General features: G+C 58.4%; 53 protein-coding genes (1 of these 53 running past the window's edge). 29 read left to right on the plus strand and 24 right to left on the minus strand.

Annotated elements, in window-relative coordinates; all coding sequences use genetic code 11:
* The 5 genes from AKU94_RS01480 to AKU94_RS01500 form a co-directional block, all read left to right on the plus strand.
* Positions 1–668 carry the final stretch of an aminotransferase-like domain-containing protein gene (locus AKU94_RS01480; RefSeq protein ID WP_050525585.1) on the plus strand. Its footprint begins 736 nt before the window's first position, so 668 of the gene's 1,404 nt are visible here — the last part of the coding sequence; its start codon lies beyond the left edge, outside the window; the stop codon is at positions 666–668.
* A 109-nt stretch (positions 669–777) separates the two neighbouring features.
* On the plus strand, positions 778–1,038 hold the full coding sequence (locus tag AKU94_RS01485; RefSeq protein WP_050525586.1) for a hypothetical protein: 261 nt from the start codon (positions 778–780) through the stop codon (positions 1,036–1,038).
* Between the two features lie 70 nt (positions 1,039–1,108).
* Complete coding sequence (locus AKU94_RS01490; protein ID WP_050525633.1) at positions 1,109–1,999, plus strand: ABC transporter permease; 891 nt, start codon at positions 1,109–1,111, stop codon at positions 1,997–1,999.
* A complete protein-coding gene (locus AKU94_RS01495) occupies positions 1,996–2,802 on the plus strand; it encodes an ABC transporter permease (protein ID WP_050525587.1) in 807 nt (268 codons plus the stop codon). Before AKU94_RS01490 ends, AKU94_RS01495 begins: the two co-directional genes overlap by 4 nt.
* 14 nt (positions 2,803–2,816) lie before the next feature.
* Positions 2,817–3,893, plus strand: a complete 1,077-nt coding sequence (locus AKU94_RS01500) for an ABC transporter ATP-binding protein (RefSeq protein WP_050525634.1) — start codon at positions 2,817–2,819, stop codon at positions 3,891–3,893.
* On the opposite strand, the gene AKU94_RS01505 is transcribed toward AKU94_RS01500, so the two are convergent.
* The 4 genes from AKU94_RS01505 to AKU94_RS01520 are packed head-to-tail and all read right to left on the minus strand — an operon-like array spanning position 3,890 to position 7,227.
* The gene (locus AKU94_RS01505) at positions 3,890–4,507 is read right to left on the minus strand and encodes a TetR/AcrR family transcriptional regulator (protein ID WP_050525588.1); all 618 of its coding nucleotides are present in this window, start codon (positions 4,505–4,507) and stop codon (positions 3,890–3,892) included. The two genes, AKU94_RS01500 and AKU94_RS01505, sit on opposite strands and share 4 nt — an antisense overlap.
* Positions 4,500–5,369 carry a polyphosphate kinase 2 gene (ppk2, locus tag AKU94_RS01510; RefSeq protein ID WP_050525589.1) on the minus strand — a complete coding sequence of 290 codons (870 nt, stop codon included), beginning with the start codon at positions 5,367–5,369 and terminating at the stop codon, positions 4,500–4,502. The genes AKU94_RS01505 and ppk2 overlap by 8 nt, the downstream gene beginning before the upstream one ends.
* A gap of 58 nt (positions 5,370–5,427) precedes the next feature.
* Positions 5,428–6,345 (minus strand): homoserine O-acetyltransferase MetA, encoded by a 918-nt coding sequence (metA, locus tag AKU94_RS01515; protein ID WP_050525590.1) that lies wholly within the window; start codon positions 6,343–6,345, stop codon positions 5,428–5,430.
* Positions 6,346–6,363: 18 nt separating this feature from the next.
* Entirely contained in the window at positions 6,364–7,227 is an 864-nt protein-coding gene (locus tag AKU94_RS01520) for an ATPase (RefSeq protein WP_050525591.1), read from the minus strand.
* 123 nt (positions 7,228–7,350) lie between these two features.
* Here AKU94_RS01520 and AKU94_RS01525 point away from each other — a divergent pair, with 123 nt between their 5' ends.
* Positions 7,351–7,941: an NYN domain-containing protein gene (locus AKU94_RS01525; protein ID WP_050525592.1), complete on the plus strand. Its 591-nt coding sequence runs from the start codon at positions 7,351–7,353 to the stop codon at positions 7,939–7,941.
* Positions 7,942–7,957: 16 nt separating this feature from the next.
* On the opposite strand, the gene AKU94_RS01530 is transcribed toward AKU94_RS01525, so the two are convergent.
* The 5 genes from AKU94_RS01530 to AKU94_RS01550 form a co-directional block, all read right to left on the minus strand.
* Entirely contained in the window at positions 7,958–9,154 is a 1,197-nt protein-coding gene (locus AKU94_RS01530) for an OmpP1/FadL family transporter (RefSeq protein ID WP_050525593.1), read from the minus strand.
* Positions 9,155–9,251: 97 nt separating this feature from the next.
* On the minus strand, positions 9,252–10,160 hold the full coding sequence (locus AKU94_RS01535) for a DMT family transporter (RefSeq protein ID WP_050525635.1): 909 nt from the start codon (positions 10,158–10,160) through the stop codon (positions 9,252–9,254).
* Positions 10,161–10,222: 62 nt separating this feature from the next.
* Positions 10,223–11,203: a methyltetrahydrofolate cobalamin methyltransferase gene (locus AKU94_RS01540; RefSeq protein ID WP_050525594.1), complete on the minus strand. Its 981-nt coding sequence runs from the start codon at positions 11,201–11,203 to the stop codon at positions 10,223–10,225.
* 15 nt (positions 11,204–11,218) lie between these two features.
* The gene (locus AKU94_RS01545) at positions 11,219–12,130 is read right to left on the minus strand and encodes a methylenetetrahydrofolate reductase (protein WP_050525595.1); all 912 of its coding nucleotides are present in this window, start codon (positions 12,128–12,130) and stop codon (positions 11,219–11,221) included.
* Positions 12,131–12,171: 41 nt separating this feature from the next.
* Positions 12,172–12,468 carry a virulence factor gene (locus tag AKU94_RS01550; protein ID WP_050525636.1) on the minus strand — a complete coding sequence of 99 codons (297 nt, stop codon included), beginning with the start codon at positions 12,466–12,468 and terminating at the stop codon, positions 12,172–12,174.
* A 221-nt stretch (positions 12,469–12,689) separates the two neighbouring features.
* On the opposite strand from AKU94_RS01550, the gene AKU94_RS01555 reads away from it, so the two are divergent.
* Together AKU94_RS01555 and AKU94_RS01560 are read left to right on the plus strand one after the other, a co-directional pair.
* Positions 12,690–13,829 carry a Ppx/GppA phosphatase family protein gene (locus tag AKU94_RS01555; RefSeq protein ID WP_050525596.1) on the plus strand — a complete coding sequence of 380 codons (1,140 nt, stop codon included), beginning with the start codon at positions 12,690–12,692 and terminating at the stop codon, positions 13,827–13,829.
* Between the two features lie 12 nt (positions 13,830–13,841).
* Positions 13,842–14,570, plus strand: a complete 729-nt coding sequence (locus tag AKU94_RS01560; protein WP_050525597.1) for an RlmE family RNA methyltransferase — start codon at positions 13,842–13,844, stop codon at positions 14,568–14,570.
* Here AKU94_RS01560 and AKU94_RS01565 read toward each other — a convergent pair whose 3' ends face one another.
* From AKU94_RS01565 to AKU94_RS01585, 5 genes are all read right to left on the minus strand, one after another.
* Positions 14,571–15,212, minus strand: coding sequence for a trimeric intracellular cation channel family protein (locus tag AKU94_RS01565; protein WP_050525598.1), 642 nt, complete (start codon positions 15,210–15,212; stop codon positions 14,571–14,573).
* Positions 15,209–15,673, minus strand: a complete 465-nt coding sequence (gene rnhA, locus AKU94_RS01570) for a ribonuclease HI (RefSeq protein ID WP_050525599.1) — start codon at positions 15,671–15,673, stop codon at positions 15,209–15,211. Before rnhA ends, AKU94_RS01565 begins: the two co-directional genes overlap by 4 nt.
* A gap of 55 nt (positions 15,674–15,728) precedes the next feature.
* A complete protein-coding gene (gene ispH / locus AKU94_RS01575) occupies positions 15,729–16,676 on the minus strand; it encodes a 4-hydroxy-3-methylbut-2-enyl diphosphate reductase (protein ID WP_050525600.1) in 948 nt (315 codons plus the stop codon).
* Positions 16,677–16,756: 80 nt separating this feature from the next.
* The gene (locus tag AKU94_RS01580; protein ID WP_232295644.1) at positions 16,757–17,188 is read right to left on the minus strand and encodes a YqaA family protein; all 432 of its coding nucleotides are present in this window, start codon (positions 17,186–17,188) and stop codon (positions 16,757–16,759) included.
* Between the two features lie 127 nt (positions 17,189–17,315).
* Positions 17,316–17,897, minus strand: coding sequence for a LabA-like NYN domain-containing protein (locus tag AKU94_RS01585; RefSeq protein WP_050525601.1), 582 nt, complete (start codon positions 17,895–17,897; stop codon positions 17,316–17,318).
* A 141-nt stretch (positions 17,898–18,038) separates the two neighbouring features.
* Here AKU94_RS01585 and folK point away from each other — a divergent pair, with 141 nt between their 5' ends.
* The 11 genes from folK (at position 18,039) to recO (ending at position 26,963) form a co-directional block, all read left to right on the plus strand.
* The gene (gene folK / locus AKU94_RS01590) at positions 18,039–18,632 is read left to right on the plus strand and encodes a 2-amino-4-hydroxy-6-hydroxymethyldihydropteridine diphosphokinase (protein ID WP_232295645.1); all 594 of its coding nucleotides are present in this window, start codon (positions 18,039–18,041) and stop codon (positions 18,630–18,632) included.
* Between the two features lie 143 nt (positions 18,633–18,775).
* Entirely contained in the window at positions 18,776–19,129 is a 354-nt protein-coding gene (rpoZ, locus tag AKU94_RS01595; RefSeq protein WP_050525602.1) for a DNA-directed RNA polymerase subunit omega, read from the plus strand.
* 33 nt (positions 19,130–19,162) lie between these two features.
* Entirely contained in the window at positions 19,163–21,280 is a 2,118-nt protein-coding gene (locus AKU94_RS01600; RefSeq protein WP_050525603.1) for a RelA/SpoT family protein, read from the plus strand.
* 25 nt (positions 21,281–21,305) lie between these two features.
* Entirely contained in the window at positions 21,306–22,001 is a 696-nt protein-coding gene (locus AKU94_RS01605; protein WP_050525604.1) for a DUF2062 domain-containing protein, read from the plus strand.
* Positions 22,002–22,049: 48 nt separating this feature from the next.
* A complete protein-coding gene (locus tag AKU94_RS01610; protein WP_050525605.1) occupies positions 22,050–22,820 on the plus strand; it encodes a pyridoxine 5'-phosphate synthase in 771 nt (256 codons plus the stop codon).
* 9 nt (positions 22,821–22,829) lie between these two features.
* Entirely contained in the window at positions 22,830–23,255 is a 426-nt protein-coding gene (acpS, locus tag AKU94_RS01615; protein ID WP_050525606.1) for a holo-ACP synthase, read from the plus strand.
* Positions 23,256–23,310: 55 nt separating this feature from the next.
* Positions 23,311–24,123 carry a signal peptidase I gene (gene lepB, locus AKU94_RS01620; protein WP_050525607.1) on the plus strand — a complete coding sequence of 271 codons (813 nt, stop codon included), beginning with the start codon at positions 23,311–23,313 and terminating at the stop codon, positions 24,121–24,123.
* Between the two features lie 90 nt (positions 24,124–24,213).
* Positions 24,214–24,900, plus strand: a complete 687-nt coding sequence (rnc, locus tag AKU94_RS01625; protein ID WP_050525608.1) for a ribonuclease III — start codon at positions 24,214–24,216, stop codon at positions 24,898–24,900.
* Entirely contained in the window at positions 24,897–25,844 is a 948-nt protein-coding gene (gene era, locus AKU94_RS01630) for a GTPase Era (RefSeq protein WP_050525609.1), read from the plus strand. Before rnc ends, era begins: the two co-directional genes overlap by 4 nt.
* Positions 25,845–25,868: 24 nt before the next feature.
* Positions 25,869–26,204 (plus strand): DUF1491 family protein, encoded by a 336-nt coding sequence (locus tag AKU94_RS01635; RefSeq protein ID WP_050525610.1) that lies wholly within the window; start codon positions 25,869–25,871, stop codon positions 26,202–26,204.
* 24 nt (positions 26,205–26,228) lie between these two features.
* A complete protein-coding gene (gene recO, locus AKU94_RS01640; RefSeq protein ID WP_050525611.1) occupies positions 26,229–26,963 on the plus strand; it encodes a DNA repair protein RecO in 735 nt (244 codons plus the stop codon).
* Here the strand turns inward: recO and AKU94_RS01645 are convergent.
* Together AKU94_RS01645 and AKU94_RS01650 are read right to left on the minus strand one after the other, a co-directional pair.
* On the minus strand, positions 26,960–28,624 hold the full coding sequence (locus tag AKU94_RS01645) for an acyl-CoA dehydrogenase family protein (RefSeq protein WP_050525612.1): 1,665 nt from the start codon (positions 28,622–28,624) through the stop codon (positions 26,960–26,962). The genes recO and AKU94_RS01645 overlap by 4 nt on opposite strands.
* Before the next feature lie 182 nt (positions 28,625–28,806).
* Positions 28,807–30,402: a phosphoenolpyruvate carboxykinase gene (locus AKU94_RS01650; RefSeq protein ID WP_050525613.1), complete on the minus strand. Its 1,596-nt coding sequence runs from the start codon at positions 30,400–30,402 to the stop codon at positions 28,807–28,809.
* A 333-nt stretch (positions 30,403–30,735) separates the two neighbouring features.
* Here AKU94_RS01650 and AKU94_RS01655 point away from each other — a divergent pair, with 333 nt between their 5' ends.
* The 6 genes from AKU94_RS01655 to AKU94_RS01680 are packed head-to-tail and all read left to right on the plus strand — an operon-like array spanning position 30,736 to position 35,210.
* Positions 30,736–31,437 carry a response regulator transcription factor gene (locus tag AKU94_RS01655; protein ID WP_050525614.1) on the plus strand — a complete coding sequence of 234 codons (702 nt, stop codon included), beginning with the start codon at positions 30,736–30,738 and terminating at the stop codon, positions 31,435–31,437.
* 9 nt (positions 31,438–31,446) lie between these two features.
* Positions 31,447–33,177: a sensor histidine kinase gene (locus AKU94_RS01660; protein ID WP_050525615.1), complete on the plus strand. Its 1,731-nt coding sequence runs from the start codon at positions 31,447–31,449 to the stop codon at positions 33,175–33,177.
* A gap of 13 nt (positions 33,178–33,190) precedes the next feature.
* Entirely contained in the window at positions 33,191–33,619 is a 429-nt protein-coding gene (locus AKU94_RS01665; RefSeq protein WP_198144798.1) for an HPr kinase/phosphorylase, read from the plus strand.
* Positions 33,620–33,647: 28 nt separating this feature from the next.
* The gene (rapZ, locus tag AKU94_RS01670; protein ID WP_050525617.1) at positions 33,648–34,532 is read left to right on the plus strand and encodes an RNase adapter RapZ; all 885 of its coding nucleotides are present in this window, start codon (positions 33,648–33,650) and stop codon (positions 34,530–34,532) included.
* Positions 34,533–34,539: 7 nt separating this feature from the next.
* Positions 34,540–34,944 (plus strand): PTS sugar transporter subunit IIA, encoded by a 405-nt coding sequence (locus AKU94_RS01675; RefSeq protein WP_050525618.1) that lies wholly within the window; start codon positions 34,540–34,542, stop codon positions 34,942–34,944.
* Positions 34,941–35,210, plus strand: a complete 270-nt coding sequence (locus AKU94_RS01680; protein ID WP_050525619.1) for an HPr family phosphocarrier protein — start codon at positions 34,941–34,943, stop codon at positions 35,208–35,210. Before AKU94_RS01675 ends, AKU94_RS01680 begins: the two co-directional genes overlap by 4 nt.
* 20 nt (positions 35,211–35,230) lie before the next feature.
* Here AKU94_RS01680 and AKU94_RS01685 read toward each other — a convergent pair whose 3' ends face one another.
* Positions 35,231–36,106, minus strand: coding sequence for a 3-hydroxybutyryl-CoA dehydrogenase (locus AKU94_RS01685; protein WP_050525639.1), 876 nt, complete (start codon positions 36,104–36,106; stop codon positions 35,231–35,233).
* A 190-nt stretch (positions 36,107–36,296) separates the two neighbouring features.
* On the opposite strand from AKU94_RS01685, the gene AKU94_RS01690 reads away from it, so the two are divergent.
* Positions 36,297–37,130 carry a DUF6473 family protein gene (locus AKU94_RS01690; RefSeq protein WP_050525640.1) on the plus strand — a complete coding sequence of 278 codons (834 nt, stop codon included), beginning with the start codon at positions 36,297–36,299 and terminating at the stop codon, positions 37,128–37,130.
* A 61-nt stretch (positions 37,131–37,191) separates the two neighbouring features.
* Here AKU94_RS01690 and AKU94_RS01695 read toward each other — a convergent pair whose 3' ends face one another.
* The 6 genes from AKU94_RS01695 to AKU94_RS01720 form a co-directional block, all read right to left on the minus strand.
* The gene (locus AKU94_RS01695) at positions 37,192–38,118 is read right to left on the minus strand and encodes an electron transfer flavoprotein subunit alpha/FixB family protein (protein WP_050525620.1); all 927 of its coding nucleotides are present in this window, start codon (positions 38,116–38,118) and stop codon (positions 37,192–37,194) included.
* Positions 38,118–38,879: an electron transfer flavoprotein subunit beta/FixA family protein gene (locus AKU94_RS01700; protein WP_050525621.1), complete on the minus strand. Its 762-nt coding sequence runs from the start codon at positions 38,877–38,879 to the stop codon at positions 38,118–38,120. The genes AKU94_RS01695 and AKU94_RS01700 overlap by 1 nt, the downstream gene beginning before the upstream one ends.
* 192 nt (positions 38,880–39,071) lie before the next feature.
* Positions 39,072–39,644: a cob(I)yrinic acid a,c-diamide adenosyltransferase gene (locus tag AKU94_RS01705; protein WP_050525622.1), complete on the minus strand. Its 573-nt coding sequence runs from the start codon at positions 39,642–39,644 to the stop codon at positions 39,072–39,074.
* Positions 39,645–39,647: 3 nt separating this feature from the next.
* Positions 39,648–39,854 (minus strand): twin transmembrane helix small protein, encoded by a 207-nt coding sequence (locus AKU94_RS01710; RefSeq protein ID WP_050525623.1) that lies wholly within the window; start codon positions 39,852–39,854, stop codon positions 39,648–39,650.
* 75 nt (positions 39,855–39,929) lie between these two features.
* Positions 39,930–40,757 carry an SDR family oxidoreductase gene (locus AKU94_RS01715; RefSeq protein WP_050525624.1) on the minus strand — a complete coding sequence of 276 codons (828 nt, stop codon included), beginning with the start codon at positions 40,755–40,757 and terminating at the stop codon, positions 39,930–39,932.
* Between the two features lie 47 nt (positions 40,758–40,804).
* Complete coding sequence (locus AKU94_RS01720) at positions 40,805–41,323, minus strand: SH3 domain-containing protein (protein ID WP_050525625.1); 519 nt, start codon at positions 41,321–41,323, stop codon at positions 40,805–40,807.
* Positions 41,324–41,514: 191 nt separating this feature from the next.
* Here AKU94_RS01720 and parC point away from each other — a divergent pair, with 191 nt between their 5' ends.
* Entirely contained in the window at positions 41,515–43,818 is a 2,304-nt protein-coding gene (parC, locus tag AKU94_RS01725) for a DNA topoisomerase IV subunit A (protein WP_050525626.1), read from the plus strand.
* Positions 43,819–43,827: 9 nt separating this feature from the next.
* Here the strand turns inward: parC and AKU94_RS01730 are convergent, their stop codons facing one another.
* A complete protein-coding gene (locus AKU94_RS01730) occupies positions 43,828–45,201 on the minus strand; it encodes a cytochrome P450 (protein ID WP_050525627.1) in 1,374 nt (457 codons plus the stop codon).
* A gap of 131 nt (positions 45,202–45,332) precedes the next feature.
* On the opposite strand from AKU94_RS01730, the gene AKU94_RS01735 reads away from it, so the two are divergent.
* Positions 45,333–45,899, plus strand: a complete 567-nt coding sequence (locus AKU94_RS01735) for a hypothetical protein (RefSeq protein ID WP_232295646.1) — start codon at positions 45,333–45,335, stop codon at positions 45,897–45,899.
* Between the two features lie 90 nt (positions 45,900–45,989).
* On the plus strand, positions 45,990–46,246 hold a 257-nt coding region (locus tag AKU94_RS01740), incomplete at its 3' end, for a GTP-binding protein (RefSeq protein ID WP_232295647.1).

Raw genomic sequence — 46,246 nt, forward strand, 5'->3', positions numbered from 1 at the left:
CCCCCGAGGCACAAAACCCGACGACGACCCGCATGACCGAAAGCCGACGGCGCGAGATTGCCGATATTGCCCGCGCCTATGAGGTGCAGATCCTTGAGGATGACTGCTATGCCATCGCCAAAAGCGATATTCCCTCTTTTCGTGCACTTACCCCGGAACGGACCTGGCATGTGGGCAGCTTTTCCAAGAGCATTTCGGCGGCGCTGCGACTTGGCTATATCGTTTGTCCCAGCGGGATGGGGCGGGCTGGGCGGCTGACGGCACAGCACAGCTTCATCGGGCTTGCGCGACCGGTGTCGGATTTATGTCTGGCCCTTTTGACCAACGGGATGGCGGCGGATTTGCGCGCCAAGGTGCAGGACGGTTTTTCCGAGCGGGTGGAGGCGGTTGTCAATGTCTTGGGCGGCTATGATCTGGCGTGGCAGGCGGGGCTGCCTTTTGTGTGGTTGCGCCTGCCGTCGGGGTGGCGTGCCTCAACCTTTGCGCGCATGGCCGAGGCCGAGGGCGTTTTGCTGCGTTCAGCGGATGAGTTTGCGCTGGTCCACGGGCGCGCGCCCAATGCGGTGCGTATGGCCATTCCCGGCACCCACAGCAGCACCCAGATAGAGCAGGCCTGTCGCCGTCTTGCCCGCCTTCTGGACAGCCCCCCGGCCGAGCTTTCGATCTGACTGTGGCATTCCGGACTCGGCCGGCTGCAATTGCCCGGGGCGGCTTGACCCCTGCGGTGCATATGCCATCCTGTAGCCAACGAAGCCGTTTATAAAAAGAGACCCGAAAATGGGACATCAAACCAGCTTTCACGCCCCCAATGGGGGTGCAGATTTCCTTGGCTATCGCAAGGCGCGCAATGGTAGCACGGAAATCGTCTATGATGACGGTGCAAACCGCCGGATTATCTGGCGTGTCGAGGGTACGCAGGTGAATGAGGCACAGCTTGCCGAGGCGCTGCGCAACGCGGTTGGTGCGATAAAGGTTGTGCCTGCTTTGCTGACTGAGGTCGGTAAACGCGCCATTGCCCTTGAGAGGGTGGGCGCCTGAAACTCGGCCCTTCCCACGGCGTAAAACCTGTGCCACAAATTATGTGATGCAACAGGGTCGGGGTAGGATGATGGGCACAAAATCGCGGTGGGCCAGACTGCGCCGGACAGAGGCGGCAAACGGGCTGTTGATGATCAGCCCAACAGCGCTTTATGCCATCTTGATGTTGGCCGCCCCCTTGGGTGCGATCTTTCTCTATAGCTTCCTGACAGATGGTTATCTGGAGATCATTCGCGATTTCACTTTTGCGAATTATATCGAGGCCTGGACGAACGAGCTTTACCGCACAGTGATGGTCCGCTCTTTGGGGGTGTCGATGGTGGTGACGGCCGTTACGGTTTTGCTCGCCTTTCCTATCGCTTATTTCGTCAGCTTTCACGTCAGCCCCTCACGCAAATCGCTTTGGCTGTTTTTGATCACGATCCCCTTTTGGACCAGTTATCTGATCCGGGTGTTCCTGTGGAAGGTGATTTTGGGCTATAACGGGGTGGTCAACTCTGGCCTGCTTGGCATCGGTTTGATCGACGAGCCGCTGACATTTATCCTTTATAACGTCAATTCGGTGGTGATCACGCTGGCCCATGCCTATGCGCCCTTTGCGATCTTGCCGATCTTTGTGTCGCTGGAAAAGATTGACCGCAGCCTGCTGGAGGCGGGGCAGGATTTGGGCGAAAGCCGGTTCATGACCTTTTTGCGCGTCACCCTGCCGCTGGCCATGCCCGGTGTGATTGCCAGCGTTCTGATCGTCTTCATCCCGACCATCGGTGATTACGTCACCCCGCAGCTTGTCGGCGGACCAGAGGGGCGGATGGTCGCGAACCTGATCCAGTTGCAATACCTCAAGCTGGATAACTATCCGCTGGGGTCGGCGATCGCGGTTTCGGCCATGGCGATTGTGACCGTGGTCAGCTTGATCTTTGTCGGTTTGAACCGGCGCTATTTGAAAGGGCGCAAGGCATGAAGGGCGGTTGGTTCAAGGTTTATGCGATCGGCTATTTGCTGTTTCTCTATGCGCCGATTATTTTGCTGCCGATGTTTGCGTTCAATGACGCGACCATCATCGCCTTTCCGCTTCAAGGGTTTTCCACCCGCTGGTTCAGCGCCATGCTGGAAGAGCCTGCCTTGCGGATCGCGCTGAAAAACTCGCTGTTCATTGCGGTGACGACTTCGGTACTGGCGACGGCCTTGGGGGTATTTGCGGCCCGCGCCTCGACCCGCTACCGCTTTCCGATGAAAGCGGGGCTGATGGGGTTGATCATGCTGCCCTTGGTGCTGCCCGAGATCATCGTGGCGGTATCGCTTTTGGTGGTGCTGCTGGGATTGGGCGTGAACCTTTCGCTTTGGACGGTGATCTTGGGGCATGTGCTGATTTGCACACCCTTTACGATTGCGATCCTGTCCTCGGCGTTCCAGGCGTTGGATCAAAGCCTGGAAGAGGCCGCCTATGACCTTGGTGAAACCGCAGCCAGCACCTTTCGGCTGATCATCCTGCCGCTTGTGATGCCGGGGATTATTTCCTCGCTGCTGATTTCCTTTACGATCAGTCTGGATGAGTTCATCATCGCCTTCTTCCTTGCCGGGACAGAGCCGACCTTGCCGGTCTATATCTTCTCGCAGTTCCGTTTCCCGCTGGCGGTGCCGGTGATCATGGCGCTGGGGACGGTGCTTGTCTGTCTGTCGATTGTTTTGCTTGCCATTGCTGAATACTTCCGCCGCCGCGGCATCGCGAAATCGGGCGGAAAAGATACCGGAGGCTTCCTGTGACCGAGAAACCAACCATGATCGCGTTTCAGGACGTGCATAAGTATTACAGCGATTACCATGCCTTGCGCGGTATCACCGCGACGATCAAAGCGGGGGAGTTCTTTTCGCTACTGGGGCCGTCGGGCTGTGGCAAGACCACGCTGTTGCGTACAATCGCGGGGTTTGAGGGGATTTCCGCGGGCGCTGTGATGATCGACGGCAAGAATATGGCGGGGGTGCCTGCGAACCAGCGGCCGACGAATATGGTGTTCCAGTCCTATGCAATTTTTCCCCATTTGACGGTGGGGGAAAACGTGGGCTTTGGTCTGCGCCGTGCGGGGCTGGCCAAGGCCGAACTGGCAGCAAAGGTCGATGAGGCGCTGGCGATGGTGGGCCTCAAGGGCTACGGCGCGCGGGCGGCGCATGCGCTTTCGGGCGGGCAGCGGCAGCGTGTCGCCTTGGCGCGGGCCTTGATCTTGAAACCAAAGGTTTTGCTGTTGGATGAGCCCCTGTCGGCGCTGGACAAAAAGATGCGCGAACAAATGCAGGTGGAATTGATCCGCCTACAACGACAGGTGGGTATTACGTTCATTCTGGTCACCCATGATCAGGAAGAGGCGCTGGTGATGTCGGACCGGATCGCCGTGATGTTTGAGGGGGAGATCGCGCAGCTTGCCGATCCCGAAACCCTTTATCGCCGCCCCAATTCGCGGCGTGTAGCCGAATTTATCGGCACGATGAACTTCCTTCCCGCGCAGGTGATCAGCGAGGCAGGCGGCAAGATCGAGGTGGAGGCCAAAGGCTTTGGTCGTGCCACATTGGATGCCGAACAAGCCCCCGGCGCAAGTTCGGGTGAAGGGCCTGCTGTGGGGTTCCGCCCCGAGACCCTGACCATCCTCTTTGAGGGGCAGACCGCCACCGACCGCGAGACCACAGCCACAATTGAAGAGGTCGTCTATTTCGGGGATATGACCTATTACGATGTGCGGCTGGAGGGGACCGATAAGGCGGTGCGGATTTCGATGCGCAATGTGTTCGGTCGGCCGGTATTGGATATCGGTGCGCGGACGCGGGTGGCGTGGTCCCCGGGCGCGCTGGTTCTGTTCCGCTAACTATCGGGGGGCAAAAGCCCCAACCCGCGCAGGTAAATCCCGATGCCCGCCTCCAGCATATCCTCGGGCGGGTAGGGGCTTTGGGCGCCCGGCGCCCCGCGGGCAAAGAGTTCCACCACACCGTGGCTAAGCGCCCAGATATGCGCCGAGACCATCGATACAGGCGGGCGCTTCTCCTTGGGGAGTTGATGCGACAACTGACGCGCGGCGGCTTCCTGAACGGCCCAGGCCTTGGCGGCAACCGTGGCCAGCTCGGGGTGGGCGTTCAGCGTCAGCCCGCTTTCGAACATCGCCTGATAATGGCCGGGATATTTGCGCGCAAAGGCAAGATAGGCGCGGCCCGTTGCCTCAAAGGCCGCCAGGGCGCTGGGGCGGCCGTTGTCATAGGCAAACTCCATCAGGGCGGCGAATATCTCATAGCCTTGGCGCGCAGCCTCGGCGATAAGATCATCGCGGCCGGCAAAATGGCGGTAAACGGCGGCTGGGGTGACGCCTGCGCGTTTCGCCGCCTCTGACAGCGTAAATCCTTGCGGGCCTTTCTCGGTGATCAGCGCCAACGCCGCCTCGACCAAGGCCTGTCGCAGATTGCCGTGATGATAGCCGCGCTTAGACATCAAGCATGGCGGGTGTGCCGCAAATCTGGGGGTCGGGCGTGCCGATCAGATCAAGGTCTTTTCCCTCATAATCCACGGCATGCAGCAAGGTCTGGATCGCCGCAATCCGCGCGCGCTTCTTGTCGTCGGACCGGATCACCGTCCAAGGAGCATGGTCGGTGTGGCTACGGGCCAACGTCTCACTAATTGCGGCGGAATAGGCATCCCATTTGCGCAGACCCTCGACATCCACCCATGAAAGTTTCCATTGCTTTAGCGGATCATTTTCCCGCGCCAGAAACCGGCGAAGCTGCTCTGCCTGCCCGACATTGAGCCAGATTTTGACCAGCACAATACCTTCTTCCACCAGCATTTCCTCAAAACTTGGAAGCTGGGCAAAGAAATGCTCGCGTTGTTTATCGGTACAAAAGCCAAAGACATGCTCTACCACGCCGCGATTGTACCAAGAGCGGTCAAACATCATCATCTCACCGGCGGCGGGCATCCAGTCGACATAACGCTGGAAATACCATTGCGTCGCCTCCCGGTCCGAGGGTTTGGATAGCGCCACAACCGAGGCCATGCGCGGGTTGAGGTTTTCACGCGTCACATCAATCGTGCCGCCCTTGCCTGCCGCATCGCGCCCCTCGTAGACCACGACCACACGTTTTCCACTGGTCTTGATGCTTGCCTGCATCCGTACCAACTGGCGTTGCAATCTCTCCATTTCGCGGGCGTAGGCCTTGCGCTTCAATTCACGCGGATAGGGATATGAGGCCGCCAGAATATCGTCCTTATCCGCCTTTTCAATAGCTTTGCGAATATCTTTCGGGGCCTCCTCGGCCAGAAACTTGCTGATTGCGCCGTCGAAAGGCAGATCCATTGCAGGGGCTCCATGCGGGTTAGGTAAGCTGGGCTGCGCTGATCAACGCAACCAGAGGCTACTTGCCAATTTCACTTATATCATAAGGCGTTGACTGGTATATCTCGTTGATCCAGTTGCCATACAAAAGGTGGGCATGGCTGCGCCAGCGGTTCAGGGGCTTCATCGCCGGATTGTCGTTGGGGTAATAGTTTATAGGCACGTTGATCGGTGTGCCATTGGCAATGTCACGGTCATATTCCTGTTTCAGCGTGTCGCTGTCATATTCAAAATGGTTGAAAATATAAAGCGCGCGATGGCCCGGATCCTCAACCAGACATGGGCCGGATTGATCCGATCCCAAAAGGGTGCGCAGACCGGGGGCGGCGTCAATCTCGGCCTGGCGCATTTCAGTCCAGCGTGAAACCGGGATCACGCAATCATCCGAAAAACCGCGCAAGAAAGGTGAGGTCGGATCAAGATTGCTGTGACGGAAGCAGCCAAAGGCCTTGGCGGGCAGGATGTGCTTTTTCACACCGTGAAAATGGTTGATCATCGCCATCCCCCCCCAGCAAACGCCAAAGGTGGAATGCACATTGGTCTGGGTCCAGTCCATAACCTCGCGCAGCTCATCCCAATAGGTGACCTCGTCGAAGGGAAGGTGTTCAATGGGGGCACCGGTAATGATAAGGCCGTCGTATTTCTCGTCTCGGACCTCCTCAAAGGGGCGATAAAATGCCTCCATATGTTCGGCAGCGGTGTTTTTGGCCTGATGTTCGGACATACGGATCAGGTGCAGGTCGATCTGCAACGGCGTGGCCCCGATCAGCCGCGCAAACTGGTTCTCGGTCTGGATCTTTTTCGGCATCAGGTTCAGAAGCGCGATGCGCAGCGGGCGGATATCCTGACTTTGCGCACGATCAGGGGAAATCACCATGACGCCTTCTTTGGTCAAGACATCAAAGGCAGGGAGATCTTGGGGCAGGGTGATGGGCATATGGAACGCTCCGGTGATTCAGGTCGTTTTGCGGTCAAGGGCGGTGGCGATCAGCGCATCGAAATCAGCGGCGGATCTAACCGAGGCCACCTCATCCGCTGTAACGGTGATACCCCAATCCGCCATCGCGCGGTAGCGGGGGCGGCGGTGATCAAGCAGACGTGCAAAGCCGTAACGCAAAAAAGCGTCAGGATTTACGCGGTCCTCGGCCAGGTTTTGCTCGGCCAGATGATCGTGCCAGACCCGCAACAGGAAATCTGGTTGATAATACATCGGCTTTGGCGCGCGGTCAAAACGTGCGATCAGCGCGTCGCGATGCGCATCCGTCCCCTCGATCCAGACCAAAAGAAGGTTGCGCGACAGGACCTTAAGGATAGGGTCGTCGGGATTTGCCGGATCGACAACCTCGCAGATGGACCCGCCGCTGTCACAAACGAAATTATTATAACCGTAAAGATCACGGGCGCGGTGGATGAAACGCTCTGTGTCCAGCAGTGCCGCTTTTTCGGCCTCTTGGTGTTGCCGCTGGCGGAGACAATATTCGTCAAACTTCACGCCACCAAGTGCGGGGTCGCCCGGCTTGCCCAGATAGGTCGACAAGGGGGCAAGGTTTTCAAAGCTGATGTTTGAAAGGATATGGATGCTGTCCGACAGCAACAGCTCACGCAGCAGCGGGACATCCATCGCGGCACGTTTGAGGTTGTCGGCGATATATTCCCCCATGTATCGGGTGCCGATCCGGTAATCGACCGAATAGTGGAACCAGCCGGCCTCGTCACGCAACATGTTGGAAAGATAGGTTTTTCCAAGGCCCGACATGCCAAAAAGAAGCACCTTCTTGGCGCTGTCCTGCATCCAGTCTTGTGACGATTGATAGATCATCCGAGCCTCCGAAATATATCTTGCGGGGATGTGATAGCGCGGGGCGTGACGAAGTTCACGCGAAAACTGTGTGTTGCCGAAATGTGGCTTGGCAGCGCTGCTATGGGGACCTAATCTCGCGCGATGGTTGTTCCTTTTATCTTGCTGGCCTTGTCCGTCGCCGTGATGGTCTTGACGTGGAATTTTCCCGACGTCTTTTTGCTGGCTTTACTTTCGGCTGTGGCAGCTATGGTTTTGCTGCTGCTTGCATGGCGCAAGCCGCGGGAGGCGCCGCGCAAATGGGCAGTGATTGACGGCTCCAATGTGATGTATTGGCAGGGCGGTGTGCCCAAGATCGAAGCCGTGAAAGCGGTGGTGGAATATCTGACCGCAAGGGGGTACGCGCCGAGTGTGATGTTTGATGCCAACGCGGGATATCTGTTGGCGGATCACTATATGCATGACGGCGCTCTGGCGCGGCAACTTGGTCTTCCGGTCAGCCATGTGATGGTTGTGCCCAAAGGGGTGCAGGCCGATCCCTATATTCTGGCCGCCGCGCGCGATAAGGCCGCGCCGGTTGTGAGCAATGACCGCTTTCGCGATTGGGCCGGGGATTATCCCGAGGTCACGCAGCCAGAGCATTGTATCCGTGGCAATTTTCGTGATGGAGTGCCCTGGCTGAACCTGCCGTTGACGTGCAATGGATCAAAGCCCCACAGTATGGCGGGGCTTTGATCATGCAAACGCGGGACTAGAACCGGTAGCCAACCGATACACCAAGACCAACGGCCTCGTTGCCCGCAAAGCGTGTGCCTGACGCATCCACCGCATCCCCCAGCTTTACATATTCAAGACCCGCTGTGATTTTCATGTTCTCATGGGTATAAGAGCCGCCGACGCCAATACTGCGCAAGCCGTTGATCGGGGAGAGCCGCGATGATGCGCCGCTATTCGATTTCTCATATCCGGCACGAATAAAGGCCGAAAACTGATCGTTGATCCTGCGCCCCACCCCCAATTGGAAGCTGGTGACATTATCGGCAAAGTCCGTGATATTGGCACTGGTCAACGCGTCATAGCCTGTCGGCCGCACTTCCCAAACGCTCCATTTCGCATAGCGGATAGAGCCGAAAACCAAAGTATCCTTGGCAACGCCGGTTTGGAAATCCAGTGTCAGGCTTTCGGGCAAGTCGATATTGGTGATATCGGTGCGCGCGATGCCGGGGATGATGCTGGTCTCGGTGGTTCTGAACTTATGGCTGATACCCGACTCGTAAGTCAGGGCAACCCGTAGCGCGATTTCCGGCTTTTCATATGCTGCGCCAATGATATAGCCCAAGCGCGTATCCGCAGGTCCAAAGGCTGAATACTCCAACCCCGTTCCACCGGTGGCCGTCAAAATGGCACCGGCGGTTGCACCAGCGGCGACTTGTTCAGGCGTTGCACCCGGTGCGGCACCCACCGCCTGCGCGCGCACCAGCCCCCCCGCAATCAATGAATTGGGGATATCAATCGTCGCCTGAGAGCGCACAGCCTTCAGGCCGCCATAGACAGATATATTCGGGCTTGTTTTGTATTTGAACAGAACCGCAGCCTGCCGACTTTTCCACTCTGCCTCAAGTCCGCTATAGAGCCCGCTGTCATAGCTTGACAGCGCACCATAGGGGGTATTGACGAACACGCCATAAGCCAGCTTGTCGTTAATATCGTGTTTGAAGCTGAAAGAAAGCGTTGTGTAGTCCTTTGCCATGCTGCCGGTCGTTGTGCCAAATGCCGGGTTGCTATAGTTGCCGGAGACACTGGGCGAAACACGGGATGCGCCAAATTCCAGATAAGTCCCGGTTTCAAACAATGTCCCATAAGCAAGACGTGAACGCTCAATCCCGGCTGCGTGGACGGCGGATGCAGAAAGGGCCACAGCCCCCAAGGCGATCGCAATTTTTTTCATGGCAGTTCCTCCCCCGAACCAGTCCTGAATATGTAAGATGCATTTGCTGAATGAATTGTTAACGGCCAAACGTTTTTGGTCAAACTCTTACGTTGCGTTATGAATTTGTTTCAGGGGGCTGTGGCACGGATACACGTTTTACGGTGGTTTTGCTTGACCTTAGGTTGATCGTGATGCCGGTCAGGATAAAAGCGGCCCCAAGGATCACAGGCAATCCCACGGTTTCGCCATATAGCAGCCAGCCGACGGTAAAGGCCAGTGGCAGGCGCAGGAAATCCATCGGGATAATGACGCTTGCAGGTGCCAGTGACAGGGCGGTGGTCAGGCAAAAATGCGCGACCAGACCGCACAGGCCGATCAGGGCAAGGATGGGCAGCGTTTGCGCGGTCGGCAATGTGACCGCGCCGTCATAGCCTGCCATGACCATTCCCATGACAAGCTGCATCCCGGTCAGCCAGAACATGATGGAGGTGATTGTCTCATGGCGGGTCAGGGCTTTGGTGGCGATATTGGTTGCGGCAAAGCAAATTGCCGCCGCTGCGGCAGCGGCGATGCCGGGATTGAACGCCGAAAAATCGGGCCGCGCGACGATCATCGTTCCGGTGAGACCAAGGGCCGCCGCCGCCAGTTTCTTGCGTGTCAGCGTTTCCCCCAGAAATATCGGAGCAAGAAGGATCAACCAGATGGGGGCCGTGAACTCCAACGCGAACACCTGCCCCAAGGGGATCATGGTCAGCGCCCAGAACCACAGGTTTTGCCCGCTGAAATGCATGACGTTGCGCAAGATATGGCGCGGCAGACGGGTGATGCGTACCTCATGCATACGGCGGGTGGCAAGAGCGATGGTCGTGACAATGACAAAGCCCACTAATGACCGCAGGGTCATAATTTCAAAGGTGTCATGGGTGGCTGACACATGCCGTCCGGCGACCGCCATTGCAACAAATGCAGCGATAGAGCCGATCATCCATAAGGCAGCAGCAAGGGGGCGGTTGTGTTCAGTCATAACAGCCTTCATGGCCCGCGGCAGGGGGTTTGTCCATGGGGGCTGACTTTGTGCCGGGGCGACTAGCCTCGACGCCCGCCTCTGCGCCCGCCACGCCCCCCGGCGGCCCCGACAGAGGCGGAGGCCTCGGCAAAGCTCATTCCGCCATCGACGGCTTCAATGACCTTGGCAAAGCGTATCCACTCACCACCATTGGCGTCGTGGTTCATCAGGAAGTTGGCGGCGCGGATGGCCTCCATCTCTTGCAAGCGGACGGGGTTCATGATCGCCGAGGTCATGCCCGCCGCGATCGCCATTGGAAGAAAGGCGGCGTTGATGCCGTGGCGCTGTGGCAGGCCAAAGGAGATATTGGAGGCGCCGCAAGTGGTGTTGACGCCCAGCTCCGCGCGCAGGCGACGCACCAAGGCAAACACCTGCTGGCCCGCGCTGCCCATTGCGCCCACAGGCATGACTAAGGGGTCGACCACAATATCATGCGCGGGAATGCCGAAATCAGCGGCGCGTTCCACGATCTTTTTGGCAACGGCAAAGCGGACATCGGGATCTTCGGAAATGCCGGTATCATCATTGGAAATCGCCACAACCGGCACATTGTATTTCTTGACCAACGGCAGAACCAGCTCCAGCCGGTCCTCCTCCCCGGTGACGGAATTTAGCAAGGGACGACCCTCGGCGGCCTTCAGCCCGGCCTCCAACGCGCCGGGAACAGAGCTGTCGATGCACAAGGGGGCATCGGTCACGGCTTGTATGCGGGTGATCAGCTCATGCATCAAGGGCGGCTCGACAAAGTTGTTATCGGCATAGCGCGGATCTTCGGCCATTTTGTTGGTGAAAACCGCACCGGAATTGACATCAAGCACCGTGGCACCGCAGGCGACCTGCTCCAATGCGTCGCGCAGAACAGTCTCGAAGTTACCGGCCTCCAGCTCGGCGGCAAGCTTTTTGCGGCCCGTCGGGTTGATCCGCTCGCCGATCACGCAAAAGGGTTCGTCAAAACCGATGATGGCCGTTTTTGTCTTTGATTCAATAACAGTACGGGTCATAGTTAAATCAATTCCTTAAGAGTGAGAGGCGGGTTGAGCGGCGCGTCCGCCATGTTCGATGGCCCAAGCGGCATTGGTCTTAATGCCGCCAAGCGGGAAGAAATGCACCGACTGGATGCCGAACTCGGGGTGGCGCGCCTTATGGGCGGCCAGCTCGGTCACGAATTCGGTGGGCGCATAGGGCAGCAGCAGTTTCGTCACATTCATAGCCCGTTTTTGCAATACCTTGAGCGACGGGCCGACGCCACAGGCGATGGCGAATTTGATCAGGGTTTGCAGCTTGGCTGGCCCCGCTACGCCGATGTGGATCGGGATATCGATCCCCTCGGCGGCCAGCCGGTCCGCCCATTTGATCACGGGTGCGGCCTCAAAACAAAACTGGGTCGCCAATGCCATCTTTGCATCCGAACGCTCGCCATAGGCTTGTTTCCATCGCAGGGCCTCCATCACCACGCGGTCGCCGCCATCGGGATCGATGTCGCGGTTGCCCTCGGGGTGGCCAGCGAAATGCAGGCGTTCGAACCCGTCAAACAGCCCGCTTTCCAACAGCTGCATAGAGTTGTCGAAGTCACCCGCCGGCGTGCTGACGCCGCCGCCCAGCAAGAGCGCCTGTTTCACATCCGCCTCACCCTGATAGCGCGCAATCCAATCCGCCAATGTGGCGCGGTTAGGGATGATACGGGCCGGGAAATGCGGCATCACCTCAAAGCCCTCTTGGCGGAGGCGCTTGGCGGTTGTGACCATATCGCCAATCGGCGTGCCCTCGATATGCGCGATATAGACGCGGGTCTTTTGCGGCAGAAGCGTGCGGAAATCCTCAACCTTCTCGGCGGTGCGGGGCATCACCTCGATAGAGTAATCCTGCAAGAAACCCTCCAACAGCGCGGCGGTAGTCTTGATGGTCTCGGGTTTGAAGAAAAGCGCCACGACTGTCTCCCATATTGTTTTTGTCACGAGGGTTTTTTTGTTCAGGTCCAGCCTGCGTTCTCGATGAGTTGCTTCAGGCGATCCTTGTCATATTCGGCCTCAATGCGGCTGGCCTCGGTTGCGGCGATATCGGCGGGGGTGCCGTCCATCGGGTAGGGGTCGGCCTTGCGCCATTCGGCAAGATAGAGATCTGCATCCTTGGCGCCGATCTTCATCGCGCAGCGGTCGATGGCCTGTTCGAACCGTTCCGGCAGGGGCATTTTGGCGGCAGAGCGCCCTTTGCCAACGATGACCTGCGCCGGAATATCGCGCCAATAAACGATCGTCACCTCTGGCATTTTGCGATTCTCCCCGGTTGCCTCTCTTTCTTTGTAACGGCTGTCTTTTGTACTCATTGACGTTTTTCGACATCGCAGCAGCATAGAACGACCTGACGGGCTTCATATTTGCGGGCCAGCAGAATCTGCGCGCAATAATGTGAGGCAGGCTGTTGCTTGGGTGCTTGCACGAGGCGCACGGCAGGCGTACCATGAGCCCAACCACGAATGGAGGGCGCGATATGACGCCCGAGCGTCCCCGGGAGGAGGACGCGATCCCAGAGCAGATGCGCGTAAATGGCACCGCAAATGTGATGGTCGAACCGTCTGCCTCCCCCCATCTCGGGTCGGGTCAGCTTTATGCTGCACTTGATCTGGGAACAAATAGTTGCCGGATGCTGATTGCCCGACCGCGGGGCAGCCAGTTTCAGGTCGTGGACAGCTTTTCCAAGGCTGTTCAACTTGGCACGGGGCTAGAAGCCACGGGCCGGATGTCGCGTGGCTCCATCAACCGCACGGTTCAGGCGCTTCGGATTTGCCAGAAAAAGCTGGAAAAACACAAGATCAAGCGTATGCGTCTGGTCGCGACCGAGGCCTGTCGTCGGGCCAAGAACTCGCGTGATTTCCTGCGGCAGGTGCGGCGCGAAACCGGCATGCATCTGGAGATCATCACCCCCGAGGAAGAGGCGCGACTGGCGGTGATTTCCTGCGCGCCCTTGGTGAGCGGTAAGACCGAACAGCTTTTGGTGGTCGATATCGGTGGCGGTTCGACCGAACTGGTCTGGATCGATATGACCGGCGTGGACCCGCTGGACCGGCCGCGCGCGATCATGCGGCTTCATGCCGGGTTTACGCCCAAGGGTTTGGGGCAGGCGCGGGTTGTGGACTGGATCTCGGTGCCGCTTGGCGTGGCCACCCTCAAAGAGCAATTCGCCGATGTAGAAGATGACGCCGCCCGATTTGCCCTGATGAGCTGGTTTTTTGAGGAAAACCTCTCCAGTTTTTCGCCCTATAACCTTGAAAACGGGCGCGAGGGCTTTCAGGTGATCGGGACCAGTGGCACCGTGACAACGGTGGCGGCTTCGTTTCTGGGGCTTAGACGCTATGACCGGACCAAGGTGGACGGGTTGCGTATGTCGTCGGATCAGATAGATACGGTTATCCGCGAATATCTGGCCCTCGGGCCGGAGGGGCGGCGAACAGACCCCCGGATCGGGCGCGACAGGCATAGTTTGATCATGTCGGGGGCGGCGATTTTACAGGCCCTGATGCGGGTTTGGCCCACGGACCAGCTATCGGTCGCGGATAGGGGCCTGCGCGAAGGTCTCCTTTATGCCCAGATGAGCGCGGATGGCGTGCTGACGGATGGGCCTTATGAATAGTGGTGCGAGATTATGACCGAGAAAAAGACATCAGGCCGGGGCCAGCGCGATTTGCGCGTTCGGGTGAAAACCGCCAAGGGGCGCAAGCTTTCCTCGACCTTGTGGCTGGAGCGGCAGTTGAACGACCCCTATGTCGTGCGCGCCAAGAAGGAAGGCTTTCGCGGTCGCGCGGCCTATAAGATTGCCGAGCTGGATGAGAAATACCGTTTCCTCGTGCCTGGCGCGCGGGTGGTTGACCTTGGCTGTGCACCCGGCGGCTGGTGCCAGATCGCGGTAGAGCGGGTAAATGCGCTGGGGCAGAACCCCAAAAAGCCGGTGGGCACGGTTCTGGGCGTTGATCTGCAAGAGGTGGAGCCGATCTCGGGCGCGCAGATCCATCAGCTTGATTTCCTGTCGGATGAGGCGGACGCCTTGGTCAAGGGCTGGCTGGGCGGTAAGGCCGATGTGGTGATGTCGGATATGGCGGCCTCGGCCTCGGGGCATAAATCGACCGATCACTTGCGGATTATTGCATTGGTTGAGGCGGCGCTGGAGTTTGCCTTTGACGTGTTGGATGATGACGGCACCTTTGTTGCCAAGGTTTTGGCCGGCGGGGCCGAGATCGGGATGCAGAACCTGTTGAAGAAGAACTTCAAGAAGGTGGCCAATGTAAAGCCCCCCGCAAGCCGTGCCGACAGTTCCGAGAAATTCGTGGTGGCGACAGGGTTTCGCGGCCGTCAGCTGCGCGAAGTCGAGGAATAGTTAGTGCTGTTTCGGGCTTTCGGGGCGGGGCGCGCGGGGTTTATAGACTGGCAGCCCCCAATTAAAGGCTATTCCGGCGGCGCGTAACACGAAGGTCACGCTGCCACAGGCCAGCAAGGCCAGCCCCGAAGCATAGCCCAATTGCGCTACAAGCACCGCCGCCCCCGCACCGGCAAAGGCAGCGGTGGCATAGACCTCCCCCTGTTTCAGGACTAGCGGCACCTCGTTACACACAACATCGCGCATCAACCCGCCAAAACATCCCGTGGCCACCCCCATTACCATGATGACAGCCCAATGTTGCCCCAGGCCCATTGCCACGCCCACACCCGCAGGCACGGCAATCGCCAGCGCAAAGGCATCCAGCCAGATCAGCGCGCGGTAACGGCTTTCCAAAAGATGCGCGCCAAAGAACACTACGATCGCGGCGGCAACGGCGGCCAGCAGTATCTTTGGCTCTGTGACCCAAAAAACCGCGTCCCGGTTCAGCAAGATATCGCGGATCGTGCCGCCGCCGACCGCCGTCAGGCAGGCGACAAAGATGAAACCTACGATATCAAGCTGGCTGCGTGAGGCCACCAATGCCCCGGTCAGGGCAAAAACCGCCACCGAGGCATAATCCAGCGCGCCAAGCAGGGTCATTTCTTGGCCTCGGGCTTGAAGGGGGCCATTCCGGCGCGGGCCAATTCATCTGCGCGCTCATTCTCGGCGTGGCCCGCGTGGCCCTTGATCCAACGCCATTCAACGGTATGCCGCTGACGCGCCTCATCCAGCCTTTGCCAAAGGTCGACGTTTTTGACCGCCGATCCCGCCGCCGTGCGCCAGTTCTTGCGTTTCCAGCCCGCCAGCCATTCGGTGATGCCGTTTTTGACATAGGCGCTATCAGTGACAAGGATGATTTCAGAGGGGCGGGCCAAGGCCTCTAGTGCCGAAATCGCGGCCATCAACTCCATCCGGTTGTTGGTCGTGTCGGGCTCGCCGCCATTGAGGGTGCGCTCCTTGAGCACCGCGTCGCCTTCGCGCGCAAGCATCAAAACACCCCAGCCACCGGGGCCGGGATTGCCGGAGCAGGCTCCGTCGGTATAGGCATATAGCTCAGGCATGGGATCTCCTTTGGGTCGGCGCTACCCTTACGCAGGCGCAGGCCAAAGGTCCAGCTTAGGCCTCGCGCAAGATGCGCGGCACTTTGAATTCCACGTTTTCCTGTGCGGTCTCAACCAACTCTACCGACGTGTCATAGCGGGCGCGAAAGGCGTCGAGCACCTCGTTGACCAAGACCTCGGGGGCCGAGGCACCTGCCGTGATGCCGACAGCCCTGATCCCGTCCAGCGCGCGCCAGTCGATATCATCGGCCCGTTGCACCAGCTGCGCATAGGCACAGCCCGCAGCACGCCCGACCTCAACCAGACGTTTGGAATTAGAAGAATTCGGCGCGCCGATGACCAAAAGCGCATCGATCTTGTTGGCGATTGCCTTGACCGCAGCTTGGCGGTTGGTGGTGGCATAGCAGATATCTTCTTTATGCGGGCCCAGAATGGCGGGAAAGCGCGTCTGAAGGGCGGCGACAATGCCCGCGGTGTCATCGACCGAAAGGGTGGTCTGGGTGATATAGGCCAGCCGCTCGGGGTCGCGGACCTGCAAATGGGCGACATCGGACTCGGTTTCGACCAACAGCACTTCGCCTTCGGGCAGTTGCCCCATGGTGCCTATTGTCTCGGGGTGGCCTTCATGGCCGATCATCACCATTTGCAGGCCCTCGGCGGAATGGCGCGCGGCCTCATTATGGACTTTGGTGACCAAGGGGCAGGTGGCATCGACCGCGATCATCGCGCGGGCCTCGGCCGCGGCGGGCACCGATTTCGGCACGCCATGCGCTGAAAAGATCACGGGCCGATCATCGGGGCATTCGGACAGCTCCTCGACAAAGACGGCCCCTTTGGCGCGCAGATCGTCTACCACGAATTTGTTGTGCACGATCTCATGGCGCACGAAAACCGGCGCGCCCCATTTTTGCAAGGCCAGCTCTACGATCTTGATGGCGCGGTCCACACCCGCACAAAACCCGCGCGGCGCGGCCAGATAAAGCGTCAATGGCGGCAAGGTCATGGCCCGATCTCCGTTCATGGTCAGGCCCTACACGTAATGGGCAGGCGGCGGCAGGTCCAGCCCGAGGGGCAAAAAATCCACTAACCGATCAGCCCCGCTGTGATCAGGGCAAGGCCAATATAACGGGTGGTCTTGGCGAGGCCGACCAAGACCAGAAACAGCCAGACCGGCGTGCGCATTACCCCCGCCACCAAGGTCATTACATCGCCCACCGGGAGCCAGCTAAGCAATAACACCCATTTGCCCCAACGCGCGAACCATATCTCCATCCGTGCCATCTGTGCGGGCGTTGCGGGAAACCAGCTTTTGCCCTCAAACCGCGTGATGCCATGCCCGATGTAGTAATTCACCAGGGCGCCCAAAGTATTACCGATGCTGGCGACAATCACCAAGGACACCACCGGCACCTGTCCGGCCACTTGCAGGGCGACGAACACGATCTCGGATTGGAACGGGACAAGGGTGGCGGCAATGAAAGCCGCAGCGAATAACCCCAAGAGAGATGAGAACATAACCATGCACCGCCATTGCCGCAGATGCGGCGAGGGTTCAAAGGCTAAATGCGCGCGGCCGTGGCCCAAAATGAAACGGACACCAGTGGAGGTGCCCGTTTTATCGATCGGCACAAAACGGGTTGGCCTATTTTACCTCTTCGGGAGTGCGACGATCTTCTTCGGCATCGAACCTTGGTTCGCGGGAGGGGCGGCCGATGACGTCGCGCAGATCATCCAGTTCGATGAAGTTGTCGGCCTGGCGGCGCAGCTCATCCGCGATCATCGGCGGGTGGCTGCGGATGGTAGAGACAACGGAAACCCGCACGCCTTGGCGCTGCAAGCTTTCGATCAGAGGCCGGAAATCACCGTCGCCGGAAAAGATCACGGCATGGTCAATATGGGCGGCAAGCTCCATCGCGTTGACAGCCAGCTCTATATCCATATTGCCCTTGATCTTGCGGCGTCCCTGACTGTCGGTGAATTCCTTGGCAACCTTGGTCACCATCGAATAGCCGTTATAGTTCAACCAGTCGACCAGTGGACGGATCGGCGAATATTCATCATTTTCCAGCAAGGCGGTGTAGTAGAATGCGCGCAGCAATTTGCCACGGCGCATGAACTCATGGCGCAGCAATTTATAATCGATATCAAACCCAAGCGCTTTTGATGCCGCGTATAGATTGGATCCATCAATAAAAAGGGCAAGCCTTTCGTCCTTGTAGAACATTGTAATTCCCCTAAAAAAAGCGTGCAGTCAAAGCATTGAACAGCGTCATTATGTGAAAACGAAAGCGGCTGCAATCATGGTTAATATCGGATGGATGCAAGAAATTTCAAGACAACTTGTCATTGGGGGATGAACAAAAAAGTGAATGGACATCGTATTTTAGTGGCCTTGGGCGCTAATCTGCCGGCGGATTGGGGGGGCGTTGCGCGTGTCCCCGCCGATAGCTTGCGTGCAGCGATTGCGGAGCTTGGCACGCTTGGGTTGAAACTGGTTTCGCAAAGCAGGTTTTTCGTGACCCCTTGCTTTCCGGCCGGGGTGGGGCCGGACTATGTGAATGCCGCCGCTGTGTTTGACGTGCCGGCGGGCCAGGCCCCGCAGGAAACCTTGGCCCTGCTGCATAAAGTGGAGGCCGCGCATGGCCGCACGCGTGAGGCCCGTTGGGCGGGGCGGGTGCTTGATCTTGATCTTTTGGCGGTGGGCGATCAGGTTTTGCCCGACCGTACGACCTATGAGCGCTGGCGCGACCTTGCCTTGGCCGATCAACTGCGGATTGCGCCCGTTCAGCTTATCCTGCCGCATCCGCGCATGGCCGAGAGGGCCTTTGTGCTGGTGCCGCTGGCCGAGGTTGCCCCGGACTGGCGTCATCCGGTATCGGGAAAAACCGTAGTGGAGATGCGCAATGCACTGCCTGCCGCCGATCGGGCTGCCGTGAGACCCCTGACAAATGGCGGGTGATTCGCCGTATCATGGGGCGGATGGCCCCCTTTCACACCAATTTGACGCGTTGCAGCGCAATCTGGGCGGAGAAGGCGCTTGTCAAGGGGTTTGCCACGGCTTACATAGGGCGTTCTTAATTCCTTAGCTGAAAGGGTGTCTCCATGGCCCGCGTCACGGTTGAAGATTGCGTAGACAAAGTACCGAACCGGTTTGAGCTGGTGATGCTTGCCGCCCATCGCGCCCGCGAGATCCAGTCGGGATCGCCGCTGACGGTTGATCGCGACAACGACAAGAACCCTGTTGTCTCCTTGCGTGAAATCGCCGAGGAAACGCAAACAGCAGAAAGTTTGCGCGAGCGGATGATCGAAAGCTATCAGACCCAGATCGAGGTCGATGAGCCCGAAGAAGATCAAATGGCTCTGCTGATGGGTGGCGAGGCGGATCGCCCTGCGACCGACGACATGTCCGAAGAGCGGCTCTTGCGCGCTTTGATGGAAGCGCAAGGCGGCAACTGAGGCGAAACAGCCCGATTATAGGATGTGGCAGGAATGATCGACGTCGAAGACCTGGTCGCTCTTGTCCACAACTATAACCCGCGTGCCAACGCCGATCTGATCCGCAGGGCCTATGCCTATGGCCTGCGGGTCCATGAGGGCCAGTTCCGCCATTCGGGGGAACCCTACTTCAGCCATCCGGTCGCGGTTGCCGCGATCCTGACCGAGCAGCAGCTAGACGATGCCACCATCATCACGGCGCTGCTGCACGATACAATCGAAGATACCAAGGCGACCTATAGCGAGGTAGCCGAGTTGTTCGGGGATGAGGTTGCGGAACTGGTCGATGGCGTTACCAAGCTGACCAATCTTCAGCTGTCCTCCACCCAATCCAAACAGGCCGAGAACTTCCGCAAACTTTTCATGGCGATGTCCAAGGATCTTCGGGTGATCCTGGTCAAATTGGCCGACCGTCTGCACAATATGCGCACGATCAAATCCATGCGTCCCGACAAGCAGGCCCAAAAGGCCCGTGAGACCATGGAAATCTTTGCCCCGCTTGCAGGCCGTATGGGGATGCAATGGATGCGCGAGGAATTGGAAGACCTCGGCTTTCGGGTACTGAACCCCGAGGCGCGTAATTCCATCATTCGCCGCTTTATCACCTTGCAACGCGAGGCGGGTGATGTGGTCTATAAGATCACGGCCGATATCCGCACCGAACTTGACCGCGCCGAGATCGAGGCGGATGTTTACGGGCGGGCCAAAAAACCCTATTCCGTCTGGCGCAAGATGCAGGAAAAAGACCTCTCTTTTTCGCGCCTCTCTGACATCTACGGTTTTCGCATCATCACACAGAATGAGGCCGATTGTTACCGTGTGTTGGGGGTGATCCATCAACGCTGGCGCGCGGTTCCGGGGCGGTTTAAGGATTACATCAGCCAGCCAAAAACCAACGGTTATCGCTCCATCCACACCACCGTTTCTGGGCGGGATGGCAAGCGGGTCGAGGTGCAAATCCGCACCCGGCAAATGCACGAGGTGGCAGAGGCCGGCGTCGCCGCGCATTGGTCTTACCGTGAGGGTGTGCGGGCCAATAACCCCTTTGCAGTTGATCCGGCAAAATGGGTTCTCAAACTGACGGAGAACCTTGACGCCGAGGATCACGACGATTTTCTGGAAAACGTGAAGCTGGAAATGTACACCGATCAGGTGTTTTGCTTTTCCCCCAAGGGGGAGGTCATCCAGCTGCCACGCGGGGCGACGCCGCTTGATTATGCCTATGCGATCCATACGCGTATCGGTAACTCCACCGTTTCGGCCAAGGTTGACGGTATCCGCGTACCGCTGTGGACGCGTTTGAAAAACGGACAATCGGTAGAGATTATCACCGCCGAGGGGCAGCAGCCGCAGGCAAGCTGGATCGAGGTGGTGACAACGGGCCGTGCCAAGGCGGCCATCCGCCGGTCCTTGCGCGAAGAGGACCGTGGACGTTTCGTCAAGCTGGGCCGCGAATTGGCCCGCGCCGCCTTTGAGCATGTCGGGCGCAAGGCAACCGACAAGGCGTTGCGCACCGCCGCCAAGATAATGGCACTTGGCGATGAGAGCGACCTTTTGGCGCGCATCGGATCGGCCGAAGTGCCCGCCCGCAAGGTCGTCGCCACCCTTTACCCCGAGTTGGTGCAAGAGAGTGGCGATGAGGTTGACGCCCGCCGCCCGGTGATCGGGCTGAGCGCAGATCAAAGCTTTCAGCGGGGGTCGTGCTGCCAGCCGGTTCCCGGAGAGCGCATCGTAGGCATCACCTACCGCGGCAAGGGCGTAGTGGTCCATGCCATCGATTGTCCCGTTCTGGCCAAGCTGGAAGAAGAGCCTGAACGCTGGGTGGATCTGAACTGGCAACCGGGCCGTCACGCTGCTGTCAATACCGTTAGCCTCGATTTAACGATTTCCAATGATGCTGGTGTCCTGGGGCGTATCTGCACCTTGATTGGACAACAGAAAGCGAATATCTCGGACATGCAATTCGTTGATCGCAAACCGGATTTTTTCAGGTTACTGGTTGACGTCGATGTGCGCGACGTAGAGCATCTGCATATGATCATGACAGCGCTTGAAGCTGAAACAGATGTGGCCGAAGTAGGCCGTAAACGCGATCCCCAGCGTAAGCCCTGATCGGGAAAAGGTAGACAGCAGGGAAATGGTATTCAAGCGGCGTGATAAACGGTCATGGCTAAGACTTGTCATTGAGGCGCTTTGGCCTCGTGGCGGGTGGAACCGTGCCGCGATCTATATGAAGCATCGCCTGCGCCGGTTGCCGGATGCGCCCCACCGGATCGCACGCGGGATTTTCGCGGGCATCGTGATTTCATTCTCGCCGCTGTTTGGTCTGCATTTCGCGGGGGCAGCTTTTTTGGCATGGGTCATGCGCGGCAATATTCTTGCGGCGCTGATGGCAACCTTTGTTGGCAACCCGATCACCTTTCCGTTTATTGCGGCCTTCGGGGTGGAGTTGGGCAATTACCTGTTGGGCCATCCGCGCGTGATGTCGCCGCTGGAAATCTTTGCTGATTTCGGGCGCGCGGGCGCTGAGTTCTGGCACAATGTATCGTCGATCTTTACTGATGATGTCGCCCATTGGGACCGGCTGCACCGCTTTTTCTTTCGGGTCTATCTGCCCTATCTGGTGGGGGGGATTTTGCCGGGGGTGATCGCGGGTATCGTGGGTTACTATATCAGCTTGCCATTGATTATCGCCTATCAGAACCGCCGCAAGAAAAAGCTGCGTGATCTTTTGGAACGGCGTCTGGCCAAGCGGGATGCAGAAATGGCAGAAGGTGGCGAAGAGGTGATTGACCCTTCGTCAGGGGATGACGTTGGGGATTTAAAGCGTTAACCTTTGGTTGAGCATCCGCGCAAGCGGGGCGTTAAAAGGGCGAGTGTAATGACGATTTTGGAACGGTTACGTTTAGGTGTTAATATTGATCATGTTGCGACGGTTCGCAACGCGCGCGGTGGTAGCCTGCCAGAGCCATTGCGTGCCGCCCTTCTGGCCGAGGTTGCGGGCGCTGACGGGATCACCGCGCATCTGCGCGAGGACCGCCGCCACATCCGCGACGCCGACATCGAGGCGCTTGTCGCGGGCCTGTCTGTTCCGCTGAATTTTGAATGTGCAGCTACGCCAGAGATGCAGGCCATCGCCCTGCGCCATAAACCTCATGCTGTCTGCCTCGTTCCCGAAAAACGTGAGGAACGCACCACCGAAGGCGGTCTTGATGTGGTAAAGGATGAGGCGCATCTGGCTGAATTCATTGCTCCTTTGCGGGATGCAGGGTGTCGTGTATCGCTCTTTATCGGCCATGAGGCCGCCCAGATTGAGGCTTCGGCCCGTGTCGGTGCGGCTGTGGTGGAACTCCACACCGGTCATTATTGCGAGTTGGTCGCCGAAGGTGCCGAGGACGAAGCCGCGACAGAGCTTGCCGCCCTGCGCCTAGGCGCCACCCATGCGCATTCATTGGGCTTGGAGGTGCATATGGGGCACGGGCTTGATTTTGAAACCGCCGCCGAGGTCGCGGTATTCCCTGAGGTGGTGGAGCTGAACATCGGACATTTCCTGATCGGTGAGGCGGTGTTTCGTGGTCTTGGCCCCGCGATTGAGGAAATGCGCCGCCGGATTGATCTGGCGCGGGGCGGCTATGATCGTGCCTTGTCGTGAAGGCGTAGCATGATCCTTGGTATCGGCTCTGATCTTGCGAATATCGAACGGATCGAAGGCACGCTTGCGCGTTTTGGCGACCGTTTTCGCAACCGTGTCTTTACGCCCGAGGAGCAACGCAAATCCGAAGGCCGCACCGGCCTTGTGGCGGCAACCTATGCCAAACGCTGGGCCGCCAAAGAGGCATGCTCAAAGGCGCTTGGCACGGGGCTGAGCATGGGGATCTCGTGGAAGGATATGGCCGTTTCCAATATGCGCAGCGGTCAGCCACAGATGCAGCTTACCGGCTGGGCGGCGGCGCGTCTGGCCGCAATGACGCCCGAAGGCTATGATGCGGTGGTCCATGTGACATTGACCGATGATCACCCTTGGGCGCAGGCCTTTGTGGTGATAGAGGCAAGGATGAAACCGCACTCGGGGGCGCTGCCTGCTTGACACGCCCGCCCCTCGCGCGCATGTAGCGCGGCATAGTAGCAAAAGGCAAAGATCGATGGCGAGAAAAGAAAAATCCGACGGCGGCATTGTCGAGACAGTGAAAACCATTGTCTACGCCTTGCTGATTGCAGGGATCTTCCGGACGTTGTTCTTTCAGCCGTTCTGGATTCCGTCGGGCTCCATGAAGGATACTTTGCTGATCGGCGATTTCCTCTTCGTCAATAAAATGGCCTACGGCTATTCCAAATATTCCTGTCCCTTTGCGATGTGCCCTGTCTCGGGCCGTGTGCTGATTTCCGAACCCGAGCGCGGCGATGTGGTGGTGTTCAGCCATCCTGTGAACGGATCCGATTTCATCAAACGTCTGATCGGTTTGCCCGGTGATACCGTGCAACTGCGGGGGGGCAAGGTGATCCTGAACGGGACCGAGCTGCCACAGGTGCCCTCGGGCGAATTTGTCGAAACCTATGACCGTCAGGGCCCGATGGGCAATTTGCCGCGTTGCGAAAATTCTGCCGGTGCTGTGGGTGTGGGGGCCGATTGCACCAAGTCGCGCTATACCGAGACCATGCCGGCCACCGAAACCATGCCGGAAGGCCGCAGCTATGAGGTGTTGAATATCGACACCAACGGCTTTGCCGATAACACCGATGTCTTTACTGTGCCCGAGGGTCATTACTTCTTTATGGGCGATAACCGCGACAATTCCCAAGACAGCCGCTATGGTCAGGCCGTTGGCGGTGTGGGCTTTGTCCCTGCCGAAAACCTGATCGGGCGTGCGGACCGGATCATGTTCTCCTCGGCCGGATCGTCGCTGTTCTATTTCTGGACATGGCGCGCGGACCGCTTTTTCAAGGCGGTTGAGTAATGCTACGATGACTGCTTGCCGAAACCATCCGCGCCCGTTTCTTGAAATTATTGGCCGGGCTTGTCAGGCCGCTGATCGGGGGCGGGCACTATGAAGCTTTCTGCTGATCTCCGCGTATTTGAAGGGCGTTTGGGCCATAGCTTCTGCAACCCCGAGCTTTTGGTCCAATCGGTGACCCATGCGTCGATTTCCTCGGCAACGCGCCCCGATAACCAAAGGCTGGAGTTTCTGGGCGACCGTGTTCTGGGCCTTGTGATGGCCGAGGCCTTGCTGACAGCGGATAAGGCGGCGGCCGAAGGGCTGTTGGCGCCGCGTTTCAATGCGATGGTGCGCAAGGAAACCTGTGCCGATGTCGCCCGTGAAATCGGGCTTGGGGATGTGCTGAAACTGGGCCGGTCCGAGATGATGTCGGGCGGGCGGCGCAAAGAGGCCTTGCTTGGCGATGCTCTGGAGGCGGTCATTGCGGCGGTTTACCTTGATGGTGGGTTTGATGCCGCGCGCGCGTTGATTACCCGTTTGTGGAAGGGCCGGATCGCGACTGTCAAGGAAGATGCCCGTGACCCCAAAACCGCACTTCAGGAATGGGCGCAGGCCCGTGGGATGACACCCCCGAAATACAGCGAACAAGCCCGTTCCGGCCCCGATCACCAGCCAGTGTTCACAGTGGCGGTAAGGCTGGACAATGAGGAAACCGAAACGGCATCTGCCGGAACGAAACGCGCCGCCGAACAGGCCGCAGCCCGGGCGCTTTTGACCCGGTTGGAGCAAGAGACATGACAGAAAAACCCAGCAGCCAGCCCGTCGGCGGTGACGGCAACACCCGTGCGGGTTTCATTGCCCTGATCGGGGAGCCGAACGCAGGGAAATCCACGCTTTTGAACCGTATGGTCGGGTCCAAAGTGTCGATCGTAACGCATAAGGTACAAACCACCCGTGCCCGCATTCGCGGCATCGCGATGGAAGGGGCAGCCCAGCTTGTTTTCGTCGATACCCCGGGTCTTTTCCGCCCGCGCCGCAGGCTTGACCGTGCGATGGTTGCGGCGGCTTGGGGTGGTGCGGCGGATGCCGACCTGATCGTGCTGTTGGTTGAGGCGCATCGCGGGCTGACCGAGGGCACCGCGGCCATCATCGCCTCTATGCGCGACCGGATCCCGCAAGGCCAAAAGGTGGCGCTTGCGATCAACAAGATCGACCGGGTGAAGGCCGAGGTCTTGCTTGCCCTGTCGCAAAAACTCAATGAGGAGTTTCCCTTTGCGGAAACCTTCATGATCTCGGCCGAAAAGGGTTACGGCGTTGACAAGCTGCGCGAATGGCTGGCCTCGGAGTTGCCTTTCGGCCCGTGGTTCTATCCCGAGGATCAGATCGCCGATTTGCCCATGCGGATGATCGCCGCCGAGGTGACCCGCGAAAAGCTGACGCTGCGCCTGCATGAAGAGCTTCCCTATCAGCTAACGGTCGAGACAGAGAAATGGGAGGATCGCAAGGACGGCTCTACCCGTATCGACCAGATCGTCTATGTCGCGCGGGACGGGCATAAGGGCATCGTGCTGGGCAATAAGGGCGAGACGATCAAATCCGTTGGCCAAGCCGCCCGCGTTGACCTGATGGAATTTCTGGGCCGCCCTGTGCATCTGTTCTTGCAGGTCAAGGTGCGTCCGAACTGGCTGGAAGAGCCGGAGCGCTATTCCGAGATGGGGCTGGAGTTCAAGGACGGGAATTGAGCGCCTTGGCGCACAGGGGGCGGCATGGACGCGCGGCTAACGGCTGATTTCTGGGTAAAGGCCTATCTGATGCGTTTGCAACTGGCGGGCATTCCGGCTTTTGTTACCGCGCGGGGGGATGCCTCGGCGGGGGCGGTTCTGGTTAAGCAGGCGCCTTTGGACGGGACCGCCTGTGCCTATCAACGTTCCTTTAATCTGATGAGCGGGCAGCGCGCCTGGGTCGTTCTGGCCCAAGGGCCGGAGCCAGAGGTCGATGCCGCGATTGCCCGTCAGCGCCAGTTTGATCCTGACCTTTGGGTGATTGAGGTTGAGGACCGCATGGGCCGTCATCTGCTGGAACAAGAGGGGCTGGCGGAGTGATGCCAGCCTTGCGATAGTCTGGAGATGGATTGGCAAGATGAAGGGGTGCTGATTTCCATGCGCGCGCATGGTGAGGCCTCTGCGATTATCGAAGTGTTTACGGCGGCCCACGGACGGCATGCGGGGGTGGTGCGTGGTGGCGGCTCGCGCAAGATGGCGGCCACCTTGCAACCGGGCACACAGTTGGCCGTGACGTGGCGCGCGCGGTTGGAGGATCACATCGGCAGCTATGCCGTTGAGCCGTTGCAAAGCCGGGCAGCGCTTTTGGGCGACCGTTTGGGCCTTGCGGGGCTGACGGCGATCTGTGCCATGCTGCGCACCGCCTTGGCCGAGCGTGAGGCGCACCCGCCGCTCTGGCGTGCGACGATGGCATTGTTGGCCGCGTTGGAGCATGACCCCGACTGGCCTGTGCGCTATTTACGCTGGGAATTGATGCTGTTGGAGGAGCTGGGCTTTGGCCTTGATCTGGGGCGCTGTGCGGTGACGGGCGCGCGCGATGATCTGGCCTATGTCAGCCCCAACACCGGCCGCGCCGTCAGCCGTGCGGGGGCGGGCGATTGGGCGGACCGTCTGTTCCCCTTGCCAGAATGTATGATGGGGCAGGGACCGGCGAGCGGGGTTGAAATCGGGCAGGGCTTGGCAATTACCGGACATTTCATTGCACGGGAGTTGATGCAGGGCTTGGGAAACCGCGCCCTGCCAGAGGCGCGGCATCGACTGATCCGACTGTTGGAGAAAAGGCCCGATCAGGGCGATTAATCCAGCAAGCGTCGCGCAATCACCTGTGCCTGAATTTCGGCAGCACCTTCAAAGATATTCAAGATCCGCGCATCACAAAGGATACGGCTGATCTGATATTCCAGTGCAAAACCGTTGCCGCCATGGATCTGTAGCGCGTTATCCGCCGCGGCCCAAGCCACCCGCGCGCCCAAAAGTTTCGCCATGCCGGCCTCAAGGTCGCAACGTTTGTCGTGATCTTTTTGCCATGCCGAGAAATAGGTCAGCTGACGCGCGATCATCACCTCGACGGCCATCATCGCAAGTTTGCTTGAAACGCGGGGGAATGCGATCAGCGATTTGCCGAATTGTTTGCGGTCGATGGCATATTGCATCCCGACCTCAAGCGCGTTTTGTGCCACGCCGATGGCGCGGGCTGCGGTCTGGATGCGGGCCGATTCGAAGGTCTGCATCAGCTGTTTGAAGCCTTGCCCCGGCACGCCGCCCAGCAGGTTCTCGCCCTTTACGGCAAAACCGTCAAAGGCCAGCTCATATTCCTTCATGCCGCGGTAGCCCAAGACCTCGATCTCTCCGCCGGTCATGCCGGGGGTGGGGAACGGGTCTGCATCGGTGCCAGCGGTCTTTTCGGCCAGAAACATCGACAGCCCGCGGTAGTCGCTGGTCTCGGGGTCGGTGCGCGCCAGAAGGGTCATCACCTGGGTGCGGGCGGCATGGGTGATCCATGTCTTGTTGCCGGTCACGACCCAGTCATCTCCGTCCTTTGCCGCGCGGGTGCGCAGGCTGCCAAGGTCGGAGCCGGTGTTGGGTTCTGTGAACACGGCCGTTGGCAAAATCTCACCGCTGGCAAGTTTGGGCAGCCAATGCGCCTTTTGATCATCGGTGCCACCGCAAAGGATCAGCTCGGCCGCGATCTCGGAGCGGGTGCCAAGCGATCCTACACCGATATAGCCGCGCGAAAGCTCCTCGCTCACCACCACCATCGAGGCTTTGGACAGGCCAAAGCCGCCGAAATCTTCGGGGATGGTCAGGCCGAAAACCCCCATTTCGGAAAGCTTTTCAATGATATCCATGGGGATCAACTCATCGCGCAGATGCCAGCCGTGGGCATGGGGGATGACCTCGGCGTCAGCAAAACGACGGAATTGGTCGCGGATCATCTCCAGCTCTTCATCTAGGCCGGTTGCGCCAAAGGTGGCACGGCCGTGGTTGTCTTGCATCAAGGCGACCAGCGCGCTGCGTGCAGCCTGTGAGTTGCCATGCGCGATCAGCCGGGCGGCGGCAGGGCCGGGTGCCCATTGGATGCCAAGATCGGAGAGGCGGGCGATCTCTCCCTGTGACATCGGTATGCCGCCTGCGATTTGCGCCAGAAATTCGCCAAAAGCGATCTGGAGCAGCAAACGCTCCATATCACCCAAGCTGCCAGCGTCAGAGAGCCGTCCCGCCCAGGCGTGCATCTGCACAAGGCTTTGTTGATAGGTGGCCAGCCAGCTCAGGGCATGGGCGGCGGATTGGTTTGCCTCCAGCAATGGGGCGGAAACCTTGCCGTTCTGGGTCACCATCGCGCGCAAGCTCTCGCGCGCATCGGCAAATAGGGTGTCGATTTCGGGCAGGGCTGCCTCGGTCAATCCCAAAAGATCGGTCAGGATCGGGCTGTCGGCAAGGGGGTGTCCGTCATGGGCCATAGGTCGCTCCGTCTTTCATATCTTTCTGCGCTTGCGAAAGGAATAGAGCCTTTGCAGCCGCGGCGCAACAAGATTTCAAAGATTGGCAATAAATCGACCGAATGTGTCGCGATGAATTTGGCCCACCTCTGTCCCATGCCAGAGAAACCAAACGGGGGGCCAATGGTAGCCCCCCAGTATAATCAGATCGCCGCGGCTTTTACGTCGTCGTCGATGAAGGGCATATATTGGCCGAAGTTATCGGCAAACATTTGCACCAGTTTTGCGGCCTGCGCGTCATAGGCGGCCTTGTCCTGCCATGTTTGACGCGGATCGAGCAGCTCGTCGGCCACGCCTTCTACGGAGACAGGAACGTCAAAGCCGAAGTTCCCATCGCGGCGGAAGTCGCTGTTGACCAATGTTCCGTTCAGCGCGGCCGTCAGCAAGGCCCGTGTCGCACGGATCGGCATGCGCGAGCCGACGCCATAAGAACCACCTGTCCAGCCGGTGTTCACCAACCAGCACGTCGCGCCATGATTGGCGATCTGGGCCTGCAACAGCTTGCCGTAAACCTCTGGACGGCGGGGCATGAAGGGCGCGCCAAAGCAGGTCGAGAAGGTCGGCGTAGGCTCTGTCACGCCGCGCTCTGTGCCCGCCACCTTGGAGGTGAAGCCGGAGAGGAAGTGATACATTGCCTGTGCAGGTGTCAGACGGGCGATGGGTGGCAAAACGCCAAAGGCATCGCAGGTCAGCATGATGATGTTTTTGGGATGCCCGCCCATGCCGGTTTTCGATGCATTGGAAATGGCTTCCAGCGGATAGGCGCAGCGCATGTTGGCTGTCAGGCTGTCATCATCAAAATCCAGCTCCAGCGTTTCCGCGTCAAAGACCATGTTTTCGATCACGGTCCCGAAACGATGGGTGGTTGCATAGATCTCCGGCTCTGCTTCGGCGCGCAGATTGATGGTCTTGGCATAGCAGCCGCCCTCAAAGTTGAAGGTGCCCTTGTCGGACCAGCCATGTTCGTCATCACCGATCAGGGTGCGGGACGGATCGGCCGAAAGCGTGGTTTTCCCTGTGCCCGAAAGACCAAAGAAGATGGCCGCATCATCGGGATCATCCACAGCATGGTTGGCCGAGCAGTGCATCGCCATCACGCCCTTTTCAGGCAGGATGTAGTTCAGCAGGGTAAAGACGGATTTCTTGTTCTCACCGGCATAGGCGGTGTTTGCGATCAGGATTTCCTTGGAGTCGAAATTCATCACGATCACGGTATCGGAGCGGCAGCCGTGGCGGGCCGGATCGGCCTTGAAGCCGGGGCAGTTGATGATGGTCCATTCCGGCACGAAACCATCCAGCTCTTCGCGGGCCGGGCGGCGCAGCAGGTGGCGGATGAACAGCCCGTGCCATGCAAGCTCGGTGATCACACGCACGTCGAGGCGATGCTCGGGGTCGGCGCCTGCGTAAAGGTCCTGAACGAAGTAATCCCCGCCCTTCATATAGTCCAGCATGTCGGCGCGCAGGGCGTCAAAGGCTTCTGGTGCCATTTCGGCGTTGTTTTCCCACCAGATCGAATCTTCGACCGAAGGAGTGCGCACGATGTGCTTGTCCTTTGGCGAGCGGCCGGTAAATTTTCCGGTCGAAACGAGAAATGCCCCGCCGATGCCCAGTTTCCCTTCGCCGCGCGCGACTGCTGCTTCGATCAGGGTAGGCTCAATCTGGTTGTAAGAGACAGATCCAAGTCCGGTGATGCCTTGGGCTTCGACTGTATGGCTTGGGTTTACGCGTCCGGTGTTCATCTAATGCAAGCTCCCGATGCCGATGATTACGACAAGTTTTGGGTTTTGAAGCGGTACGCCGAGCACCCGCCAGCGTCCCGGTCGCCCCCGGAGCCGGAGCCGACACCATGCCTATAGCACGGCGATTCAAGATTGTAACAGGACGGTTTCTTGGCGTTAGCGCAATCAAATTCAAGTTAGCGCAATCAAATGAATGAATGAGGCATATTAGCCATTCATTCGTAAATTTATGACCAACTGAACCGGTCTTGACGCATGATTCGCAGTTGATTCTTTGTGGCAAAAATTTGAAATTGGGGAAAAATATAGATGAGCAGCTTAGGAAAAATACCGATGCCAAGGATCGCCCTTGTGGACGATGACAGAAATATTCTGACCTCGGTTTCGATGACACTGGAGGCTGAGGGGTTTGAGGTGGAAACCTTCAACGACGGGCAGTCCGCGCTGGATGCTTTTACCCGCCGGATGCCGGATATGGCCGTTCTGGATATTAAAATGCCGCGTATGGACGGTATGGACCTGTTGCAGCGCCTGCGTCTGAAAACAATGATGCCGATCATTTTCCTGACCTCCAAAGATGATGAGATCGACGAGGTTCTGGGCCTGCGGATGGGGGCGGATGACTATGTCAAAAAACCTTTTTCCCAACGTCTGTTGGTTGAACGTATCCGGTCGCTCTTGCGTCGTCAGGTTGCGATAGCGACGGATGAGGTTGCCGTGACCGAAGAAACCAAGGTGATGGAGCGTGGTCATTTGCGGATGGATCCGCTGCGTCATGCCGTCTCGTGGAAGGGGCGGGACATTTCCCTGACCGTTACCGAGTTCTTGTTGCTACAGGCGCTTGCGCAACGGCCCGGCTTTGTAAAAAGCCGCGATCAGTTGATGGATGTGGCCTATGATGAGCAGGTTTATGTCGATGACAGGACAATCGACAGCCATATCAAGCGTCTGCGCAAGAAGATGCGAACCGCGGATGAAGAATTTACGGCGATCGAAACGCTTTACGGTATTGGCTACCGCTATAATGAGGAGTGATGCGCCCATATGACGCGAGCGCGAAACACGCCTTCCAATTCGTCTGATGCCAAAACCGATGTGCCGGAAGGTGAGGATGTCACAGAGCGCGGCGGGCAGGCATCCGCCACGGTGAACGCTGCGCCAAGGCCGCGCGCGCATCGGGGGCTTAGGGGCGTTGTTGCCCTCAACCGGTCGCCTTTGGCCCGCAAGATCATTATCTTTAATATGATGGGAACAGTCATTCTGGTGGCTGGCGTCTTGTTCGTGAACCCCTTCCGCGACAGCCTGGTTTTACAGCGTGAACAAGGGCTTGTAACAGAAGCGGAATTGGTTGCCGATGTGTTCGAAGCACTGCTGCCGACGATGGAGGCTGGCGTTTCGCGCGATCCGCTGGCTGATGATGTTGGAAAAACGCTTGCCGCAATAACGATCGGGCCGGGGGTGGATGCGTTTGTTTTTGACAAGTCGGGTCGTGTGATCGCGGCACAGGAGGGGCCGCCGCGTGGTGCTATTCTGGATGGAACGAACACACAATCAACGCTGATCACGGATTTTTTAAACTCGATCTGGGAAGCGGTCTCTGGGATTATATCCGCCAAGGACGTGCAAACGGAGCAAGTCGATTCCGAAGGTCTTGCGGGCAGCAGTTTTGCGGCAGCCGTGGCAGGTCAAACCACCTCTAATATGGCTCGGGATTCTGCCGGTGGCACGCTGTTTTCGGTTGCCGCGCCGATCTGGACTGCTGGCGAAGTTATCGGCGTTGTCGCCCTTACGTCTGCTGAGGGCGAGATTGACCGTCTTGTCCGGCATGAGCGTGAGCAGGTTTTGCAAATGTTCGTTATCGCGCTGTTGGTCTCTATCGGGCTTAGCCTTGCGCTGGCATCTACCATTGCCAACCCATTGTCCGATCTGGCCGCTGCGGCCGAATTGGGGCGTGACAGGGATGCACGGAACATGGCCCCGGGGCGGGTTCGCATTCCCGATATGGCCGCACGGACCGATGAGATTGGCCGCCTTTCAGTTGCGATGCGGGGCATGGTGGCCGCCCTTTACGACCGGATTGATGCGAATGAACAATTCGCGGCGGATGTCAGTCATGAAATCAAGAATCCATTGGCCAGCCTGCGATCTGCGGTGGGGACATTGCGGGTGGCAAAACGGGATGATCAGCGTGAAAAGTTGTTGACTGTGATTGAACATGATGTGCGTCGTCTCGACCGCTTGTTGAGCGATATTTCTAATGCCTCCAGACTTGATAGTGAGTTGGTGAAAGAGGAAGAGGACGAGTTCAACCTTGTCAAAACCATCTTTAACCTCTCGGAGTATCTGGGGGATTTGGCCAGACAGAACGGGGTTGATTTCATTACCGATCTTCCGGCAGAGCCAATCTATATCCGTGGTTTGGAAGCGCGTTTGGCACAGGTTTTTGTCAATCTGATTTCAAACGCGGTGTCTTTTTGTGAAGAAGGCGATGCGGTTCGCGTTTGGGCGCGCCGACGTGAAAACCGGGTCTTGGTCGTGGTTGAAGACACTGGCCCCGGTATCCCCGAGCAGGCCTTGGAAAAGGTCTTCAAACGCTTCTACTCCGAACGGCCTGTCTCTCAGTTTGGGGATCATTCCGGCCTTGGGCTTGCGATTTCCAAACAAATCATCGAGGCGCATGGTGGTGTAATCTGGGCGGAAAACATTCGGCCAACCACGGTTGATGTGACGTCCGAACCACTGGGTGCTCGGTTTGTTGTGGGCTTGCCGATTTGATTGGGCGCGTCGCGTGAAGGATGACGCTGGTGGGGTGATCCATGCAACCTGTGTTGACGTCAACGGCTTTGGCATTTTGATCCGTGGCGCATCGGGATCAGGCAAGTCCAGCCTAGCGCTGCGTCTGATGGCGCATGGTGCAAGGCTGGTGGCCGATGACCGGACATCTTTGCAACGAAATGACAACGCCGTGTGGGCATCAAGCCCGCCAGCCATTCGCGGCGCTATTGAGGCAAGGGGAATTGGTTTGCTGGCTGCGGATCCCGTGGAGCAAACAAAAATCGCGTTGGTCGTCGATCTCGACAGTGCTGAGCCGGAAAGACTTCCGCCAAAACGCCAAACTCTTCTGCTTGGCATACCGATAGACCTTGTATTCGGGGCAACATCCGGCCACCTTCCTTACGGGTTACTACAGCTTGCCCATGGCGGGCGATGGAATTGATGCGGATCTGAGCGGGCGAGAGTGGGGTATGGAACATCGTATTGTCCTTGTGACCGGGCCTTCAGGGGCGGGGCGCACCACAGCGGTCAACGCGCTAGAGGATCTGGGCTATGAGGCGATTGATAACCTCCCGCTCAGCCTTGTGCCGCGGCTGATTGATGGCGACAGTCAGAGGCGCCCACTGGCTTTGGGCTTGGATGCGCGCAACCGTGACTTTAACGCGGCGGCTTTGATCGCCTTGATCGACAAGCTGACAGTCGATCCAAGGGTTTCACTGAACGTGATCTATCTGGACTGCGCGGCAGATGAGTTGATCCGCCGCTTTGCCCAGACCCGGCGGCGCCATCCCTTGGCGCCCGACAGCACACCTATGGTCGGCATCGCGCGCGAGGTGGATCTTTTGGCTCCGGTTCGTGTGCGCGCTGATCACCTGATTGAGACAACGGGAATGTCGCCGCATGATCTGCGGGCCGAGATTGGGCGATGGTTTGGTCAATCCGACGTGCCGGGGCTTGCCGTTTCGATCCAGTCCTTTTCCTATAAACGGGGGGTTCCGCGGGGTGTGGATATGATCTTTGACTGCCGCTTTCTGCGCAACCCGCATTGGGTGGATGAGCTGCGCGATATGGATGGGCGTGATTCTGCAGTTTTTGACTATATCGCCAAGGATCCGCGATTTTCTGAATTTATCCAAAAGGTGAACGACCTGATCCTGTTTTTGATGCCTGCCCAGTTGGATGAGGGCAAAGCCCATCTTGCCATCGGCTTTGGCTGTACCGGCGGGCAACACAGATCCGTTGCCGTGACGGAATTGATCGCATCAAAGCTTGCACAGGAAGGGTGGCCGGTGGCAAAACGGCATCGGGAGCTTGAGCGACGGGCCGCAGGGCAGCCCGCAAACGGGACAGGGTGATCAAAGAGTGATTGGAATTGTAATTGTTGCCCATGGCGGGCTTGCACGCGAGTATCTTTCGGCGGTGCAACATGTTGTGGGTAAACAAAAAGATATGATTGCGGTCGCAATCGAGGAAGATCATGACCGTGCGCAGAAACAGGCGGAAATCTGTGATGCGGCGGACTCTGTGGATCGCAATGATGGGGTGGTTGTCGTCACCGATATGTTCGGCGGCTCCCCTTCGAACCTGTCCTTGATGGCTTGTGTCGGGCGCGGTCGACGGATCCTTTATGGGGCCAACCTGCCAATGCTGATAAAGCTGACCAAATCACGGCATCTTGCGGTACAGGATGCCGTAACGCTGGCGCTGGATGCTGGCCGAAAATATATCAACAGCCTCGACCTGGGCGAAGAAGGAGACCTCCCATGAGCGAGCGTATTTTGAAGATTGAAAACGTAAAAGGGCTTCATGCCCGCGCTTCGGCCAAATTTGTAGAGGTTGTCGAAGGGTTTGAGGCAAACGCAGAGGTTTCCAAGGACGGGATGAGCGTTTCAGGGGATTCCATTATGGGTTTGCTGATGCTTGCCGCTTCGCGTGGCACCAGCATTTCCGTCAAGACCTCTGGCCCGCAGGCCGAGGTCTTGCTGGAAGCGCTTGATACTTTGGTCAAGAATATGTTTGGCGAAGATTTCTAGGTCAAGTGTCAGAGGTGGTTTTACCGGGTGGGAACCGGTGTTTCGCCACGGTAATCATAAAAACCACGCTGGGTTTTGCGGCCCAGCCAGCCCGCCTCGACATATTTGGTCAACAAGGGGCAGGGGCGATATTTGGTATCAGCCAAGCCGTCATGCAGTACGTTCATGATCGCAAGGCAGGTGTCCAGCCCGATAAAGTCCGCCAACTCTAACGGCCCCATCGGATGATTCGCACCAAGCTTTAGCGATTCATCGATCGATTTAACCGATCCCACGCCTTCATACAGCGTATAAACCGCTTCGTTGATCATCGGCATCAGGATCCGGTTCACAATAAAAGCGGGGAAATCCTCGGCACTTGCCGCTGTTTTGCCAAGCCGCTCGACCACTGCCAGCAACGTGTCGTAGGTTTCACGGTCGGTCGCAATGCCGCGGATCAATTCCACCAGCTGCATGATTGGAACGGGATTCATGAAGTGGAATCCCATAAATTTTTCCGGCCGGTCGGTGCGGCTTGCCAACCTAGTGATCGAAATCGACGAGGTGTTGGAGGTCAGGATCGTATGTGGCTTCAGATGCGGCAGCAGATCGTCGAAAATCGCCTGTTTCACGGTTTCGCGTTCCGTCGCGGCCTCAATGATAAGGTCAGAGGGTCCGATCTCGGTAAGGTCCATCGTTGTTTTGATACGGGCCATCGCGGCGGCCTTATCCTCGGCAGAGGTTTTCCCGCGTGAGACCTGCCGCTCAAGGTTGCGGTCTATAAGGGTCACGGCCTTGTCCAGGCTTTCCCGGCTAATATCGGTAAGGGTGACATCATATCCTGCCAGTGCAAAGACATGTGCAATCCCGTTGCCCATCTGCCCTGCGCCGACGATTCCGACTGACTTGATCTCCAACATCCCGCTCTCCTGCATCCTGTCATTGCGGAGCATATGCGCGGTGCGGGGGGGCGTGCAAGGCCGCGTGTCCCAAAGATGCAGATTCCGCGAAAATCCTGAGAATTCGTGACAAATTCAGGATTTAGCCATTTTGAAAGGACTCTGCGTCACTCTCGAACTTGGGTGTTGAAAATAAATGGTGGGTGAAATGGCCTATGTGTATCCGAGCGATGTTCCGCTCGACTATCAAACGTGCCGCTATGGTACATCGAAACTTTCTTTCCGGGGACCAAAGCACAATCTTGTGCGGCCGTATTTTGTGACAATCGGGGGTACGGAAACCTATGGGAAATTTGTCAAGGACCCGTTTCCGGATTTGGTGGCGGCACAAACCGGCATGCCGGTGGTCAACCTTGGCTGCATGAATGCCGGGCCGGATGTCTTTTTGAAAGATCCCGAGGCCCTGGACATAGCGTCGGGGGCCGATCTGACAATTGTTCAGGTCGTAGGGGCCGCGAATTTGACCAACCCTTTCTATGCGGTTCATCCTCGGCGGAACGACCGCTTTTTACGGGCGAATCCAAGCCTTCAGAATATGTACCGGGATGTGGATTTCACGGAATTCCATTTTACACGGCATATGCTGCAAACATTGTTTCAGGTCTCGCCGCATCGGTTTGTGGCGGTGGCCGCACAATTGCAGGCGGTATGGGTTGAGCGGATGAGCCTGTTGCTGCAAAGCATCAAGGGGAAAACGCTGCTTTTGTGGATGGCAGATCATGCGCCAAGCACGGCGCGTGCCGATGCAAACCCCTATTCGGACCCTGTTTTGGTGCATACCGGGATGATTGATCAGCTGCGCCAGCATGCCAGTGCCTATATGGAGGTCGTCACCAGCGAGGCTGCGAATCATGAAGGGATCGACGATATGGTCTTTTCCCCGCTGGAGCGGCACGCCGCCGAGGGGGTTCCCGGACCCTTGGCTCATAGAGAGGTCGCGGATGCGCTGAATGCGGGCATCAATCAACTGCTTGCAGCGTAACACCGCTTAAAACAAAAGGGGCGTCTGGGAAGGACGCCCCTTTGAGTGATTTAAAAATCGATTACAGCTTTTCGATAAGCTCCGGTACCGCCGTGAACAGATCGGCAACCAGCCCGTAATCGGCCACTTGAAAGATCGGCGCCTCTTCATCCTTGTTGATCGCGACGATCACCTTGCTGTCCTTCATGCCGGCGAGATGCTGAATCGCACCGGAGATACCAACGGCGATATAGAGATCGGGGGCGACAACCTTGCCCGTCTGGCCAACCTGCCAGTCGTTCGGGGCATAGCCGCTGTCGACCGCCGCACGGGAGGCACCAACGGCCGCGCCCAGCTTGTCTGCCAGCTTCTCAATCATCGCGAAGTCGTCTTCGGAGCCGACACCGCGACCGCCCGAAACCACGATCCCGGCACTGGTCAGCTCTGGCCGATCGGATTCAGCGACTTTGTCTTCGACCCAGGACGATAGCGCCGGATCTGCCGCCGCACCGATGGTCTCCACTTGGGCAGAGCCGCCCATTTCCGCCAGATCAAAGCTGGCCGTCCGGATCGAAGCGACTTTGATCGCATCGCCGGATTTCAGTGTTTGCATCGCATTCCCGGCATAGATCGGACGCTCGAACGTGTCGGCGTCGATAATCGAGGTCACATCCGAAATCACCATCACATCCAAAAGCGCCGCAACGCGTGGCAACACGTTTTTCGCATCTGTCGTTGCGGGTGCAATTACGTGGCTGTAATCCTTGGCCAAATCAACGATCAGCGCGGCTGTTGGCTCTGCCAAACGGTGACCAAGGCTTGCATCCTCGGCGCAAAGCACCTTGGACACGCCAGAGATTTTCGCCGCTTCTGCCGCTGCATCTGCCGCAGAGGCACCTGCACACAACACAACGATATCGCCCAAAGGTTTCGCCGCCATCACCGCCTTGGCGGTTGCGTCGACATTCAATGTGCCGTTGGTCACTTCACCCAAAAGAAGAACAGCCATCAGATAACCCCCGCTTCGTCTTTGAGTTTTGCAATCAGCTCATCCACAGAGCCGACTTTGATACCGGCTTTGCGGCCTGCCGGCTCTGCGGTTTTGACCACCGTCAGGCGCGGGGCCACATCGACGCCGTAATCGGCGGCGGTTTTTTCATCCAAAGGCTTTTTCTTGGCTTTCATGATGTTGGGCAGCGAAGCATAGCGCGGCTCGTTCAGGCGCAAATCAACCGTCACGACCGTTGGCATGTTCACCTTGATGGTTTGTAAACCGCCATCCACTTCGCGGGTGACAACGGCCTTGTCGCCATCAATCGCCAGCTCGGACGCGAATGTCGCCTGCGACCAGCCCAGCAGCGCCGAGAGCATTTGCCCTGTCGCGTTCATGTCATTGTCGATCGCCTGCTTGCCGCAGATGACCAGGCCGGGGGCTTCTTCATCGACCACAGCCTTGAGCAGTTTGGCCACAGCCAGCGGTTCGATGTCATTATGAACATTATCGGCAGCAACGATCAGAATGGCACGGTCGGCGCCCATGGCCAAAGCGGTGCGCAGGGTTTCTTGCGCCTGCTTTACGCCGATGGATACAACCACGACTTCCTCGACACTTCCGGCCTCTTTAAGCCGGATGGCCTGTTCGACGGCAATTTCGTCAAACGGGTTCATCGACATTTTGACATTGGCAAGATCAACACCGCTGCCATCCGCCTTCACACGGACTTTCACGTTATAGTCGATCACACGTTTGACAGGTACAAGAACCTTCATTGCGCGGACTCCTTGGTTTGGGGTGGGGCAGAAGGCCCCTTAAACGCTCTTCGCTTTGATATAATTTTGTTCGAGGAATAAACAGTCCAAAAGCACCATGTTAGCGACAACATCCTTACGTTTTCCGACTTGAAAACGGGGTGATAGATGCCAATCGCCCGTCGGAACTGATAGGATTCGTAACATTTCCGATCAGCGCGTCAGCCCCGGCACCCAAAGCACATCATCCGCACCGTCATTATTGGCAATACGGCCGGCCACGAAAAACCAGTCCGACAGGCGGTTGAGGTATGTGACGGCGGCAGGGTTCACATCCTCATGTGCGGCCAGCTCCACGGTCATTCGTTCGGCGCGGCGACACACGGTGCGGCAAAGATGGAAATGGGCGGCAAGGGCCGTCCCGCCCGGCAGAATAAAGCTGCGCAGGGGGGTCAGCTTGCTGTTCATCTCGTCGATCTCGGATTCAAGCCGTTCAACCTGCGCGTCGATAATACGTAGGCGCGGATAGGGCGCTTGGGCATCCTTGTCGCGGTCGGGGGTGCAAAGATCGGCCCCCAGATCGAACATATCGTTGGAAATCCGCGCCAGCGCCGCATCCAGATCACCGGTCGCATGCATCCGCGCAAGGCCAATGGTGGCGTTGGCCTCATCCACGGTGCCATAGCTGGACACCCGCAGACTGTGCTTGGCCACGCGGTCGCCATTTCCGAGGGCTGTTTCGCCCTTATCGCCGGTTTTGGTATAGATCTTTGACAGTACAACCATGCATCATCCCCCCATTCTGCGTATAAAGACAAACAGCAATATCAACCCGACTGCAACCGCCTGCGCATAAATACGGTAGCGCATCAGCTTATTGGAGCGTTTTGCCGCACCCGCACCGCCTTTGCCAAAGCTGCCGATGCCCAGCACCAGAATAACCAGAACAAGAAGGCAGGCGATGGCGGCGATGATAAAAAGCGGATCGTTTAACATGAGGGGGCTCCGGTTTTGCGGCTTTGGCTATGATGTATGCGCAACGGGGGAAAAAGCGAACAGAAATCCGCAGCTTCAGCCTTTTGCGATCAACCAGTCGAGGGCGGCGGTCGGTAAAATGCGCCGTGCGATGTTCATCAGATAGGTGGGCAAGGTCACAAAATAGCGCGCTTTGGGGTGGTCGGCCTCTAGCGCGTGGATCAGCTTGCCGGTGACAGCGCTTGGGGGTTGCTCGAACCGGTCGGGTCCGCCGGCGGTATAGAGACGCGCTTTTACCGCTTCATATTCCGCGCGGCGGGGCGAGTTTTCCCAATTGATCCAGCGCTCAAAATGCACAATGGCATTTTCACGAATTCTGGTGGGGATCGGTCCCGGTTCGATCAACACCACATGGATGCCGGTCCCACGCATCTCTATGCGCAGCACATCCGTCAACCCCTCCATTGCGAATTTCGTCGCGACATAGGCCCCGCGCCAGCGCATACCGACCAGTCCAAGCACCGAAGAACAGTTGATAATACGCCCATGGCCCTGTCTGCGCATCACGGGGATGATCCTGCGCGTCAAATCGTGATAGCCGAAAAGATTGGTCTCAAATATCGCGCGCAGCCCGTCACGGGGCAAATCCTCTACGGCGCCGGGGCAGGCAAAGGCGCCGTTGTTGTAAAGCGCGTCGAGGGTGCCGCCGGTGCGGCGCAGGGTTTCATCGACTGCGGTCTTGATGCTGGTCTCATCGTCATAATCCAGAACAAAGCTTTCCAGCCCCTCGTCGCGCAGGCGCTGGCAATCCGCCTCGGCGCGGCAAGTCGCAAACACCCGCCATCCCTGCGCGTGCAATGTTCGGGCCGCGTCAAGCCCGATGCCAGATGAGCAGCCGGTGATCAAAATGGATTTTTGTGTCATGCCAAGGCCCCTTTTGTCAAAGCCCTAGCGCCTATGGTAGGAAAAGGTCAATCAAGCGGGTCTATATCGGTTAGCAGGCGCGCGGCGACAAATCCGTCAACCCCGTCACCCTCGATACGTATCTGTACCCAGCCATCCTTTGGCGGCGCCACCACGGCCACAGCCTCGTCGCGGGTCAGGCGGCCGACGACACTGTGACTGGTTGACGGCCCGCCACGCACATTTACGGCAGACGCGTTGATATACATCACCGGCAGGGCGCTGGCACCGGTCTGGACGGCGACATTCTGGGCGGGGACGGCGTCTGTTGGATCCCCGGAGAGCACGAAGCGGCCCGTAACCGGTGCCTGACCTGTCAGCTTTGGTTTCTGTAGGGTGACGGGGATGACATCGGCCCGAGCGACCTCTTGCGTTGGGGGCGATTCCACCACCTGAGGTGGGCGCAGCACTTTGGTTGTTGCCGGATCAACCCCGACACGGCCCTGCCGAAGCTGGCCTCTGTCCTCGCCCCCTATCATCAGGACAACGAACATGCCGATCCCCAGCAAAACCACCAACTTCCACATCGCAATTATCCTGTTGCCCGCTTTTACAAATCGTTAATGGTTGTACTATGGCACCTTAGGCCGCCAAAAAATACGCAAAATCGACGTGGAAACGGTTTATCCACAAGTATTCCCGCCTGCGATACAGATCTTGACAGTGCTGGCGGGATTTCGGCTGGACCGTATCGCGCAGGGCCATTACACCGCTGACCATGACACATTCGCCAGATGATCCCGACACACCGCCCATGACCACCTCGGAACCGCTGCGCCGCGCGATCGGCGACCGGTATCTGACCTATGCTCTTTCTACGATCATGCACCGTGCGCTTCCCGATGCGCGTGATGGTCTGAAGCCGGTACACCGCCGTATCCTCTATGCGATGCGTGAGCTGAAGCTGTCACCCACGGGAGGCTTTCGTAAATCGGCCAAGATCTCGGGCGATGTGATGGGGAACTATCACCCCCACGGCGATAGTGCGATTTACGACGCGATGGCGCGTCTGGCGCAGGATTTCAACGTGCGTTACCCGTTGGTCGACGGGCAGGGCAACTTTGGCAATATCGACGGCGATAACCCCGCCGCCAGCCGTTATACCGAGGCGCGGCTGACCGCGATTGCCGAAAAGCTGATGGAAGGATTGACGGAAAACGCCGTCGACTACCGCCCCAATTATGACGGCACGCTGGAAGAGCCGGTGGTCATGCCTGCCGCCTTTCCGCATCTTTTGGCCAATGGGTCGTCGGGGATTGCCGTGGGTATGGCCACGAACATCCCGCCCCATAACCTGCATGAGCTGATCGACGCCTGCCAAGCCATGATCAAAGATCCTGCGGTCGGTGATGACGCGCTGGTGGGTTTGATCCCCGGCCCGGATTTCCCGACCGGCGGCGTGATCGTGGAGCCGCGCGGCAATATCATGGATGCCTACCGCACCGGGCGCGGGTCCTTCCGTCTGCGCGCGAAATGGGAGGTGGAGGACCTGGGCCGTGGCCAATGGCAGATCGTCGTCACCGAAATCCCCTATCAGGTTCAGAAATCCAAGCTGATCGAGAAGCTGGCAGAGTTGATCCAGACCAAGAAGATCCCGATCTTTGGCGATGTGCGCGACGAATCCGCCGAGGATCTGCGCATGGTGATTGAGCCCAAGACGCGCACGGTTGATCCCGATATGTTGATGGGGATGCTGTTCAAAAGCTCTGATCTGGAGATCCGCTTCAGCCTGAATATGAACACGCTGATCGACGGGCGCACCCCCAAGGTGTGCAGCCTCAAAGAGGTGTTGCGTGCCTTTCTGGACCACCGCCGCGATGTGCTGCAAAGGCGCAGCCGGCACCGGATGGACAAGATCGACCACCGGCTTGAGGTGCTCGAAGGCTTCATCACTGCGTTTTTGAACCTTGACCGTGTGATCGACATCATCCGCTATGACGCCGACCCCAAACGAGCCTTGATGGCGCAGGATTGGTCGCTGACCCCGCCACGGGCCATGTCGGAAAAGGATTATGTCCCGCCTGTGCCGGGCAAGGGCACGCTGACCGAGGTTCAGACCGACGCCATCCTCAATATGCGCCTGCGGTCCTTGCGCAAGCTCGAAGAGATGGAGCTGATCGCCGAACGGGATGCCTTGCTTGTGGAGCGTGCGGGGTTGGTGGATCTTTTGGCGGACGAGCGTTTGCAGTGGAAACAGATCGGCGCCGACCTCAGGGAAGTTCAGAAAACCTTTGGCAAAACTTGGGCGCAAGGCGCGCGTCGTACAATGTTTGCCGAGGCCGGCGAGGTCGAGGAAGTCCCCTATGAGGCGATGATCGAGCGTGAGCCGATCACGGTGATCTGCTCCAAGATGGGCTGGATCCGCGCGATGAAGGGGCATGTCTCGCTTGATACCGAGGCCAAGTTCAAGGACGGCGACGAGGGCCGTTTCCTGTTCCATGCCGAGACCACCGACCGGATCATTCTGGTCGGCAGCAATGGCCGGTTCTATACCATCCTCGGGGCCAACCTGCCCGGGGGGCGCGGCATGGGGGAACCTGTGCGCCTGATGGTCGATCTGCCCAATGAGGCAGAGATTGTCGATCTGAAGATCCATCAAGCGGGGGTCAAACTGCTGGTTGCCTCCTCCGAGGGGGATGGTTTCATCTGTCCGTCCGATGAGGTGGTGGCCCAGACCCGTGCCGGCAAACAGGTGCAAAGCCTGCGCGGCGATGCCAAAACCGTGGTGGTCAAGCCTGTCACGGGCGATCATATCGCGGTGGTGGGCGAGAACCGCAAGGTGCTGGTGTTCGCGCTGGACGAGCTGCCGGAAATGGCCAAGGGCAAGGGCGTGCGCCTGCAAAAATACAAAGACGGGGGGATGTCGGATGTGACGACCTTCACCCTTGCCGAAGGGCTGAGCTGGAAAGATCCGGCAGGGCGCACCCGCACGCAGAGCGAGCTTGACGAATGGCGCGCCAAACGGGCAACGGCCGGCCGGATGGCCCCGCGTGGCTTTCCGCGGGACAATAAGTTCAACTAAACGCGCCGCTTATAAGGTCTCAATATTCAGCCAGACCCCGCCTTGGGGGCGCAGGGTCAGGATCATCACCGGCGCGGGCTCTTTGCCCTTGACCGGTGTAAAGCGGTGCCGCGCCAAGAGCGTTGCCAGAATGACCACCGCCTCTTGCAAGGCGAAATTTGCGCCGATACAGACCCGTGGCCCGTCGCCAAAGGGCAGATAGGCAAAGCGCGCAATCGCATCGGGGTCCTCAAAGCGCGAGGGGTCGAACTTGTCGGGGTTATCCCAAAGCATATGATGCCGGTGGAGTGCGTAGATCGGCAAAACCACGGTATCGCCCGCCCTTATCTCGCGCCCGCACAGCTCATCCGCGACCATCGCTGTGCGCGAAAGGAAGGCGGCCGGGGGATAGAGACGCAAGGTCTCGTCAATAATCCGGCGGATCAAGGGCAGCTTTGCGACATCGTCGGCCGTCGCGGCACGGTCGCCTAGAACGGCCTGTGCTTCGGTGCGTGCGGCCTCCTGAACCTCTTGGTCAAAGGCGCATAGATATAGCGCCCAAGAGAGCGTCAGCGCAGTGGTCTCATGCCCTGCCACGATGAAGGTCAGCAAGTTGTCGCGTAGCTCTGCGGTCGTCATCTTGCGGCCGCTCTTTGGGTCCTCGCCCGCCAATAGCAGGTCGAGCAGGTCCGGCACATCATGGCGCGGCGCGGTCTTGCGGCTCTCAATCGCCCTATCTGCGATTTGCCGCATCTCGCGCATTGCCGCCCCAGCCATCATCCGCCCCGGACGCGGCACCCAGCCAGGCACCCCGATCAGATCGAGGACCGAAACCTTGGCCGCCTGCGCGATAAAACCCTCGATAGCGCGGTGGACGGCATTGCGGTCGAATTCTTCGTCCCCCGAAAACGTGACGTCCGAAATCACCTCAAAGGTTGCGGCAACCATTTCGGAAAACATATCCGCCGCGCGCCCATCCGCAGCGGCAATCCGCGCGCTTGATCGTTCCGCCGCGGCCGTCATCACCGGCGCAAGGGCTGCGACATTGCGGTGGCTGAAAACCGGTGCGGCCGTGCGGCGTTGCCACAGCCAATCCGCGCCCTCGGCCACAAACAGGCTATCGCCGATGGCCTTTTCAAGGATCAGCTTGGTGACGGTAGATTTCGGGTAATCCGTTACCTTGTCGCGCAACATCCGCTTGAGCGCGCCCGGCTCCATCACCATATGCCAGCGCTTGCCTGTGCGCCCCGAGATCATCGGTTGACGGGTCGCGATTTCGGGGATCAGCTCCAGCACGTTGCGCCGCCCGACCTTGGCCGAGGCGAATATCCCCAAGGGCGCATTGTGCAGGGGCACCCGCGCAGGGGTACGTTCTTGGGGCGTCGTGGGGGGCGGGTCTTGCATCACGGTCTCTGATAAATTGACGTTTGTGAACCACAATATAGGGCATTATGTGCATAGGCAAAGCCGGCATGGTTGCGCCGTCCCTTTGCAAAGGCTATGCCGAGGGTCAGGTTTTGACCAAGGAGTATTCTATGATTATTGCCCGTCTGACTGCCATAAGTCTTGCGCTCGGCCTTCTTACGGCCTGCGGCGGGCAAAATGTGGTCGAGGCCCCGGTGGAGTTGGGCAATTTCAAGCTGGGCCATAACATCGTCGTGGCCGACAACCCGCAAAAGGTTCCGATTTCCCGCGAGGCCGATCCCCAAGACTGGGATGACAGCCTGACAGCGGCGCTTGATAAACGGCTGGGCCGCTATGAGGGGGATAAATTTTATAACCTTGGCGTGTCGGTGGATGCCTATGCGCTGGCCCCGCCCGGAATCCCGCTGGTGCTTTCGCCCAAATCCGCGCTGGTGGTGACGGCGACGCTTTGGGATGATGCACTTGGTAAAAAGATGAATGAGGGCGAGCAATTCACCGTGTTCGAAGGCATTGACGGCGATACGATGATCGGGTCCGGCCTGACGCGCACCGCCGAAGAACAGATGGAAAGACTGAGCTTCAACGCCGCCAAACGGATTGAGCGCTGGCTTTCAGAGAACCCTGAATGGTTCGGCCTGCCGCCAAAACCAAAGAACGCGCCGGTTTCATCGAAGTGAAGCTTGATTTTCCCGTCTGAAGTGGATATCTCGCGCCCGAGATAGAACGGGGGCCGTTGTGGTCCCCCCCAATGTTTGAGGCATTCCACGATGGCAAAGGCAAAGTTTGAACGTAGCAAACCGCACGTAAACATCGGCACGATTGGTCACGTTGACCACGGCAAGACGACGTTGACGGCTGCGATCACGAAATATTTTGGCGACTTCCGCGCCTATGACCAGATCGACGGCGCGCCCGAAGAGAAAGCACGCGGGATCACGATCTCGACCGCGCACGTGGAATATGAGACGGCAAACCGTCACTACGCCCACGTTGACTGCCCCGGCCACGCTGACTATGTGAAAAA

It is taken from the genome of Pseudorhodobacter aquimaris (assembly GCF_001202025.1).
GTDB lineage: Bacteria > Pseudomonadota > Alphaproteobacteria > Rhodobacterales > Rhodobacteraceae > Pseudorhodobacter > Pseudorhodobacter aquimaris.

What these genes read in the sequence shown, in the direction of transcription:
- AKU94_RS01485 (WP_050525586.1), top strand. Translation starts at nt 778, where the DNA reads ATGGGACATCAAACCAGCTTTCACGCCCCCAATGGGGGTGCAGATTTC.
- AKU94_RS01490 (WP_050525633.1), top strand. Translation starts at nt 1,109, where the DNA reads ATGGGCACAAAATCGCGGTGGGCCAGACTGCGCCGGACAGAGGCGGCA.
- AKU94_RS01495 (WP_050525587.1), top strand. Translation starts at nt 1,996, where the DNA reads ATGAAGGGCGGTTGGTTCAAGGTTTATGCGATCGGCTATTTGCTGTTT.
- AKU94_RS01500 (WP_050525634.1), top strand. Translation starts at nt 2,817, where the DNA reads ATGATCGCGTTTCAGGACGTGCATAAGTATTACAGCGATTACCATGCC.
- AKU94_RS01505 (WP_050525588.1), bottom strand. Translation starts at nt 4,507, where the DNA reads ATGTCTAAGCGCGGCTATCATCACGGCAATCTGCGACAGGCCTTGGTC.
- ppk2 (WP_050525589.1), bottom strand. Translation starts at nt 5,369, where the DNA reads ATGGATCTGCCTTTCGACGGCGCAATCAGCAAGTTTCTGGCCGAGGAG.
- metA (WP_050525590.1), bottom strand. Translation starts at nt 6,345, where the DNA reads ATGCCCATCACCCTGCCCCAAGATCTCCCTGCCTTTGATGTCTTGACC.
- AKU94_RS01520 (WP_050525591.1), bottom strand. Translation starts at nt 7,227, where the DNA reads ATGATCTATCAATCGTCACAAGACTGGATGCAGGACAGCGCCAAGAAG.
- AKU94_RS01525 (WP_050525592.1), top strand. Translation starts at nt 7,351, where the DNA reads ATGGTTGTTCCTTTTATCTTGCTGGCCTTGTCCGTCGCCGTGATGGTC.
- AKU94_RS01530 (WP_050525593.1), bottom strand. Translation starts at nt 9,154, where the DNA reads ATGAAAAAAATTGCGATCGCCTTGGGGGCTGTGGCCCTTTCTGCATCC.
- AKU94_RS01535 (WP_050525635.1), bottom strand. Translation starts at nt 10,160, where the DNA reads ATGACTGAACACAACCGCCCCCTTGCTGCTGCCTTATGGATGATCGGC.
- AKU94_RS01540 (WP_050525594.1), bottom strand. Translation starts at nt 11,203, where the DNA reads ATGACCCGTACTGTTATTGAATCAAAGACAAAAACGGCCATCATCGGT.
- AKU94_RS01550 (WP_050525636.1), bottom strand. Translation starts at nt 12,468, where the DNA reads ATGCCAGAGGTGACGATCGTTTATTGGCGCGATATTCCGGCGCAGGTC.
- AKU94_RS01555 (WP_050525596.1), top strand. Translation starts at nt 12,690, where the DNA reads ATGACGCCCGAGCGTCCCCGGGAGGAGGACGCGATCCCAGAGCAGATG.
- AKU94_RS01560 (WP_050525597.1), top strand. Translation starts at nt 13,842, where the DNA reads ATGACCGAGAAAAAGACATCAGGCCGGGGCCAGCGCGATTTGCGCGTT.
- AKU94_RS01565 (WP_050525598.1), bottom strand. Translation starts at nt 15,212, where the DNA reads ATGACCCTGCTTGGCGCGCTGGATTATGCCTCGGTGGCGGTTTTTGCC.
- rnhA (WP_050525599.1), bottom strand. Translation starts at nt 15,673, where the DNA reads ATGCCTGAGCTATATGCCTATACCGACGGAGCCTGCTCCGGCAATCCC.
- ispH (WP_050525600.1), bottom strand. Translation starts at nt 16,676, where the DNA reads ATGACCTTGCCGCCATTGACGCTTTATCTGGCCGCGCCGCGCGGGTTT.
- AKU94_RS01580 (WP_232295644.1), bottom strand. Translation starts at nt 17,188, where the DNA reads ATGTTCTCATCTCTCTTGGGGTTATTCGCTGCGGCTTTCATTGCCGCC.
- AKU94_RS01585 (WP_050525601.1), bottom strand. Translation starts at nt 17,897, where the DNA reads ATGTTCTACAAGGACGAAAGGCTTGCCCTTTTTATTGATGGATCCAAT.
- rpoZ (WP_050525602.1), top strand. Translation starts at nt 18,776, where the DNA reads ATGGCCCGCGTCACGGTTGAAGATTGCGTAGACAAAGTACCGAACCGG.
- AKU94_RS01600 (WP_050525603.1), top strand. Translation starts at nt 19,163, where the DNA reads ATGATCGACGTCGAAGACCTGGTCGCTCTTGTCCACAACTATAACCCG.
- AKU94_RS01605 (WP_050525604.1), top strand. Translation starts at nt 21,306, where the DNA reads ATGGTATTCAAGCGGCGTGATAAACGGTCATGGCTAAGACTTGTCATT.
- AKU94_RS01610 (WP_050525605.1), top strand. Translation starts at nt 22,050, where the DNA reads ATGACGATTTTGGAACGGTTACGTTTAGGTGTTAATATTGATCATGTT.
- acpS (WP_050525606.1), top strand. Translation starts at nt 22,830, where the DNA reads ATGATCCTTGGTATCGGCTCTGATCTTGCGAATATCGAACGGATCGAA.
- lepB (WP_050525607.1), top strand. Translation starts at nt 23,311, where the DNA reads ATGGCGAGAAAAGAAAAATCCGACGGCGGCATTGTCGAGACAGTGAAA.
- rnc (WP_050525608.1), top strand. Translation starts at nt 24,214, where the DNA reads ATGAAGCTTTCTGCTGATCTCCGCGTATTTGAAGGGCGTTTGGGCCAT.
- era (WP_050525609.1), top strand. Translation starts at nt 24,897, where the DNA reads ATGACAGAAAAACCCAGCAGCCAGCCCGTCGGCGGTGACGGCAACACC.
- AKU94_RS01635 (WP_050525610.1), top strand. Translation starts at nt 25,869, where the DNA reads ATGGACGCGCGGCTAACGGCTGATTTCTGGGTAAAGGCCTATCTGATG.
- recO (WP_050525611.1), top strand. Translation starts at nt 26,229, where the DNA reads ATGGATTGGCAAGATGAAGGGGTGCTGATTTCCATGCGCGCGCATGGT.
- AKU94_RS01645 (WP_050525612.1), bottom strand. Translation starts at nt 28,624, where the DNA reads ATGGCCCATGACGGACACCCCCTTGCCGACAGCCCGATCCTGACCGAT.
- AKU94_RS01650 (WP_050525613.1), bottom strand. Translation starts at nt 30,402, where the DNA reads ATGAACACCGGACGCGTAAACCCAAGCCATACAGTCGAAGCCCAAGGC.
- AKU94_RS01655 (WP_050525614.1), top strand. Translation starts at nt 30,736, where the DNA reads ATGCCAAGGATCGCCCTTGTGGACGATGACAGAAATATTCTGACCTCG.
- AKU94_RS01660 (WP_050525615.1), top strand. Translation starts at nt 31,447, where the DNA reads ATGACGCGAGCGCGAAACACGCCTTCCAATTCGTCTGATGCCAAAACC.
- rapZ (WP_050525617.1), top strand. Translation starts at nt 33,648, where the DNA reads ATGGAACATCGTATTGTCCTTGTGACCGGGCCTTCAGGGGCGGGGCGC.
- AKU94_RS01680 (WP_050525619.1), top strand. Translation starts at nt 34,941, where the DNA reads ATGAGCGAGCGTATTTTGAAGATTGAAAACGTAAAAGGGCTTCATGCC.
- AKU94_RS01690 (WP_050525640.1), top strand. Translation starts at nt 36,297, where the DNA reads ATGGCCTATGTGTATCCGAGCGATGTTCCGCTCGACTATCAAACGTGC.
- AKU94_RS01695 (WP_050525620.1), bottom strand. Translation starts at nt 38,118, where the DNA reads ATGGCTGTTCTTCTTTTGGGTGAAGTGACCAACGGCACATTGAATGTC.
- AKU94_RS01700 (WP_050525621.1), bottom strand. Translation starts at nt 38,879, where the DNA reads ATGAAGGTTCTTGTACCTGTCAAACGTGTGATCGACTATAACGTGAAA.
- AKU94_RS01705 (WP_050525622.1), bottom strand. Translation starts at nt 39,644, where the DNA reads ATGGTTGTACTGTCAAAGATCTATACCAAAACCGGCGATAAGGGCGAA.
- AKU94_RS01710 (WP_050525623.1), bottom strand. Translation starts at nt 39,854, where the DNA reads ATGTTAAACGATCCGCTTTTTATCATCGCCGCCATCGCCTGCCTTCTT.
- AKU94_RS01715 (WP_050525624.1), bottom strand. Translation starts at nt 40,757, where the DNA reads ATGACACAAAAATCCATTTTGATCACCGGCTGCTCATCTGGCATCGGG.
- AKU94_RS01720 (WP_050525625.1), bottom strand. Translation starts at nt 41,323, where the DNA reads ATGTGGAAGTTGGTGGTTTTGCTGGGGATCGGCATGTTCGTTGTCCTG.
- parC (WP_050525626.1), top strand. Translation starts at nt 41,515, where the DNA reads ATGACACATTCGCCAGATGATCCCGACACACCGCCCATGACCACCTCG.
- AKU94_RS01730 (WP_050525627.1), bottom strand. Translation starts at nt 45,201, where the DNA reads ATGCAAGACCCGCCCCCCACGACGCCCCAAGAACGTACCCCTGCGCGG.
- AKU94_RS01735 (WP_232295646.1), top strand. Translation starts at nt 45,333, where the DNA reads ATGATTATTGCCCGTCTGACTGCCATAAGTCTTGCGCTCGGCCTTCTT.